General features: G+C 68.1%; 48 protein-coding genes (2 of these 48 running past the window's edge). 18 read left to right on the plus strand and 30 right to left on the minus strand.

What is annotated here, in order from left to right; all coding sequences use genetic code 11:
• A protein-coding gene (locus tag C8J26_RS13250) for an ATP-dependent helicase (RefSeq protein ID WP_107958941.1) crosses the window boundary here: on the minus strand, positions 1-1,515 show its 5' portion. Its footprint begins 768 nt before the window's first position; only the first 1,515 of its 2,283 coding nucleotides appear in the window; it begins with the start codon at positions 1,513-1,515; its stop codon lies off the left edge, out of view.
• Between the two features lie 218 nt (positions 1,516-1,733).
• Here C8J26_RS13250 and C8J26_RS13255 point away from each other — a divergent pair, with 218 nt between their 5' ends.
• The 3 genes from C8J26_RS13255 (at position 1,734) to C8J26_RS13265 (ending at position 5,167) form a co-directional block, all read left to right on the plus strand.
• A complete protein-coding gene (locus tag C8J26_RS13255; protein WP_167398837.1) occupies positions 1,734-2,063 on the plus strand; it encodes a UrcA family protein in 330 nt (109 codons plus the stop codon).
• Between the two features lie 277 nt (positions 2,064-2,340).
• Positions 2,341-4,011 (plus strand): inorganic phosphate transporter, encoded by a 1,671-nt coding sequence (locus tag C8J26_RS13260; RefSeq protein WP_107958617.1) that lies wholly within the window; start codon positions 2,341-2,343, stop codon positions 4,009-4,011.
• Between the two features lie 208 nt (positions 4,012-4,219).
• Complete coding sequence (locus C8J26_RS13265; RefSeq protein ID WP_107958619.1) at positions 4,220-5,167, plus strand: glycosyltransferase family protein; 948 nt, start codon at positions 4,220-4,222, stop codon at positions 5,165-5,167.
• Here C8J26_RS13265 and C8J26_RS13270 read toward each other — a convergent pair.
• Complete coding sequence (locus C8J26_RS13270; protein ID WP_107958621.1) at positions 5,083-6,315, minus strand: glycosyltransferase family 4 protein; 1,233 nt, start codon at positions 6,313-6,315, stop codon at positions 5,083-5,085. The genes C8J26_RS13265 and C8J26_RS13270 overlap by 85 nt on opposite strands.
• Before the next feature lie 140 nt (positions 6,316-6,455).
• On the opposite strand from C8J26_RS13270, the gene C8J26_RS13275 reads away from it, so the two are divergent.
• Positions 6,456-8,540: an HAD-IIB family hydrolase gene (locus C8J26_RS13275; RefSeq protein WP_107958623.1), complete on the plus strand. Its 2,085-nt coding sequence runs from the start codon at positions 6,456-6,458 to the stop codon at positions 8,538-8,540.
• On the plus strand, positions 8,537-9,394 hold the full coding sequence (locus C8J26_RS13280; protein WP_107958625.1) for a glycosyltransferase family 2 protein: 858 nt from the start codon (positions 8,537-8,539) through the stop codon (positions 9,392-9,394). Before C8J26_RS13275 ends, C8J26_RS13280 begins: the two co-directional genes overlap by 4 nt.
• Here the strand turns inward: C8J26_RS13280 and C8J26_RS13285 are convergent.
• The 8 genes from C8J26_RS13285 to C8J26_RS13320 all read right to left on the minus strand — a co-directional run bounded on the left by C8J26_RS13285 (position 9,391) and on the right by C8J26_RS13320 (position 17,618).
• The gene (locus C8J26_RS13285) at positions 9,391-10,491 is read right to left on the minus strand and encodes a glycosyltransferase (RefSeq protein WP_107958626.1); all 1,101 of its coding nucleotides are present in this window, start codon (positions 10,489-10,491) and stop codon (positions 9,391-9,393) included. The genes C8J26_RS13280 and C8J26_RS13285 overlap by 4 nt on opposite strands.
• Positions 10,488-11,315 (minus strand): hypothetical protein, encoded by an 828-nt coding sequence (locus tag C8J26_RS13290; protein WP_146168841.1) that lies wholly within the window; start codon positions 11,313-11,315, stop codon positions 10,488-10,490. Before C8J26_RS13290 ends, C8J26_RS13285 begins: the two co-directional genes overlap by 4 nt.
• A gap of 64 nt (positions 11,316-11,379) precedes the next feature.
• A complete protein-coding gene (locus C8J26_RS13295) occupies positions 11,380-13,740 on the minus strand; it encodes a TonB-dependent receptor (RefSeq protein ID WP_244185298.1) in 2,361 nt (786 codons plus the stop codon).
• Positions 13,637-14,623: a FecR family protein gene (locus C8J26_RS13300; protein WP_107958631.1), complete on the minus strand. Its 987-nt coding sequence runs from the start codon at positions 14,621-14,623 to the stop codon at positions 13,637-13,639. The genes C8J26_RS13295 and C8J26_RS13300 overlap by 104 nt, the downstream gene beginning before the upstream one ends.
• 84 nt (positions 14,624-14,707) lie before the next feature.
• Entirely contained in the window at positions 14,708-15,196 is a 489-nt protein-coding gene (locus tag C8J26_RS13305; protein ID WP_234422696.1) for an RNA polymerase sigma factor, read from the minus strand.
• A 165-nt stretch (positions 15,197-15,361) separates the two neighbouring features.
• The gene (locus C8J26_RS13310) at positions 15,362-15,574 is read right to left on the minus strand and encodes a hypothetical protein (protein WP_107958635.1); all 213 of its coding nucleotides are present in this window, start codon (positions 15,572-15,574) and stop codon (positions 15,362-15,364) included.
• On the minus strand, positions 15,571-16,761 hold the full coding sequence (locus tag C8J26_RS13315; protein ID WP_107958637.1) for a glycosyltransferase: 1,191 nt from the start codon (positions 16,759-16,761) through the stop codon (positions 15,571-15,573). Before C8J26_RS13315 ends, C8J26_RS13310 begins: the two co-directional genes overlap by 4 nt.
• Positions 16,758-17,618 carry a polysaccharide deacetylase family protein gene (locus C8J26_RS13320; RefSeq protein ID WP_279628945.1) on the minus strand — a complete coding sequence of 287 codons (861 nt, stop codon included), beginning with the start codon at positions 17,616-17,618 and terminating at the stop codon, positions 16,758-16,760. The genes C8J26_RS13315 and C8J26_RS13320 overlap by 4 nt, the downstream gene beginning before the upstream one ends.
• Positions 17,619-17,836: 218 nt before the next feature.
• On the opposite strand from C8J26_RS13320, the gene C8J26_RS20905 reads away from it, so the two are divergent.
• From C8J26_RS20905 to C8J26_RS13330, 3 genes are read left to right on the plus strand one after another with little or no spacing between them, the layout of a single operon-like run.
• A complete protein-coding gene (locus C8J26_RS20905; protein ID WP_244185299.1) occupies positions 17,837-18,757 on the plus strand; it encodes a hypothetical protein in 921 nt (306 codons plus the stop codon).
• Positions 18,754-19,260 (plus strand): DUF2141 domain-containing protein, encoded by a 507-nt coding sequence (locus C8J26_RS20910; RefSeq protein WP_244185300.1) that lies wholly within the window; start codon positions 18,754-18,756, stop codon positions 19,258-19,260. The genes C8J26_RS20905 and C8J26_RS20910 overlap by 4 nt, the downstream gene beginning before the upstream one ends.
• 30 nt (positions 19,261-19,290) lie before the next feature.
• Complete coding sequence (locus C8J26_RS13330) at positions 19,291-20,307, plus strand: endonuclease/exonuclease/phosphatase family protein (protein ID WP_107958639.1); 1,017 nt, start codon at positions 19,291-19,293, stop codon at positions 20,305-20,307.
• A 15-nt stretch (positions 20,308-20,322) separates the two neighbouring features.
• Here the strand turns inward: C8J26_RS13330 and C8J26_RS13335 are convergent, their stop codons facing one another.
• From C8J26_RS13335 to C8J26_RS13350, 4 genes are all read right to left on the minus strand, one after another.
• A complete protein-coding gene (locus C8J26_RS13335) occupies positions 20,323-20,982 on the minus strand; it encodes an alpha/beta fold hydrolase (RefSeq protein WP_244185301.1) in 660 nt (219 codons plus the stop codon).
• 40 nt (positions 20,983-21,022) lie between these two features.
• Entirely contained in the window at positions 21,023-22,324 is a 1,302-nt protein-coding gene (locus C8J26_RS13340) for a CitMHS family transporter (protein WP_107958641.1), read from the minus strand.
• Positions 22,325-22,502: 178 nt separating this feature from the next.
• The gene (locus C8J26_RS13345; RefSeq protein WP_107958643.1) at positions 22,503-23,984 is read right to left on the minus strand and encodes an OprO/OprP family phosphate-selective porin; all 1,482 of its coding nucleotides are present in this window, start codon (positions 23,982-23,984) and stop codon (positions 22,503-22,505) included.
• Positions 23,981-25,066: an ABC transporter substrate-binding protein gene (locus C8J26_RS13350; RefSeq protein WP_407818105.1), complete on the minus strand. Its 1,086-nt coding sequence runs from the start codon at positions 25,064-25,066 to the stop codon at positions 23,981-23,983. The genes C8J26_RS13345 and C8J26_RS13350 overlap by 4 nt, the downstream gene beginning before the upstream one ends.
• An 88-nt stretch (positions 25,067-25,154) precedes the next feature.
• Between C8J26_RS13350 and C8J26_RS13355 the strand changes: the two genes are divergently transcribed.
• A complete protein-coding gene (locus C8J26_RS13355) occupies positions 25,155-25,820 on the plus strand; it encodes a response regulator (RefSeq protein ID WP_207223018.1) in 666 nt (221 codons plus the stop codon).
• Complete coding sequence (locus C8J26_RS13360) at positions 25,810-27,219, plus strand: sensor histidine kinase (RefSeq protein ID WP_107958645.1); 1,410 nt, start codon at positions 25,810-25,812, stop codon at positions 27,217-27,219. Before C8J26_RS13355 ends, C8J26_RS13360 begins: the two co-directional genes overlap by 11 nt.
• A gap of 63 nt (positions 27,220-27,282) precedes the next feature.
• Here the strand turns inward: C8J26_RS13360 and xylA are convergent, their stop codons facing one another.
• From xylA to C8J26_RS13375, 3 genes are read right to left on the minus strand one after another with little or no spacing between them, the layout of a single operon-like run.
• Positions 27,283-28,590 carry a xylose isomerase gene (gene xylA / locus C8J26_RS13365; protein ID WP_107958647.1) on the minus strand — a complete coding sequence of 436 codons (1,308 nt, stop codon included), beginning with the start codon at positions 28,588-28,590 and terminating at the stop codon, positions 27,283-27,285.
• Positions 28,591-28,598: 8 nt separating this feature from the next.
• Positions 28,599-30,044, minus strand: coding sequence for a xylulokinase (gene xylB, locus C8J26_RS13370; protein ID WP_107958649.1), 1,446 nt, complete (start codon positions 30,042-30,044; stop codon positions 28,599-28,601).
• Complete coding sequence (locus C8J26_RS13375; protein ID WP_107958651.1) at positions 30,044-31,174, minus strand: glycoside hydrolase family 43 protein; 1,131 nt, start codon at positions 31,172-31,174, stop codon at positions 30,044-30,046. The genes xylB (C8J26_RS13370) and C8J26_RS13375 overlap by 1 nt, the downstream gene beginning before the upstream one ends.
• A gap of 236 nt (positions 31,175-31,410) precedes the next feature.
• Between C8J26_RS13375 and C8J26_RS13380 the strand changes: the two genes are divergently transcribed.
• From C8J26_RS13380 to C8J26_RS13390, 3 genes are all read left to right on the plus strand, one after another.
• Entirely contained in the window at positions 31,411-32,496 is a 1,086-nt protein-coding gene (locus C8J26_RS13380; RefSeq protein ID WP_107958653.1) for a LacI family DNA-binding transcriptional regulator, read from the plus strand.
• Between the two features lie 134 nt (positions 32,497-32,630).
• A complete protein-coding gene (locus C8J26_RS13385) occupies positions 32,631-34,409 on the plus strand; it encodes an IlvD/Edd family dehydratase (RefSeq protein WP_107958655.1) in 1,779 nt (592 codons plus the stop codon).
• A 79-nt stretch (positions 34,410-34,488) separates the two neighbouring features.
• Positions 34,489-35,922 (plus strand): sugar porter family MFS transporter, encoded by a 1,434-nt coding sequence (locus tag C8J26_RS13390; RefSeq protein WP_056413115.1) that lies wholly within the window; start codon positions 34,489-34,491, stop codon positions 35,920-35,922.
• 206 nt (positions 35,923-36,128) lie between these two features.
• On the opposite strand, the gene C8J26_RS13395 is transcribed toward C8J26_RS13390, so the two are convergent.
• From C8J26_RS13395 to C8J26_RS13430, 9 genes are all read right to left on the minus strand, one after another.
• On the minus strand, positions 36,129-37,034 hold the full coding sequence (locus C8J26_RS13395; RefSeq protein ID WP_107958657.1) for an SMP-30/gluconolactonase/LRE family protein: 906 nt from the start codon (positions 37,032-37,034) through the stop codon (positions 36,129-36,131).
• Entirely contained in the window at positions 37,025-37,831 is an 807-nt protein-coding gene (xylB, locus tag C8J26_RS13400) for a D-xylose 1-dehydrogenase (protein WP_107958659.1), read from the minus strand. The genes C8J26_RS13395 and xylB (C8J26_RS13400) overlap by 10 nt, the downstream gene beginning before the upstream one ends.
• Positions 37,828-38,970, minus strand: coding sequence for a fumarylacetoacetate hydrolase family protein (locus tag C8J26_RS13405; protein ID WP_107958661.1), 1,143 nt, complete (start codon positions 38,968-38,970; stop codon positions 37,828-37,830). Before C8J26_RS13405 ends, xylB (C8J26_RS13400) begins: the two co-directional genes overlap by 4 nt.
• A gap of 24 nt (positions 38,971-38,994) precedes the next feature.
• Positions 38,995-39,243, minus strand: coding sequence for a hypothetical protein (locus C8J26_RS20155; protein ID WP_146168842.1), 249 nt, complete (start codon positions 39,241-39,243; stop codon positions 38,995-38,997).
• A 26-nt stretch (positions 39,244-39,269) separates the two neighbouring features.
• Entirely contained in the window at positions 39,270-41,255 is a 1,986-nt protein-coding gene (locus C8J26_RS13410) for a sialate O-acetylesterase (protein ID WP_107958663.1), read from the minus strand.
• A gap of 264 nt (positions 41,256-41,519) precedes the next feature.
• Positions 41,520-43,094: a glycoside hydrolase family 43 protein gene (locus C8J26_RS13415; RefSeq protein WP_107958665.1), complete on the minus strand. Its 1,575-nt coding sequence runs from the start codon at positions 43,092-43,094 to the stop codon at positions 41,520-41,522.
• A 2-nt stretch (positions 43,095-43,096) separates the two neighbouring features.
• A complete protein-coding gene (locus C8J26_RS13420; protein ID WP_208631393.1) occupies positions 43,097-44,764 on the minus strand; it encodes a glycoside hydrolase family 43 protein in 1,668 nt (555 codons plus the stop codon).
• Positions 44,765-44,807: 43 nt separating this feature from the next.
• A complete protein-coding gene (locus tag C8J26_RS13425; RefSeq protein ID WP_107958667.1) occupies positions 44,808-46,598 on the minus strand; it encodes an IlvD/Edd family dehydratase in 1,791 nt (596 codons plus the stop codon).
• Between the two features lie 27 nt (positions 46,599-46,625).
• Complete coding sequence (locus tag C8J26_RS13430) at positions 46,626-47,732, minus strand: aldose epimerase family protein (RefSeq protein WP_416366520.1); 1,107 nt, start codon at positions 47,730-47,732, stop codon at positions 46,626-46,628.
• 175 nt (positions 47,733-47,907) lie between these two features.
• Between C8J26_RS13430 and C8J26_RS13435 the strand changes: the two genes are divergently transcribed.
• Entirely contained in the window at positions 47,908-49,236 is a 1,329-nt protein-coding gene (locus tag C8J26_RS13435) for a sugar MFS transporter (protein WP_107958671.1), read from the plus strand.
• Positions 49,237-49,336: 100 nt separating this feature from the next.
• On the opposite strand, the gene C8J26_RS20160 is transcribed toward C8J26_RS13435, so the two are convergent.
• Positions 49,337-49,582, minus strand: a complete 246-nt coding sequence (locus C8J26_RS20160) for a hypothetical protein (protein WP_146168843.1) — start codon at positions 49,580-49,582, stop codon at positions 49,337-49,339.
• On the opposite strand from C8J26_RS20160, the gene C8J26_RS13440 reads away from it, so the two are divergent.
• Both C8J26_RS13440 and C8J26_RS13445 read left to right on the plus strand, forming a co-directional pair.
• Positions 49,581-49,949: a hypothetical protein gene (locus C8J26_RS13440; RefSeq protein WP_146168844.1), complete on the plus strand. Its 369-nt coding sequence runs from the start codon at positions 49,581-49,583 to the stop codon at positions 49,947-49,949. The genes C8J26_RS20160 and C8J26_RS13440 overlap by 2 nt on opposite strands.
• A gap of 372 nt (positions 49,950-50,321) precedes the next feature.
• The gene (locus tag C8J26_RS13445; protein ID WP_146168845.1) at positions 50,322-50,789 is read left to right on the plus strand and encodes a hypothetical protein; all 468 of its coding nucleotides are present in this window, start codon (positions 50,322-50,324) and stop codon (positions 50,787-50,789) included.
• Positions 50,790-50,966: 177 nt separating this feature from the next.
• Here the strand turns inward: C8J26_RS13445 and C8J26_RS13450 are convergent, their stop codons facing one another.
• From C8J26_RS13450 to C8J26_RS13460, 3 genes are all read right to left on the minus strand, one after another.
• Positions 50,967-51,185: a hypothetical protein gene (locus tag C8J26_RS13450; RefSeq protein WP_107958677.1), complete on the minus strand. Its 219-nt coding sequence runs from the start codon at positions 51,183-51,185 to the stop codon at positions 50,967-50,969.
• Between the two features lie 67 nt (positions 51,186-51,252).
• Positions 51,253-54,450: an efflux RND transporter permease subunit gene (locus tag C8J26_RS13455; protein WP_425275407.1), complete on the minus strand. Its 3,198-nt coding sequence runs from the start codon at positions 54,448-54,450 to the stop codon at positions 51,253-51,255.
• A complete protein-coding gene (locus C8J26_RS13460; RefSeq protein WP_107958681.1) occupies positions 54,447-55,724 on the minus strand; it encodes a TolC family protein in 1,278 nt (425 codons plus the stop codon). Before C8J26_RS13460 ends, C8J26_RS13455 begins: the two co-directional genes overlap by 4 nt.
• A gap of 134 nt (positions 55,725-55,858) precedes the next feature.
• On the opposite strand from C8J26_RS13460, the gene C8J26_RS13465 reads away from it, so the two are divergent.
• On the plus strand, positions 55,859-56,536 hold the full coding sequence (locus C8J26_RS13465; protein WP_107958949.1) for a response regulator transcription factor: 678 nt from the start codon (positions 55,859-55,861) through the stop codon (positions 56,534-56,536).
• On the plus strand, positions 56,523-57,671 hold the 5' portion of the coding sequence (locus C8J26_RS13470) for a sensor histidine kinase (RefSeq protein ID WP_107958683.1). The gene runs 204 nt beyond the window's last position; 1,149 of the gene's 1,353 nt are visible here — the first part of the coding sequence; the start codon lies at positions 56,523-56,525; its stop codon lies beyond the right edge, outside the window. Before C8J26_RS13465 ends, C8J26_RS13470 begins: the two co-directional genes overlap by 14 nt.

The raw sequence follows: 57,671 nt of genomic DNA on the forward strand, positions 1-57,671 counted from the left end.
CTGGTACATCGCGGTGTAGCCGCTCTCGTCGAGCAATTGCCGCGCGAGTTCGGCGTGCGGCAGGCTCGTCGCCATGTCGCGCCAGCGGGCGATGTCGCCGACGAGGCGGCCGAGCGATTTCTTCGCCGCCCCGGTCAGCTCGTCGGTGTCGAGGATCCGCGCCGCGGCCGTCGTGAGCGGCGTGCCGGTGGCGCGCGCGAGCTGGTGGATGCGCGCGACCGCCTTGTCGCCGAGGCCGCGTTTGGGGACGTTGACGATGCGTTCGAAGGCGAGGTCGTCCGCGGGCTGGTTGACGACGCGGAGATAGGCCAGCGCGTCGCGGATCTCGGCGCGTTCGTAGAAGCGGAAGCCGCCGACGATCTTGTACGGCATGCCGATCGCGATGAAGCGGTCCTCGAACTCGCGAGTCTGGTGCTGCGCGCGGACGAGGATCGCGATCTCGTCGAGGCTCTTGCCGGAGCGGCGGACGCTGTCGATTTCCTCGCCGACGCGGCGCGCTTCCTCGGGGCCGTCCCAGACGCCGATGACCTTGACCTTCTCGCCGACGTCGAGCTCGGTCCAGAGCTGCTTGCCGAGGCGGCCGCCATTGTTCGCGATCACGCCGCTCGCGGCGCCGAGGATGTGCGGCGTGCTGCGGTAATTCTGTTCGAGGCGGATGACCTTCGCGCCCGGAAAGTCGCGTTCGAACTTCAGGATGTTCTCGACCTGTGCGCCGCGCCACGAATAGATCGACTGGTCGTCGTCGCCGACACAGGCGATGTTCTTGCGCTCCTGCGCGAGCAGCCGCAGCCAGAGATATTGCGACGAGTTGGTGTCCTGATACTCGTCGACCATGATGTATTTGAAGCGCTGCTGATACTGCGCGAGCACGTCGCGGTGCGTCTTCAGGATGACGAGCATGTGCAGCAGCAGATCGCCGAAATCGCACGCGTTGAGCGCGATCAGGCGGGTCTGGTATTGCTGGTACAGCTCGCCACCGCGGCCATTGGCGTAGCGCTCGCTCTCGCCCGCATCGATATCGGCGGGGACGAGGCCCTTGTTTTTCCACTGGTCGATCAGCCCGGCGAGGCTGCGCGTTGGGAAACGCTTCTCGTCGATGTCCGCCGCGAGGATGAGTTGCTTGAGCAACCGCAGCTGATCGTCGGTGTCGAGGATCGTGAAATTGGACTGGAGCCCGACGAGCTCGGCATGGCGGCGCAGCATCTTGGCGGCGATCGCGTGGAAGGTGCCGAGCCACGGCATCCCCTCGACCGCGTCGCCGACGAGTCGCCCGACCCGCTCGCGCATCTCGCGCGCGGCCTTGTTGGTGAAGGTGACCGAGAGGATCTCCGACGGCCAGGCCTTTTTGGTGAAGATCAGGTGTGCGAGTCGCGCGGTCAGCGCCGCGGTCTTGCCGGTGCCTGCGCCGGCGATGATCAGGACGGGGCCGTCGGTTGTCAGCACCGCCTCGCGCTGCGGCGGATTGAGGCCGCGGAGATAGGGGGGCTCGGCTTGCGGCGCGGACGTTTGGGCGATCTGGTTCACCGGTGAACAGGTAGGGAACGGGGCGCGGTGGGGCAACCTTTGAAACGTCGCCGAACCGTCGCGTGGGCGTCATGATCCGCGACTAGGGGATGCACAGCGACGTGGTTCGTCGTCGGAGACTCCGCATGCAGAACGGCGTCCCGATGCGCAAGCGCCGTCGCCCGCAGGCCGATGCCTGCGGACCGCAGGACCATATGAGGACCATCATCATGAAGATTTTCATCAGCGTCGCTTCGGCGGCGATCGTCGGCGCGTGCCTGTTCTCGACAGCCGCATCGGCCAGTTCCGTGCGTGAGCCCGTGTCCGTGCGCGTCTCGCATGCGGGGCTCGACCTGACCAGCGCCGCGGGGAGGGCTCTGTTCCAGCGCCGGCTGCAATCGGCGATCGCCAGGGCGTGTGAGCCGCGCACGAGCGGTCTCGATGCGTTCGCCGACGCGCATCGCTGCCGCCAGGAGATGACCGCCGATGCGAGCGTCAAGATGGCCGCCCTGCTGCGTCGCGACGGCACGCAGCTCGCCAGCATCAACGCGACGCGCTGACCTGTCGCGCTAGCCACGAAGGTCCGCGTCGACCAATCCTCGCTCGCAAGGGGGAGGTGGATGGCGGTTGCCAGACGGAGGGGGAGGTGGATGGCGGTTGCCAGACGGAGGGGGAGGGGAGCGTAACCTCGGTTGCGTGTCCGCCCCCTCCGTCGCCTTCGGCGCCACCTCCCCCTGGCGGGGAAGGATCGTTATGCGGGCGTCCCGAATCAGGCGTGTCGATCGCTTGATTTACATCTGTCATAAGATTGTCATCGTAAGGGCCGACTGCACCTCCATGGCTACTTCCACATTTGCACCCGACGCGCTGACGGCTGATCCGAGTGCTATCGCCTCGGCACCGCGTACTGGCCCCAAGCTCGATCACGCGCTGCACCCGGCGGGGCGGTGGATATTCCTCGCCGTGCTGATCGGCGGGCTGGCCTATGCGGGGTTCAGCATCGCGTTCGACACCGCGCAGGTCGGCGAGAGCCTGGCGGGCGGCGCGTTCGCGTTCCTAGCGCTCGCGCTGCTGATCGCGCTCGGGTTCGAGTTCGTGAACGGCTTCCACGATACCGCCAACGCGGTGGCGACCGTCATCTACACGCATTCGATGCCCGCGCCGCTCGCGGTGGTGTGGTCGGGGTTCTTCAACTTCCTCGGCGTGATGCTGTCGTCGGGTGCAGTGGCGTATTCGATCGTCACGCTGTTGCCGGTCGACCTGATCCTCAACGTCGGCAGCGTCGGCGGGTTCGCGATGATCTTCGCGCTGCTGCTTGCGGCGATCGTGTGGAACCTCGCGACCTGGGCGGTCGGCCTGCCCAATTCGTCGAGCCATGCGCTGATCGGCTCGATCCTCGGCGTCGGCCTCGCCAACCAGCTCATCCGCGGCGGCGGCGCCGACGGGACGTCGGGCGTCGACATGGCGCAGGTCTGGAAAGTGCTCTCCGCGCTCGCGTTCAGCCCGATCGTCGGCTTCGTCGGCGCTCTTCTGCTGCTGCTCGTGATGAAGCGCTTCCTGCGCGACAAGGCGCTGTACGAGGCGCCCGAGGGCCAGACGCCGCCGCCGCGCGGAATCCGTGCGCTGCTGATCGGCACGTGCACCGCAGTCAGCTTCGCGCATGGCAGCAATGACGGGCAGAAGGGGATGGGGCTGATCATGCTCATCCTGATCGGCTGCGCGCCGACCGCCTATGCACTCAACCGGACGATGCCAGAGAGCGCGACGCCCGCGTTCGTGCAGACCGCGCAGGCCGCCTCCGCTGCCTATCGGGCGCACGCCAATGGCGCGCCGGCTGGCGTCAGCGCAGCACGCGCGCAGGTCACGCAGGCGCTGAAGACCAAGCAGGTTTCGGACCCGGTCATCTATGGCGCGCTGGCGACTCTGTCGGACGACGTGTCGAGCCGGATCGCGGGCTATGGCTCGCTCGGCAAGGTGCCGGCCGCGGCGACGCCCAACCTGCGCAACGACATGTACCTCGTGCTCGACACGACCAAGCTGATCGCTGCCGACGCGTCCGCGCAAAGCCGCTTCACCGCGCAGGAGATCACGACGCTCAAGAGCTACAACAGCGGGCTCGAACAGGGCACGCGCTACATCCCGACCTGGGTGAAGGTGACCGTCGCGCTGGCGCTGGGGCTGGGGACGATGGTCGGGTGGAAGCGGATCGTCGTCACGGTGGGCGAGCGGATCGGCAAGACGCACCTGACCTATGGGATGGGCGCGTCGGCCGAGCTGGTCGCGGCATCGACGATCCTGCTGGCGGTGAATTTCGGGATGCCGGTGTCGACCACGCACATCCTGTCGTCGGGCGTCGCGGGCGCGAGCGTCGCCAACGGTGCCGGGCTGCAGCGTCGTACGGTCATGAACATGGCGCTGGCCTGGGTGATGACGCTGCCGGTGGCGATGCTGCTGTCGGGCGGGCTGTACTGGCTGCTGCTGACGCTGGCGCATTCGCTGGGGTATTGAGCGCAGATCGGTACTGCGTTCCTTTTTCGTCATCCTGACGAAAGTCAGGAGCCACGGTAATAGGCGGGGTGTTCGTGGCTCTGGGTCCTGACTTTCGTCAGGATGACGGGTGTGGGTTGGGGCAGGGTGTCTTAGCCAACTGACCCCGCGCCGTACGGGAACCGCGCCGCCTGGGAACCGCATCCCCGCGCGACGGGTTGCGCGCCCCATGCAAATACGATGCTCGATCTGCGGGAACTGGGACTGGATTGCGCGCGAGGCGTGGTCCGAATGTAGCCATTGTCGGCTGCTGGTACGCGATGTGAACGATGTCGGCGCGGTGGCACGCGACGTCGTCGCCCGGCTCGAAAGCGGCACCGTCGATCTGGAGCGCGACCCGGCGGACCGCTGGACGCTTGACCCGGCGGGACTGCGCAACGCCGCGTGGCGCTTCGGCTTCGAGGTCGAACCCATCGCCGTCACGCCCGACGCCGTCCGCTTTCCGCCGGATGACTCTCCTGTCCGCGCGCGCTCGACCCCTGCGGCATCGGTGCCGCACCAGATCGGGCTCGGCATCATGGCGCGCCCCGCCGATGCGGCCGACATCACCGCGATCGCCACCGAGTTTCGAGACGACTTCAGCCGGATCGTCGTGCTGCTCGACGGCACGGCGGACGACGCCGCTGCGCTGGCCGCGCGGCTCCCGTGGATCTCCGTCCTCCACCACCCCCTCGCCGGCGATTTCGCCGCGCAACGCAACCGTCTTCAGGACGCGATGCAGTCCCGATGGGTGTTGCAGATCGATACCGACGAGCGGCCCGATGCGGCTTTGCTCGGCGCGCTCGGCTGGCTGGTTGCGGCGGCGGACCGCGACGGCCTGCGCTCGCTCGGGCTGCCGCGCCGCAACCTCGTCGACGGCGTGCAGTCCGCCTCCTATCCCGACATCCAGTACCGCCTCAACCGCAGCGACATCCGGTTCGCGGGCCGGGTCCATGAGCGGCCGGTCGTGCCGTTCGTCGAGAGTTCGTTGGCGCTGGCCGGCGCGCTCGAACACCGGCTCGACGGTGCGCGCGTACGCGAGCGGACGCGGATCTACGAGGCGATGTCGACCGGCGCGGGGCGGCCCGAGGACGAGGCGCTGCTGCTCGCCCCGTTCGATTCCGCGGCGGTGCGATAGACCGCGATCGTCTCCGCGGCGAGCGTGTCGCGGGTGAACATCCCCGATGCGCGGCGGCTCGCCTCCGCATGGTGCGTCCGCAGCCCCGTATCCTCGATCAGCCGCTGGACCTGCGTCGCGAGATCGTCGCCGGTGCAGCGCCTGGCGAGCAGACCCGCACCGCTCGCGCCGATAAACAGCCGCGCGCTCGGATCCTCCGCGCACGCCACGACGGGGCGGCCGAACATCATCGCCTCCTGATAGACCAGCCCGAAGCTCTCGTAGCGCGACGGCGCGACGATCACATGCGCGGCCTCCATCAGGTCGTGGAGCATGGCTTCCTCGACGCGGTGGTGGCAGGTCAGCCGCGCGCGCGCCGATCCCGGGATCGCGCCGACATCGTCCGCATGCACGCCGACGATCGTCAGGCGGAAATCGCGCATCCCGGCATCGGCGCGGCGCGAGAGGATCCGGTGCGCCATGATCAGCGCGTCGAACCCCTTGCGATGCTCGTCGCGGCCGACGAACAGCAACTGGATCGGCTCGCCGGTCGGATAGGGTGCCGCAGCCCCGCGCGCGACGATCTCGGGGGGCAGGCTGAGCCCGATGACCGCGTGTCGGCCATCCTCGCCCGGTGCTGCGACACCGTACAGCGCCGCGATCTTCTCGCCGTGAAGCTGCGTGTTCGAGATCAGCGCCTTGCTGCGGCGCGCGGCGATCCGCTCCACCAGCATCGCGGCACGACGATCGATCCGGTCGCGCAGGCTGGTCACGGTCGCCGCCGAGGTTGCCGCCGGAGTCGAGTTGCGCGTCACCAGCGGTGCCGGGCCGGCGAGCGCGATCGTGAGCCCGGGCGCATACCAGTTGGTCGCCTCGACCACGTCGAAGGGCGCGCGGCGATGTTCGCGCGCGACCGCGCGGCGGAACGCGATCGGCGCAACGAGGTGCCCGATCGCGACGACCTTGCGCAGCCGTGCGGCGACCGACCCCTCGCGCAGCCCGCATCCAACCACCGAAACCCGACCGTCGCGGCTGTCCTCGCGTCGGTCCATCGCAAATACAGTCACGTCGTTGCCAGCATCCGCCAGCGACTGCGCAATCTCCCGCGCCGCGCGCGTAAGTCCACTCTTTTCAGGGGGATAGGCCCAGGTGAGCAGTGCGATCCTCATATCGGGTGGCGACAGGCGCGGCCGCGCGCCGGAACGAACGTAGTAACTTGCGTCAATACAAGGGTTTTAACTGGCATTCGCCCGGAACTCACAACCGCGCGGACGGTTCCTTTGCTGAATTATAGATGAACGGGGGAAGGGTGTTCGTACTTCATATCGCGTTGCAGGGGTGCTTACGCGCAACCGACGTTGAATACGGGATCACCGCCGACACCGGAGGCCATATCCGGTATCTGCTCGATCTGGTCGCGGCCAGCGGGCGCAATCCGGCGATCGACCGGATGGAAATCGTCACCCGCGCCTTCCACCATGTCGCCTATGCCGAATGCTATGCCGAGCCGGTCGAGACGATCGACGGCACCACGCGGATCGTCCGCCTGCTGTCCGCCTCCGACGCGTATCTGGTCAAGGAAGAGCTGTGGACCGAGCATGACAGCCTGGTCGAAGCGCTCGTCGCGCACATCGCCACGCTGGATCGCGCGCCCGACGTGATGCACGCGCATTATGCCGATGCCGGGCTGATCGCGGCACGCGTGTCGGCACGTACCGGTATCCCCTATGTCTTCACCGCGCATTCGCTGGGCCGGGTGAAACTGGCCGCGTTCGATCGCGACTGCGCCGAGACCGCCGGGCTCGATCGTCGCATCGCGATCGAGGAGGAGGCGATTGCCGGCGCCGCCGCGATCATCGCCTCGTCGCGCGACGAGGCCGAGGTGCAATATGCCGATTACGCAGCCTACGACCCCGGCCGGATCCGCGTGTTCGCGCCCGGCAGCGACCTGAAGCAGTTCGCGAACTGCGCCACCGACGCGCATGTCGATGCGCTGATCAACCGGTTCCTCGACGATCCCGACAAGCCCGTGATCCTCGCGATAGCGCGCCCCGTGACCAAGAAGAACCTCGCCGCGCTGGTCCATGCCTATGGCCGCTCGCCCGCGTTGCAGGCGGCGGCGAACCTCGTGATCCTCGCGGGGACGCGCGACGACAGCACGACGCTCGAACCCGAGATCCGCGACAATATCGCCGAACTGCTCCAGCTGATCGACCGCTACGACCTGTACGGCAAGGTCGCCTATCCCAAGCAGCATCGCCCCGACGACATCGCCGCGGTCTATGCGCATGCCCGCACCCGGCGCGGCGTCTTCGTCAATCCCGCGCTCAACGAACCGTTCGGGCTGACGTTGCTCGAGGCGGCGGCGAGCGGGCTGCCGGTGGTCGCGACCGACAGCGGGGGGCCGAACGACATCGTCGAGACGTGCGGCAACGGCATCCTCGTCGACCCGCGATCGCCGAGCGCGATCACTGATGCGATCCTTGGCATCCTCGACGATCCGGCGCTCTGGTCGCGCTATTCGGCGGCGGGGTCGGTCGCGATCCGAGCCTATGACTGGGATCGCCACGTCCAGCTTTATGTCGGGCTGCTCGAGGAGGTCGTCCGCCCGCCCGAGGTCGTCGAGCGCGATCCGGCATTGCTGCTCGTGTCCGACATTGACGGGACGCTGATCGGCTGCGCGCAGGGCGTCGACGCCTTCGCGGCGTGGCGCGCGGCACAGACTGACGTGGCGTTCGCGATCGCCACCGGGCGCAGCTTCCACAGCGCGATGGCAGTGCTCGGCCAGCATGACGCGCCACGCCCGGAGATCCTGATCACCTCGGTCGGCTCGGAAATCTATTACCGCGCGGTGCAGGGTGCGGTGTATGATCGCGACACCGAATGGGACGGGATCATCGCCGCGGGCTGGGACCGCGATGCGGTCGCAGCGCTGGTCGGGCGTTATGCCGGGCTGACGCCGCAAAGCCCGCTCGAACAGCGCCGGTTCAAGCTCAGCTATTTCGCCGACGGCGACATGGCGGCGGCCGAACGCGTGCGCGCGTTGCTCGCGGAGCATGGGCATAGCTGCTCGATCATCCAGAGCCATGGCCGCTATCTCGACATCCTGCCGCACGCCGCGTCGAAGGGGACCGCGGTCGAGCATGTCCGCCGCCGCCTCGGCCTCGAACCGCGCCAGGTGATCGTCGCGGGCGACAGCGGCAACGATATCGAGATGCTGCGCTCGTCGCGGCATGCGATCATCGTCGGCAATTATTCGGACGGCCTGGGTTCGCGCGCCGACCTCGCGCATGGCTATGTCGCGATCGGCCACCACGCGCGCGGCGTGATCGAGGGCGTGGCGTATTTCCGTGAGGCCGCAAAGTTCGAGCCCGTCAGGCGGCGTGTCTCGTGAGCGTCAGCGTCCTCACCTTGGTGCGCGGCCGTCGCGAGCATCTCGTGAACCTGATCGCGGGATTGAACGCGTCGCTGCGCCAGCCCGACGAGCTGGTGATCGCGTATATGCAGCCCGCGGCGCATGCGGATCTGCCTGCGACCGGTTTCCCGATCCGCGAGGTGTTCGTTGCGGGCGACGAGATGCCGCTCGCGGCGGCGCGAAACCGTGCCGCGGCGGCCGCGTCGGGCGATCAGCTCATCTTCCTCGATGTCGATTGCGTGCCGTCGCCGACGCTGGTCGGCCGCTACGCCGAAACCGCGCTCCAGCCCGGCGGGATCCGGTTGGGGGAGGTGTTATATCTCCCCGCGGGGGCTGTCGCCGATGGGATCGATTTCGCCGCGCTCGACCGGATCGGCAAGCGTCATCCCGACAAGCCGGCGATCGCGCGCGACGAGATTCGTCCGACGCCGAGCCATGGCGAACTCTGGGGTCTGTCGTTCGCGATCGCCGCGGCGGACTGGAGGCGGGCAGGCGGGATGGACGAGCGCTATATCGGCTATGGCGGCGAGGAGACCGACTTTGCCGCGCGACTGGAGCAGGCCGGCGTCGCGATGTGGTGGGTCGGCGGCGCGCGCGCCTATCACCAGCATCATGTCGTCCACACGCCAGCGTTCCAGCACTTCGACGCGATCATCCGCAACGCGCGGCTGTTTCGCGCGACCTGGGGGCGGTGGTGCATGCAATATTGGCTAGGCCAGTTCAGCGAGCGCGGACTGATCGCCTGGGACGACGAGGCGATCACCATCCTGCGGCAGCCGACCGCGGAGGAGATCGCCGGTTCAAAGATGTCGCCGGAAACCTTGTTCAGCTAGTCCGCCGCCCACAGCGACACCGCCAGCCCCTCGAGATAGTCCGCCGCGAACTTCGCCGCATCGTCGTCATACAGCCCGGCCAGCGCCGCGGGATCGAGCGACTTGGCCGCGTCGAGGATGCCGCGCCACGGCGCCAGCGCGCCCGGCCATGTCGGCAGCGCGACCGCCGCGCCGAGTTCGGCCAGCCGCTCGGCCTTGCGAGTCTGCTCGCCGAAATAGCGCCATTCGGGTGCGCAGACATAGGGCCGACCGACACGCGCAATCTCGTGCACCGTGTTGTCGCCCGCCGACGCGATGACCACGTCCGCCGCGGCGATGTGATCGGTCACGCCCGGCACCCAGCCCAGCTCGACCAGATTGCCGAAATCGGTCTCGTGCCCCTCGCGGTGGACCGGGCCCAGCACGAGCCACAGCGCATCCGGCACTGCGCGCGCGGCCATCGTCAGCGGCGCGTAGGGCGTGCCCGCACCACCGCCGCCGGTCAGCACGACGACGATTTCCTGATCCAGATCGAGGCCGAGCTTCGCGCGCGCCTCGGCCTTGGTCGGCACCGGATCGACCGTCGTGCACAGCCCGCCGGCATAGCAGGTGTTCGCGCGCACCCAGTCGGGCGTGTCGCCCTGCTCGAGCGCGGCGCCAAACGGCGCGAGCAGCCCGACGCTCGCCTGATACGCGCCGAGATGCCCGGGATCGAGCCGATCGCCGTGCATCCGGATGCTGATCGCGGGCACGCTGGCGATCCTCGCGAGCAGCGCGATCTCGGCGGACACGTCGACCACGAACAGCGCCGGATCGACATCGTCGAGATGGTCGATGATCGTCCGCATCGTCGCCCGCGTCTTCGCCACGCCGAGCGGGACGCAGTGCATCACCTCGGGCGTCGCCTGCGCGAACAGGCCGGGGGTCGGTACCGGCGCACCGATCATGTCGGGTAAAGCTGCGATCGTGATCGGCCGCTCGAACCCGTCGAACAGCGACGGCTTGGCGGTCAGGATCGTCACCGCGCGCTCGGCCGGGAGTTCGCGGATGATCGCCATCGCGCGGTTCGCATGGCCGCGGCCCTGATGGTGGATAAAGAAGGTGATCGGCTGGCTCATGCGGCGGTCTGTACCGAAGCCTGCGGCGAAGGCGATTGATGTCGATCAGCATGGTCGGCGCTCAGCCCGAACTCGGCCTCGACCGCGGGATCGAGCCAGGCGGCGATGTGCTCGGCGTCGGCCGGCGCCAGATCGGGATAGGGCGTCGGCACATAGGGTGCATAGCCTTGCCCCTTGTAGCTGGTGATCGGCACGTAGGACTCGTGGCGCGCGATCCCCGTCGCCTCCGCCAGCGCTGCCACGAACGCCGCCGGATCGCGCGTGAACGCATCATAGCCGAGCAACGCGACGTTGTGCGCGCGGTTCGTCAGCGACGACCAGTGGCGCAGCTTGGCGGTCCGCTTGGCGATGCAGTTGGCGAAGCGCTCGCCCGTCTCGGGATCGCGTTCGTGCAGCATCTCGTTGCCATACATCGGGTGGCCCGCCTCGATATGGCCGAAATGATCGTCCCAATAGCTGTGCCAGTGGCTGCGGATGAACGCGTCGAACGGCTTGGCCTTCAGCTCGGGGTGCGCGTGCCAGGGCTGGCGGTGGAGGCTGCGCGCCCAGTCAAACGCATTGCGCGCGACGACCAGCACGAGCGTGTCCTTCACGAACAAAGTCTGCGGCGGCACGAACCAATGCTTGAACCCGAACGCCTCGGTGATCTCGGCACCCGGCATGTTCGCCTCGATCGCGCGTGTGACGAGATTGGTCCCGCTGCACCGCTGGCCATAGATCTGCACGCGCGTGATCGGCACGTCGCCGCGTGTCAGGATCCGCAACCCGGACAGGGGTTGCTGCCAGTTCAAGGGCTTGGCGGGCGAAGGAAAGGGGATCGACATGGTAGGACGCCGCTAGCGCCGCGTGCGGCTGCGCACAATCACATCGTTTAGGGCAACGGGGCCGTCACAACCTGATCGCGAGGCGCAGCGTGACCGTGCGCGGTCGGATCGGCACCGTCTGCGTAGTCGTCGACAGCGTGAACGGATTGCCGAACCCGAAGCTGTTGCCGCGGCCGTCGAGCACATTGTCGACCGCGATCGACCATTGGCGCCGCCCGTCGTCGAGCGTCGCGCCCGCGTCGAGCGTGGCATAGTCGCCCGCCGGTCGGTCGAGCAGCGGATCGAAGCTCAGCCGGGTCTGGCCGATATAGCGCGCGGTCACATACCCGCTCGCCGGCTTCCCGATCAGCGCGAACCGCCGCGAGAGACCCAGCCGGGCGGAATAATCGGGAACGACGGGCAGGCGGCGATCATCCTCCGGACCGCGATCATTGGCCGGTGACGTCAGCCGCGCGCGCTGGATCGTCGTGCCGAAGTCGATCCCGTAGGGCGCCGCGTCGAACCGCCCGCCAAACTCGATGCCGTAGTTGGTGGCGTTCCCCGCATCCACCGTCCCCAGCAGCCCGTCCGATCCGACCACGTCGCTGCGAAGATGCTCCCAGGTCGAGCCGAAGATCGCGCCGTTGAGGGTCAGCCGGTCGCCCATCCCGCGGATGCGCCAGCCCAGTTCGATGCTCTGCAACTCGTCGCCGGGAATCCGCCGCTCGGTGTCGACCGAAGCGCGCGTCACGCCGGCGGGACGGATCGCACTGGCGTAGCGCAGCCAGATCAGTCCGACATCGTCGCGGTGCCAGATCAGCGTGCCGCTCGGCGTGACGCCCAGCTTGGTGGTGCTCTGTTCGTCGGGGCCGCGCTGCTCGATGTCGTTGACCGTCACGAAGCCGCGCAGGCCGATCTTCAGGTCGAGTGCGGACGACAGGCGTTGCGTGCCCTCGGCGAACATTGCCGCCTCGAACACCGCCTCCTTGTCGTCGCGCGCGAGCGTGCTGGTCGAGTCCGATTCGAAGCGTCCTTTCAGGCGCGTGGTCGCATGCAGGACGGACGCGCCGACGATCCAGGGATGGCGCGCGGTCGGGTCGCTCAGCCGGACCTCCTGCGTGACCAGCCGGATCGCGCGATCCTCTACATAGGCAACCGGCGCGGTCCTTCCGAGCGCGGCCGCCATGATGCTCGCATCATAGGTGCTGCCGAACTCGTGCGAGACGATCGCGGTGGTCGACTGCGCGTCCAGGCTGCCGATCGGCCCGTGGATATCGAGCGATCCCGACAGGAAGTCGTTGTCCTGCGGCTCGGCGATCGCGGTCGCGCGCGACAGGCCTTTGGTCGCATATTGGCTGTCGCGGGCGTTGATCCACTGGCCGATGCCGCTCGCGGTCGCGGTCCAGCCGCCTCCGATCGCCCAGCGCAGCGCGGCGCGGCCGCCCCCGCGCCCGGTGCGGTTGACGTCGCGCGTGTCGCGACCGGTGTCGTCGATCCAGCCGGGCATCGTCTCGGTCCAGCCCGACGCGCGGAGTGCCAGCGTGCCGGTGACGATCGGCAGGTTCAGCGTGCCTTCGAACGCGCCGCCGAACGCGCCGTTGTTGGTTGCGGTCACGTCGCCGGCGATCCGGCCCGAAACCTTGTCGAGATCGGGCGCGGTGGTGACGATCCGGATGACTCCGCCCAGCGCGCCGGTGCCGTAGAGCGTGCCCTGCGGACCGCGCAGGATCTCGACCCGGTCGATATCGACCATCCGTAGATCGGGATCGGGCGACGAATAGCCGATCCGCGCGTCGTCGAGGTACAGGCTGACGAGCGACTGGCTGGTGCCGTTGAACGCGCTGTCGGCGACGCCGCGCAGGAACACGCGGTCGCGGCCAGGGCCAAGATTGGTCGAGAACGCGCCATCGGTGGTCGCGAGCAGGTCAACCAGCCCGCGCTTGCCGGCGAGGTGGTCGAGCGCCGGGCCGCCGAGGATGCTGATCGACGCGGGCAGGTCGGAGAGGCGTTCGTCGCGCTTGCTGGCGGTGACGATGATGTCGCCGCCCTCGACGATCGGCGGCGGGGTGCGGGGCAAGCGGACCCGGATCGGTGCGACGGGCAGGGGCTCGATCCGCCACGTCGTCGCATCGACTCGGACCGCGCGCAGGTGAGTTCCCGCCAGCACGCGCTGCAGCGCCTGCGCGACGTCGCGCGCGCGGACGGTTTTCCGGGTCGATGTCGCGGGCAGGATCCCCGCCATGCCGATCGAGATACCCGTCTGACGCGCCAGTGAATCGAGTGCCGATCGCAGCGACCCGGCGGGTATGGTGATTTCGCGCGCCGGGTTGGCGCCCGTCTTCTCAGCGCTGGCTGGAGCGCTCGATATGGACGACGCCATCAGCGCGACGCAGGCGCAGTGGCAGCACCGCGCGAAGCTGATCGAGAAGCCGCGAGCCGTCGCCAATCGTCAAAACCCCGGAAAAACGTAATCCGGCGGCGGACGGATCGACCACCAGCGGGGTGCGAGCATATCGCGATATGTCGGCGACAACCAGCGGCAACGGTGCGCCGTCATAATCGAGGCGGCCGTCGGTCCAGTCCGCCACCGATGTCGGCGCGACGGCGCGGCGCTCCGCGATCCCGGCGGCGGGGTCGATATCGATGCGTTGCCCCGCGACGAGCGTCGTTGGCGCGCTGCCATCGGCGGTCTGCGGCGCGACGCTGACGCTGCCCTGCGCCACGGCGACCGAAATCCTGCCGCCCGCGCTGACCACCGCAAAGCGGGTACCGATGTCGCGGACGACATAGCCGCCCGCGCGGACGATCAGCGTGCGCGACGGATCGTGCCGCACGGAGAAGCTTGCGGCGCCGTCCGCGACTTCGATGAGCGGCGTGCGGCCCCCCGAAACCGAGACGCGCGACCCGCGATCGAGCTGCATCGCGCTGCCATCGGCGAGCGTGACCGCGCGCGTTTCGCCGGGGCCGGTCGCATAGGTCTGTACGCCGCTGTCGCCAGGGGTGACCGCCGGCGCGACGAGCAGCAATGCGAGGCCGGCCGCGAGCGCGCCGCCGGTGCCCGCCGCCATCCACCGCCACCTCGTCGGGCGTGCTGCCACGGCCGGCTGGGCGTCGGCGACGCCGTCGTCGTTCGCCGGCAGCAGCGCCGTGATCGCGGGGGCGGCCGCGCCGATCTCGGCATCGAGCAGCGCGATCGAGTCATAGGCGGTGCGATGCGACGGATCGGCTGCGAGCCAGTCGCCGAAGCCGGCCCAATCCATGTCGGGCGAATCGATCCGCGCGTGCCAGGCGGCGGCGGTATCGATCGGGTCCTGGGTCGTTGCGTCCATCACGGCACCCTCGTTCCGAGCGGATGCCCCCCGCTCGTGTCATGGACGCCGCCAATCGCCTGGCACCGCAGTCCGGCGTAAAAATCAATCATCGAGCGCCTTTCTGAGATGGCGCAGCGCCACGGCGATATGTTTCTCCACCGCGCTGCGGCTGATGCCGAACTCGGCGGCGACCTCGGCGTGCGACAGCCCGTCGATCTTGTGCCGGCGAAACACGCGCATCGCACCCTCGGGCGGGCCGGCGAGCACGGCGGCAAGCTGCGCCATCCGCTGCCGCCCGGCGACCGCATCGAACGCCGATGGCGTGTCGTCGACGCTCTCGCCGCCGACCACCGATACCGTCGCCTCGACATAGCCGCCGTCGCGCCGCACCCGCCGGCCGCTCGCGCGCACGCGGTCGAGCACGATGTTCATGCCGATGCGGTGGAGATAGGCGAGCGGGTTGGCGATCGGGCCCGCTACCGGGGTCGCGATGTGCAGCCAGATGTCCTGCACCACGTCCTCGGCCTCGGCGACGCTGCCCGTCCGCCCGGTGAAGAAGCGGACGAGTTGCGGCCGGTGGGTCGCAAGCACGGCGGAAAGCCCGGCAGGCTGGCCAGCTTGGGCGGGGTCGGCGTCGGCTACGGCACATCTCCGGCAATCATGCCACTCTCGAAGCCGAGCCTTGTGCACCCGTCAAAACCGGAAGTCGCCCCCGAAATCGCGCCGGACGATCAACCTCGTTTGGTTACGCCTGGATCAGCCCAGCCGCACGCCCGTGACCATGCGCCAGATCAGGAGCATCGCGACCGCCACGAGCAGCACCAGGCCCGCAAGGAACGACAGGTAAAAGAGGGGCGCGCGCCACGGCGACGCGGGCGCCTCTGCGATGCCATGCTGCACCGGCACCGGCACCGTGATGCGCGGGCGCTCGGTGGCGGCATGGGCTATGCGTGGTGCGATCGCGGTCATCGTCCCGTTCCTTGCTGGTATCGCGGCTGCGGATGCTGCGTTGCATAGAGCGAGAGCAACGCGTCGAAATGATCGTCCATCGTTCGGATCGGACGGTCGTGGCGGCGCGACGGCCCGACATCGGCCGATCCGGCGACCGCCAGGATCGCCTCGGCCGCGTCCTGCGCGTCGCCCGAGCGGTACACCGCGCCGTCGTTCGCGCAGGCGAGATCGGCAGCGCCGCCGCGATCGGGCGCGATCACGGTCAGCCCCGACGCGATCGCCTCCGCGGCGACGAAGCAGAAGGTCTCCGCCTCGCAGCCATGGATCAGCGCATCGGCGCTCGCCATCAGCCGCGCCAGTGCTGCCCGGTCGCCGACAGGATCGAGCAACCGGACGTGCGGATTGTCGCCGATCGCGTCGATCACGCGGCGCTGGCGCGCGCCGCCACCGATGATCAGCAGCCCGACCGGCATCTGCGTGCCCGCGATCGCAGCCGCCTGCGCGACCATGTCCCAGCGTTTCTCCGGGGCATGCCGGCCGACGCCGATCAGCAACAGCGCATCCTCGCCCAGCCCGCACAGCGCGAGCATCTCGCGCCGCAGGTCGGCATCGCGCAGCCGGGGCGAGAACTGGCCCGGCTCGACCCCCATCGGATCGGTCATCACCTTGCGCAGGCCACCCTCGCGCAGTCGCTCGGTCAGGCTGGCGCTGGCGCTGACGACATGGTCGAACTGCGCATCGAGCCGGCGCAGATGCCGCCAATACCAGTCGAACGCGCGGTCGATCGCCTGGGTGGAGGCGACGTTGCCGAACCAGCGATAGGCATAGGCCGACAGCGGATCGGCATGCGCGATCAGCGACAGCCGCGCGCGCGATCCCGATCGCGCGCGCCAGTCCGCGACCATCGACGCGCTGCGCCACGGCGACGAGACCTCGACGACATCGGCATCCTCCTCGTCGAGCACCGCGTGCAGCGCCGCGCGGTCCGCGAAATAGCGATAGGACCGGTCGAGCGGAAACCGCGGCGAGCGCAGCCAGCGGACGCGCGCATTCGGGCCACGCTGCTCCTCGCGGTCCTCCTCGCCGGGCGCGATCACGACGATCTCATGTCCCCGCGCGGCGAGCGCGACCAGCTTGCGATCGATATAGGTCCGCACGCCGCCACCGGTCGGCGTGTAGAACGCACAGACGTCGACGATCTTCATGCCGCCACCGGCTCGGTCAGCAGATCGGCGTAGCGCGAGACGGTGCGACGCTCGGCCAGCGTGCGCAGCGTCCGGTCGATGCTGGTCAGCAGCGTGTCCTTGGTGACGTCGCCGGGATGCACCGCGACCCGCATCGTCGGGATCCAGTCGGGCAGCGCGCGCGCCGCGGCCGCGACGGCGAGCGAGCTGGCGGTCCGTGCCGCCGACCGGCTGGCCCAGGTCACGACCGGGCCCCGTGCGACGATCCGACCGGTGGTCGGTTGCCAGACCCGAAAATGATCTTCGGCCAAGGCGATGTTGCATGCCTTGAGCGCCGCGTGCGCGCCGGGGCCGTAGAGCCAGGCGGGGGCGATGAACCCCGCGATCGGCCGTCCGATCGCCTGTTCGACCATGTCGCGGCCGGCGCGCATGCGAAGCTCCGCCTCGATCGCGTCGAGCCCGAGGAACTCGCCTTCGCCGGCGGTCATGTAGCGTGCCTTGAGGGCCGTGGCGGTGCCGCGATGCGCGGTCGAGTCGCGGTGGAACCAGCCGTGCAGGAACATCTCGACGCCCGCATCCGCCCAGTCGCGCAGCCGCCGCTCGAACGCGGGTGCGCGGTCGAGTCGCGCCGCGCCCCAGTGATCGGGCACCACCAGCATCGCGAACCGCGCGCCCCCCAGGATCCGGTCGATCCGCTCGGCAAGCATCGCGATCGGCACGGCGAAGGTCGGCGCTACGTCGTGGATGGCGACCACGAGCCGCTTCTCGGGCAGGCGCTGTTCGGGGGCCGGCAGGTCCGGGCCGTCGCGCCCGGTCGGCGTCCTCTGGATGGGATCGGCAAAGTCGGTTCGCGCCATCGTCTCGCTCTCGTTCGTCATCGGATCGCTCGTGACGGGACGGCACCGCCAGCCTGCCTCCGCAGTCCCATCCGATGCTTGCCAGAAAATTATTTCACCGCGGCGTCAGCCATGGCTGCGGCGCGGCGATGGCGGCGGCGTCGTTCGGGCATGATCCCACCTGGTATCCCCGTTTCGACGCCCGCCACCGCGCGGATCCAGAGCGGGCCGAGATCCCGCTTTCCCGAAAGGAGCGCTGCATGAGCGACATGCCGCTGACGCTGGCGCGTGTGCAAATCCCGCCGCTGACCCCGACGATCATCCGCAAGACCTTCCTCTCGCGCTGGCTCGCGCCGCTGCTGTCGGCGGCGATCCTGGTCGCCGCGCTGTGGCAGCTTCGCGGGCTCGACGTGCGGGCGATGCTGCACATGGTGCCGCGCTCGCCGCTGTTCTGGACGATCTTCGCGCTCGGCTATCTGGTCACGCCGTTCAGCGAATGGGTGATCTACCGGCGGCTATGGCAGTTGCCGCCAAGCGGCATGCTCGCGCTGCTGCGCAAGCGGATCAGCAACGAGATCGTGCTCGGCTATTCGGGCGAGCTGTATTTCTATGGCTGGGCGCGCAAGCACGCGACGATGGTCGGTACGCCGTTCGGCGCGATCAAGGACGTGTCGATCCTGTCCGCGGTCGTCGCCAATGTCTGCACGCTCGCGCTGGCGCTGGTCAGTTGGGAGTCGCTCGGCGCGTTGCATCTCGGCACCGATGCGAAGGTGATGACGGTGTCGGCGGCGAGCATGGCGATCCCGTCGCTCGTCACGCTCGTCCTGCGCAAGAAACTGCTGACGCTGCCCCGCACCGAACTCGGCCGGATCGCGGTCATCCATTTCCTCCGGATCGTGGCCACCACGCTGTTCGCCGCATTGCTGTGGGCCGCGGTGATGCCCGCCGCGCCGATCGCCTGGTGGCTGGCGCTGGCGACGCTGCGCCTGCTCGTGTCGCGCCTGCCGCTGCTGCCGAACAAGGACATCGTCTTCGCCGGGCTGGTCGCGTTCACCGTCGGCCGGAATGCGGACGTGACCGCGGTCATGACGATGATCGCCGGGCTCTGGCTCGTCACCCATCTGCTGCTCGGCGCTGCGCTGACCGCCGTCGAACTCGTCACCATGGAGCGTATGAAGTGATCCTGCTTGCCTTGCTGACCCTTGCCGTGACCCCGCCTTCGACCCCGGCCTTGGGCACCGCCGAAGCGCGCTGCCGCCCGCATGAGACCGGGCCCGCGCTGATCGTCGAGATCGACGGCCTGAAGGACCGGGTCGGCGTCCTGCGCGGCGAGCTCTATCCCGCGCGCGACGGCGATTTCCTGGCCGACGACAATGTCCTGATTGGGCAGGGCAAGACGTTCCGCCGCGCGGTCGTCACCGTGCCCAGCGCAGGGCCGGTGTCGTTGTGCCTGCGCGTGCCGGCGCCCGGCACCTATGCGCTCAGCGTGGTCCATGCGCGCGATGGCGGCCACGGGTTCAGCCTGCTCCATGACGGCATCGGCTTTGCGAGCAACCCCAGGCTTGGCCATTCCAAGCCGCATGCCGATCAGGCGAGCGTCGTGGTGCATGAGGGGCTGACCACCACGCATGTCGTGATGAACTATCGCAGCGGGCTGTTCTCGTTCGCCCCGATCAAGCGCTGACCCACCACCACCCCCAATCAGGACCAGTCCATGCTTCGACCCCTGGCGGCGCTCGCCGTCGCTGCCCTGCTGACCGGTGCGCCGGCCGCCGCGAACCCGGCGCCGGCGCGCGACGTGACGCTGATGACCTACAACGTCCACGGTCTGCCCTGGCCGATCGTCGAGGATCGCGCGGCGGCGCTGGCGGCGATCGGCAATCAGCTGAGGGCGATGCGCCGCCACGCCGACGCGCCCGAGATCGTCGCGGTGCAGGAGGCGTTCGTCGACGACGCCAAGGCGATCGGGCGGACTGCGGGCTATCGCTACGCCGCGTTCGGTCCGGCGGAGGATGCCCCCGCGATGGTGCCGCGCGTCGATGACGGGTTCGTCGCGGATGGCAGCCGGATGGTCGGCGAACGGCTCGGCAAGCATGTCGACAGCGGCCTCGCGATCTTCTCCGACTATCCGATCCTAGCGGTCCGGCGCATGGCCTACCCGACCTGCGCGGGCTATGATTGCCTCGCCAACAAGGGCGCGCTGGCGGCGCTGATCGCGATCCCCGGTGTCGCGACGCCGGTGATCGTGGTCGACACGCACCTGAATTCGAACGGCGCGTCGGGTACACCTTCGGCGCGGGCGATCCAGGCCTATCGTCGTCAGATCGACCTGCTCGCGGCGTTCATCACCAGCCTCGGTGCCGGCACGCGTCCGGTTCTGGTGGCTGGCGATTTCAACGTCGGTCGCGACCTTGCGCGACGCGCGCAGTTCGACATGCGGATGCTCGGCGGCGGTGCGGCGTTGCAGGCGGCGGTGGCGACGTGCCGCGTGGCGCCCGAATGTCCCGTTGCCGAGCCCGCGGGGATCGCGGAGTCGATCGCGCGCGGCAAGGACTGGCTGATGTACCGCTCGTCGCCGCGCGTCGCGATCACGCCGACCGGTCTCGCCGCCCCGTTCGGACGGCGGCCGGATGGGACGATGCTGTCGGATCATGTCGGCATCGAAGTGCGCTACCGGATCGCGAGCCGCAGTGCTGTGGCCGGCGCGCCGATGACGACCGCCAGCCGCTGACCCCCGCCGCCGGGTTCAGCCCGACCTGAGCCATTGGCGGAGCACCGCGGTGACTTCGCCCGGGCGTTCCATCGGCGCCAGATGCCCGCAGCCGCGCAGCAGGTGGAACCGCGCGCCCGCGATCCGCAGCGATAAAGCGAGCGCGTCGTCGGGGGTGCAGATCCGATCGCGATCACCGACCGCGACCAGCGTGGGCACGGCGATCGCGGCGATCGCGTCGCTGATGTCCGGACGGGCGAGCAGCGCGCGCTGCTGGCGTTCGAACACGACCGGGCCGACGCGGTCCGCCATCGCCTGCGCGGGGCCGCTGACATTGGCGGACAGGTGTGGATCGGCGTGCGGTGCGGTGGCGAGCATCCCTTGTCCCGCGACCGTGCGCGGGCGGCCGTCCATCGATCCGCGCGTGCCGAACAGCGCGATGCGCGTGACTCGCTCGGGCGCCTGCCGGACCATCTCCATCGCGACGTACCCGCCCAGGCTGACGCCTGCGACCGCGAACCGTGGCGGCGCGCTCGCCAGAACGCGAGCGGCCATGGCGGACAAGGTATCGTCCTGCGACAGGTCGCCGAACTCGACCTGCGCGAGGCCGGCGAGATCGACGATCTGCCGTGCCCATAATTGCCCATCGCACCCCATCGCGGGGAGCAGCATCAGCGGTGTACGCGATCGGACCATGCGAAATCTCCGGAAGCGGCGGGTTGCGGGGATGCTCACCTCAGGCGACGAACGGGAAGGCGAGCGCGATCATGCCGACGACGGTCATCACCGTGCAGACGAGGATCGCTGGGACGAGCGTGAAGCGCTGGTGATCGGCAAGGTCGATCCCGACCAGGCTGACCAGCAGATAGGTCGACGGCACCAGCGGGCTGAGCAGGTGGACCGGCTGGCCCATCAGCGACGCGCGCGCGATCGCCTCAGGCGAGACGCCGTAATGCGCGCCCGCCTCGGCGAGGATCGGCAGCATCCCGAAATAGAACGCATCGTTCGAGATGAAGAAGGTGAACGGCATGCTCAGCACCGCGGTGATCGGCGCCATGTACGGCCCGAGCGCGGGCGGGATCACGCCGACCACCGCCTTGCTCATCGCCTCGACCATGCCGGTGCCGCCGAGGATCCCGGTGAAGATACCCGCCGCGAAGATCAGCGAGACGACCGCCAGCACGTTGCCGGCATGCGCGGAGATGCGCTCCTTCTGGTCGGCGACGCCGGGATAGTTGACGATCATCGCGATCGCGAACGCCAGCATCATCAGCACCGACAGCGGCAGGATGCCCCAGACGAGCAACGTGAGCAGCGTAACGACAAGGGCTGCGTTGAACCAGATCAGCTTCGGGCGACGTGCTTCGGGATATTGCGAAACCGCCATGCCGGTGAACTCGGTGTCCGCGGTGATACCCGCTTCACCCATCCGCGCGCGTTCCTTGCGGCCGAAATACACCGCGAGACCGATCAGGAAGGCGAGGCCGGCGATCATGCCGGGGATCAGCGGCAGGAACAGGGTCGCCGGATCGATCTTGAGCGCGGACGCGGCGCGCGCGGTCGGCCCGCCCCACGGCGTCAGGTTCATGATGCCGCTCGTCGTCATCAACAAGCAGACGAGGTACAGCCGGTTCATGTTGAAACGCTTGTACAGCGGCAACAGCGCGGCGATCGTGATGATGTAGGTCGTCGACCCGTCGCCATCGAGGCTGACGAGCGCGCACAGCACGACCGAGCCGATCAGGATCCGCATCGGATCGCCATGGACCATCCGGATCAGCCGTCCGACCAGCGGATCGAAGAGCCCTGTATCCGTCATTGTCGAGAAGAACAGGATCGCGAACAGCAACATCACGCCGGTCGGCGCGAGGTTCTTGATACCGTCGATCATCATCGGGCCGAGACCCGCGGCCTCGCCCGCGAACACGCCGAAGATCGACGGGATCACGATGAGCGCGACGAGCGGCGTCATCTTCTTGGTCATGATCAGGGTCATGAACGTGGCCACCATCAGGAAGCCAAGCAGGGCAAGGTTCATCGCATCGTCCTAGGAAAGGGCGTGAAAAAGGGGGTGGGGGCGGTGGCAGCAAAACCACCGTCATCCTGACGAAAGTCAGGATCCAGGGTTACAGGGTGCAGTACTGCGAGGCTCTGGGTCCTGACTTTCGTCAGGATGACGGAGCGAGAGGGCAGGGCTCTGCGAACATCACCACGCATCAGAAGGTGACGCCGACGCGGGCGCTGAGCGTCTGGCCGCTGTCGTTGCCGGTGAACGTGCCCGAGCGGTTGTCGGTGTCCCATTGGATCGCGTTGACCTGGAAGCGGGTGAAGCTGTTGAGATACCAGTTGACGCCCACGGTCGCCGCCCAGCCTTCGCCGCCGGTCAGCAGGTCGGTGTAGTCGAGGCTTTCGTAGCGCGCGGTCAGTTCGATCGCGCCGACGCCGCCGTCGAAGGTCGGCTTCAACACCTTGGGCTGGCCGAAGCTGCCGAGGCGCGGGTTGTATGGCGGCAGGTCGCCGGTCAGGAACAGACCGCCCGAGACGCTCCACGCCTTGCTGACGAAATCGGGACGCCCACCGTCGAGCCGCGCGTTGCGGCGGCCCGCCTCGCCCATCACCCACAACGGCCCGCGATAGCCGCCGAGCTCGACGCCGTAGCCGGTCGTGCCCGTCCCGCCGGTGAGCGGCCCGCTCGACACGCGCAGTGCGCCGTTGAAGCGGCCGCCGATCACCGTGTTGCGCGTCAGCGTCCCCGCGACCGACGATAGCGACTCGTCGAAGCCCCAGGCGCCGATGTGCAGCACGCCGGTATCCGACTTGATCGGGTTCCAGTGCGCGCGGCCGAGCACGGTGCGGCTGTCGCCAACGGTCTGCGTCCCGTCGATCCGGTCGCCGGTGACAGTGATCGACGCATGGCCCGTCTTCCAGAACACGCGCGGCATCACGCCGATGCCGTAGAAGCCGCGCTGCGGGATGATCGCGGTGGCGACCGTCGTACGCTCGAGGAACGGCGTCGAATCCGACCCCGTCGAGCCCTCGAACCCGCGATCGTTGAACAGATGCCCGGCGCGGACGTCGTAATCGAGGCCCGGCTTGATCTTGTTGCGCCAGCCGACGAACGCGGTGACGACGTCGACCTCGTTCTCCGAGAAGTCGCTCTCGAACTGGTAGAAGAAATGCGTGCCGACGCCGCCTTCGAGGCCGAGGCGCAGCGCGCGCATGCCCGTCGTCGTGATGTTGCGACCGTCATATTTGGAGCCGAAGCTGGAACTCACATCGGTCAGGATGCGGCCGCGCGGCTTGAACGTGTACACGCCGTCGGCCGAGTGGAAGACGGGCAGGCCGGCCCCCCATTCGGTCGTCACGCCCGACGGATTGTCGCGCGCGGCCAGAGCCTGCGCGACGCTGCGATCGGCCGGCCCCGGCGGCGCGAGCTGCGGCGCGAACGGCACCGTACGGCGCGGTTCGTTGTTCTGCGCGACCGCCTGCGGCGCCACCTGCACGGGCGCGACCGGCGCGGAAGCCTGTGCCACTGCCGTAGCATTCTCGAGCCGATCGAGCCGCGATTTGAGCGCCGCGATCTCGGCCGCCTGCGCGCGGACCAGTGCGGCGAGATCGGCGTCGCTCGGGGTCTGCGCCAGCGCCGGGGTTGCTGCAATCAAGGCGAGTGCGGCGCACCCGGTACGGAAAAGGGTCATTGGGCTTTGGCTCCGGTGGCGAGAATCGCGGTCCAGTCGCGCAGGAAACGCTGGCGTTTGACGCGGTCGAGGTTGACGAGAAGTTGCGGGCCGACGCGGATCGGACGGGCCTGCGCGGTGGGAAGACGGCGTGCTGAAACGTCGGTGCGGACCGGCCACAGGCTGCGCTTGGCAAGCAGCGACTGCCCCTCGCGCGACAGCAGGAAGTCGAGAAAGAGTTTCGCCGCCGCCGGGTGCGCGGCCTCGCGCGCGATGAACGCGATCCGCGACGTGACCAGCGTGTAATCCTGCGGAAAGACCACGCCGATGCGGCGGTCGGTGCGCGCGCGTTCGAGCGCGTAGGAGCCGATCACGTTGTACGCGATCGCCTGCCGCCCCTCGGCGACACCGCGCAGCATCGGCTCGGTGGTCAGCGACAGGACCGGATTCGTGGCGGCGATCGCCTCGAGCAGCGAGCGCGTGTCGCGCGTCGTCGCCATGTCCTGCGTCAGATACAGATAGCCGGTGTTCGACCGCGCGGGGTCGAACGTCGTCACCTTGCCGGCGAACGCGCGGCCGTTCTGCCGCAGCATCGCCTCGAGCGCGGCATGCGTCCGCGGTACGCGCGCGGCGGGGATCAGCCGCGTGTTGTAGACGATCCCGATCGGCTCGGCGGTGACCCCGAAGCCCATGTTCTTCCACACTGACTGCGGCGGCAGCGCGGGCTTTTCGGGGCTGGCATAGCCTTGCGCGAAACCGTCGTTGATCAGCTTGACCTGCAAATCCATCGCCGACGACCAGACGATATCCGCGGACAGCCGCTTGGCGCGCGTTTCGGTGACGAAGCGGCGATACATCTCGGTCGAGCCGAGATCGGCATAGAGAACGGTGATCCCCGGATAGCGCTTCCGGAACGCGGCGACCACCGGCAGCAGTTCGGCGCGATCGGCATTGCCGTAGATCCGCACCTGCCGCTCGGCGCGCGCGTCGCTGATGATCTGATCATAAAAGCGCGGATAGTTGGCGGGACGCTGCGCCACGAGCGGAGTCGCGGCGACCGTCGTGGCCAACACTGCAATCCTCAGAAAAATTCGCGCCATCATCACTCTCCTCGCCTTCCGTCTCTGTGTTCGGATAGACTGCATCCGTGGAGTACGAACCGAAGCTGTCACCAACCTTTCACGGGTTTTCATGCGCATCCTGGTGATCGAGGACGACGCCGCGCTTGCGCGCAGCATCGCGGCATTGCTGCGCGCGGGCGGCAATGCGGTCGATCATGTCGCGACCGGCGAGGATGCGCTGGCGGTGGTCGCGGGCGAACCCTATGCGCTGGTAATCCTCGATGTCGGGCTTCCCGGGATCGACGGATTTACCGTGCTGGAGACGCTGCGACGGCGCGGCGAGCGGGTCCCCGTGCTGATGCTCACCGCGCGCGACGCGCTCGACGACCGCGTGCGCGGGCTCGATCTCGGCGCCGACGATTATCTGCGCAAGCCGTTCGAGCCCGAGGAGCTCGAGGCGCGCGTGCGGGCGCTCGGCCGGCGACGCGGCGGCGATCCGCTGCCGATGCTCAGCGTCGGCACGCTGACGATCAACCGATCGACCGGCGATGCGGACATTGCCGGCCGCGCGCTCGACCTGCGCCGCCGCGAACGCGCCGTGCTGGAGGCGCTGGCAACGCGCGCAGGGCGAGTCGTGCCACGCGAACTGCTGATCGGCGAGGTGTTCGGCTTCGACGAACCCGTCGGCGGCAACGCGATCGAGGTCCATGTCACGCGCCTGCGGACCAAGCTCGCGCCCGACGGCCCCGGCATCCGTACCGTGCGCGGCGTCGGTTATATGCTCGATGCCGGCTGAGACCGTCGTCACCGATCGGGGTGCCCCCGCGCTGCGAACGCGGCTGCTGGTCGCGGTGCTCGGGCCGTTGCTGGCCGCGGCGATCCTGATCGGTGTCGTCGGCGCCGCGCTGATCGCCGATGTCGTCCGCCGCACCAACGACCGCGTGCTCGCCGGCGCACTCGGCGCGATCGCGGAGACGGTGCAGGTCGAACGCGGCGAGGTGACGCTGGACCTGCCCGCCGCCGCGTTCGGGATGCTGGAGAATACCGAGCGCGACAATGTCTATTACCGGGTCGCGGTCGGCGGCGATCTGCTGACCGGCTATGCGGACCTGCCCGCGCCCGATCCCGCGACGCTCGCGGTCGACGTGCCGCGCTACCGCTTCGCCCGCTACCGCGACCAGCCGATCCGCATCGCCGAGGTGCGCCGGTCGCTGCCGCGCATCGACAAGCCCGTCATCGTCCAGATCGCCGAGACGCTCGACAATCGCGGTGCGCTCACCCGCCGGCTGATGCTCGCGCTGCTGATCGGCGAATGCGTCCTTGTCGGCGCCGCCGCGCTGTTGCTCCGCCCGGCGCTCGGCTGGTCGTTGCGCCCGCTCTCGCGGCTGCGCGGCGCGGTGGAGGCGCGGGACAAGCGCGCGCGACCCGATTTTTCGCCGCTCGACACCGGCCCGCTCCCAAGCGAACTCCGCCCGCTCGCCGGCGCGTTCGACCGACTCCTCGCGCAGCTCGACGCCGCCACCGTCGGCGTCCGCCGCTTCACCGCCGACGCCTCGCACCAGATGCGCACGCCGCTCTCCGTCCTGAAGGTTCAGGTCGCGCTCGCCCGCCGCGGATCGGAAGCCGAACGCCGCGATGCACTCGACGAGATCGCCGACGTCGCGGTCCGGCTCGAACGGCTCGTGACGCAGCTGCTCGCGCTCGCCCGCGCCGAGGAGGCGGGCGTCTCCGCGCCGCTCGAGGCGGTCGATCTGCGCGAGGTCGCTGCCGCGGTCATCGCGCGGCAGATCAACCAGGCGATCCGGGCGGGCGTCGACCTGATCCTCGAGGGGGATGCGGAGACGCGCTACATGGTGTCGGGCCACCGCACGCTGATCTTCGAAATCCTGTCGAACCTGATCGACAACGGCATTCGCTACAACCGGCGCGGCGGTACGGTGTCGGTCGCGTTGCAGGCGGAGGACGCGCGGATCGCGGTCGTCGTCGCCGATGACGGCCCGGGGATCGTACCGGCGTACCGCGAAAAGGCGTTCGACCGCTTCGTCCGGCTGGGCCCCGCGAACAGCCCGGAGGGGAGTGGGCTTGGCCTGGCGATCGTCCGCTCGGCAGCGACGCGGCTGAACGCCACCGTCGGGTTCGTCGATGTCGATCGCGGGACGGCGATCATCCTGCGGTTCGCCCCGCCGCTCTTCTGACCGCCGCTTCAGTGTCCCGTCGAGCGACGTGCGCGCCGCCCGACGGGATCGATCGTCAGCCGATCACAGCACGCGGTTGATCAGGTTTTCGATCCGCTCCTGCTGGCCCGAAACCGGCTTCGGATCGATGCCGCGCTCGACCGCCAGGTCGGCGATGCCGGCAAGGTCCAGCCCGCCGATCGCGCCGCCGAACTCGCTGTCCCAGCCCGCATAGCGCTTGGCCTTGATCGCATCGATCCGGCCGTCCTCGATCAGCTTGGCCGCGTTCAGCAGGCCCTTTGCGACGACGTCGATTGCGCCGACATGGCCATAGAACAGGTCCGCCGGGTCCATGCTCTGGCGCCGCACCTTGGCGTCGAAGTTGAAGCCGCCGGTCGTGAACCCGCCGGCGCGAATGATCTCGAGATTGGCGAGCGTCAGTTCCTCGACCGAGTTGGGGAATTGATCCGTATCCCAGCCATTCTGCGGATCGCCGCGATTGGCGTCGATCGACCCGAAGATCCCCAGCGCCGCCGCGGTCGCGATCTCGTGCTCGAAGGTGTGGCTGGCCAGCGTCGCATGGTTCGCCTCGATGTTCACCTTGACCTCGTTCTCCAGGCCATAGCGCTTGAGGAAACCGTACACCGTCGCGGTGTCGAAGTCGTATTGATGCTTGGTCGGCTCGAACGGCTTTGGCTCGATCAGGATCGTGCCGGTGAAGCCGATCTTGTGCTTGTGCTCGACCACCAGGCTTAGGAAGCGGCCGAAATTGTCGAGTTCGCGCTTCATGTCGGTGTTGAGCAGCGTCTCATAGCCTTCGCGACCGCCCCACAGCACATAGTTCTGGCCACCCAGGCGGTGCGTCGCCTCGAGCGCGTCGCGCACCTGCATCGCGCCGAACGCGAACACTTCCGGATCGGGATTGGTCGCGCCGCCTGCCGCAAAGCGCGGGTGGCTGAACAGGTTGGCGGTGCCCCAGAGGAGCTTGCGACCCGAGCTGGCCTGGAGCTGTTCGAGATGGTCGACCGCTTCGGCGAAGAATTTGCGGTGCTCGGTGATGTTGGCGGCATCGGCCATCACGTCGACGTCGTGGAAGCAGTAATAGGGCACGTCGAGCGTCTTGAAGAAGTCGAACGCGACCTCGCGCTTCATCGCCGCGGCGGCGCTGTCATTGGCACCGCGATGCCAGGGCCGGTCGAACGTGCCGCCACCGAACACGTCGGAGCCGGGCCAGCAGAAGGTATGCCAGAAACACGCGGCGAAACGGAGATGATCCTCCATCCGCTTGCCAAGGACCATCTTGTCCTTGTCGTAGAAGCGATAGGCCAGCTCGTTGGTACTGTCGGGGCCCTCATATTTGATCTGGGGGATATCGGCGAAGAAGTCGGACATCGGGATTCCTACGATTTTGGAGTGATGCGGGAATAGGCTTGGCGGAATGCGGCCTTCTTCTCGGCGAGCGCCGAGACGAGGGCAGGGTCGGGAACGATGCTGTGCGAGACGGGGGGCGCGACGCAGATGTCGGCGGGGTCGCCGCCGTCGACGCCGAGCTGGGCAAGCCGTGCGGCGCCCAGCGCGGGGCCGACTTCGCCGCCCTGGAGGTAGACGAGTTCGACCTCCATCGCCGCGGCGATCACCTCGCCCCAATAGCGGGAGCGTGCGCCGCCGCCGATGACCGCGAGCCGCTCGACGACGGTGCCCGCTTCGCGCAGCACGTCGAGCCCGTCGGCGAGCGCGAACGCGACGCCTTCGAGCACCGCCTGCGACAGGCGGCCGGCATCGGTGTCGTTGTCGAGACGCAGGAACGCGCCGCGAACTTCGGGGTCGTTGTGCGGCGTGCGCTCACCCGACAGATAGGGGAGGAAAAGCTCGGGGCCACACGCGGGGCCGGCGGCCTCGGCGCGTGCGAACAGGTCGGCGGCGCCGGCGGCACCGGTGATCCGCGCGACCCAGTCGATGCACGACGCGGCCGACAGGTGCACCGACATCTGGTGCCACAGCCCCGGCAGCGCATGGCAGAAGGCATGGACCGCGCGATCGGGATTGGGGCGGAAGTCGCTGGTCGCGACGAAGATCACCCCCGACGTGCCGAGCGACAGCAACGCATCGCCGTCCGCGACCACGCCGACACCGACCGCGCCCGCCGCATTGTCGCCGCCGCCCGCCGCGACCGGCACCTGCCGCATCCCCCAGAGCTCGGCGACCGCGGCGGTCAGCGTGCCGGTGATCTGCGTGCCCTCGTACAGCCGCGGCATCTGCGCCTGTGTCAGTCCGCACGCGCCGAGCAGCGCGTCGCTCCAGCAGCGGCCACCGACGTCGAGCCACAAAGTGCCCGCGCTGTCGGACAGGTCCGAGGCCTTGTCGCCGGTCATCAGCAACCTGACATAATCCTTGGGCAGCAGCACGGTGGCGATCTTCGCGAAGACGTCCGGTTCATGCTCGCGCACCCACAGCAGTTTCGGCGCGGTGAAGCCTGGCATCGCGATGTTGCCCGCAATCGCGCGCAGGTCAGGGACGGCACGCTCCAGCGCGGCGCATTGTGCAAAGCTGCGGCCATCGTTCCACAGGATCGCCGGGCGCAGCGGACGGTCGTCGGCATCCAGCAGCGTGGCGCCGTGCATCTGGCCCGCGAGCCCGACGCCACGCACCGCGCGGCGGACGCTCGGGTCGATCGCCTGGACCGCCGCGGTGGTCGCCTGCCACCATGCGTCGGGATCCTGTTCGGACCAGAGCGGGTGCGGCCGCTGCACGGTTAGCGCGGCCGTGCCCTGGCCGACCACGCTGCCATGCGAGTCGAGCACCACGGCCTTGACACCCGAGGTGCCGATATCGATTCCGAGGAACATCAGTTGACGAACGGATCGATGGTCGGGATCGAGCCGTCGGCGGCGAACTTGAGCTCGGTCACCTTGACGTTGCGGAGGTGGTTCTTGTTGCTCAGCTGCGTGTCCGCATAGAACAGCCACCATTTCTTGTTCCACTCGACGATCGAATGGTGGCTCGTCCAGCCCTGCACCGGCTTCAGTATGTGGCCCTTGTAGGTGAACGGACCATAGGGGTTGTCGCCGGTCGCATAGTTCAGGAAGTGCGTGTCGCCGGTCGAGTAGGTATAATAATATGTGCCGCCGCGCTTGAAGACCCAGGACGCCTCGAAGAAGCGCTTCTCATGGTCGCCGCCGAGGACGGGCTTGCCGGCGTCGTCGAGGATCTGGACGTCGCGCGGCGTCTCGGCAAAGCTCTTCATGTCGGGGTTGAGCTTGGCGATCTTGCCCGACAGGGCGGGCTGGTCGTCCTTGCCGAGGTCCGTGTCCGAGCCGTTGGCGTCGAACTTGCCGTCCTTCCAGCGCTGGAGCTGGCCGCCCCAGATACCGCCGAAATACATGTAGCTGGCGCCGGTCGTGTCGGTGAAGACGGCCGGATCCATCGAGAAGCTGCCGGCGATCGGCTTGGGATCGGCCTTGAACGGGCCGGTCGGGCTTTTCGACGTGGCGACGCCGATGCGGAACGTGCCAAGGCCGTTCTTGTCGAGCATCTTGTCGCGGACCGGGAAGTACAGGAAATAGGTGCCGTTCTTGTAGGCGGCATCGGGTGCCCACATCTGCTTCGACGCCCAGGGCACGTCCTTCACGTCGAGCGCGACGCCATTGACCTTCACCGGGCCGCCGATGCGGTCCATGCTCAGGACGCGGTAGTCGCGCATCGCATATTGATTGCCGAGATCGTCGTCGCCGATGCCCGCATCGATATCATGGCTGGGATAGACGTAGATCTTGCCGTTGAAGACGTGCGCCGACGGATCGGCGGTATAGATGCTGCTGACCAGCGGCTGCGACAGATAGCGCTTGCCGTCGGGGCTACGCGGCTCGCTCTTCGCTGGCGCGGACGGGGCGGTGGGCGCGGCAGTCTGCGCCAGTGCGACGCTGCCGGCGAGCAGCAGGGGCAAGCTCGCGGCGAGGGTGGGTAGACGAAGCTGCATGGCCGTTCGATCCTTCCTAATGTCGGCGATCTTCTGCGAGATCTGCCCTCCGCCTCATGGCGGAAATAGCGCTACCATAACAGCCCCTTCGGGCTGGGCAAGCGGACTTTGATGGTTGCGTTGCCGCGCATCGCTGCCGCCGTCGCGTGCAGGGAATGCCGGTCGCCACAGTCCAACGAGGGTCGAACGCCGAGGGCCATTTCCTGCGACGGGCGGTTGCGCTAACGCTACGCCAGATGGACACCATTCCCCCTCCCACGATCAGGCCGTCACGTCGCGCGGGCGGCGCGCCGACGATCAGCGACGTTGCGCGGCGCGCCGGCGTTTCACCGATGACGGTGTCGCGTGTCATCAACGGCGAAAGCAACGTCCGTCCGGTCACGCGCGACGCGGTGAACGCCGCGATCACCGCGCTGAACTATGCGCCCAACCCCGCCGCGCGCAGCCTGGCCGGGGCAGGGCAGACTCGGATCGGCCTGCTCTACAGCAACCCGAGCGCGGGCTTTCTCAGCGAATTCCTGCTCGGCAGTCTCGATCAGGCGGCGCGCAGCGATGTCCAGATCATCGTCGAGAAATGCGACCTCGGCGAGCATGAGCTCGAGGTGACTCGGCATCTGATCGCGGGCGGGATCGACGGTATCGTCCTGCCGCCGCCCTTGTGCGAGGCCGAGGCGATCCTCGACCTGCTCGCCGAGGCGCGGATCCCGACGGTGTCGGTCGCCAGCGGCCGGCCGTCGGACGATGTCCTGGCGGTCCGGATCGACGACCGCGAGGCGGCGCTGACGATGACCCGCCACATCATGGCGCTCGGCCATCGCCGGATCGGCTTCATCACCGGCAACCCCAATTTGTCGGCCAGCGCGCGTCGCCTCGAAGGCTATGGCGCCGCGTTGCAGGAAGCGGGCATCGCGGTCGACGAGACGCTGATCCAGCCCGGGCTCTACACCTACCGGTCGGGGCTCGACGCTGCCGAAGCGCTGCTCGCGCTGCCCGAGCCGCCGACCGCGATCTTCTCGTCCAACGACGACATGGCCGCCGCCACCGTCGCGGTCGCGCATCGCCGCGGGCTCGACGTGCCGGGCGACCTCACCGTGTGCGGGTTCGACGACACGATCATGTCGACCGCGATCTGGCCCGAACTCACGACGGTCTACCAGCCGATCGCGGACATGGCGCGAATCGCGGTCGAGATGCTCGTCGCCGCGATTCGTCGCCCGGCCGGAGTCGCGACCGCCGATCGCCACCGGTTGCTCGATTACACGCTGATCCGTCGCCAGTCGGACGCCGCACCGCGGCGGCGCCCGCGCGCGGACCAGGCATGATCCGCGTCCGAAAACCGCGATAAACCGATGCTCGATGCCGACGCAGCGCGCTTGACGTCGTCAGCGAAGATGGTAGCGATACCAGTATTAACGTGCGCCGACTGATCGGCGACGGCCCAGCAGGAGAGTTTCGCGTGCAACGGCAACCGGTTCGGCCCTTCCGATCGCGTGACTGGTTCGCGGACCCCGCGCGCTCGGACATGACCGCGCTCTATCTCGAGCGGTTCATGAACTACGGTCTCACCCCGGCGGAACTCCGCTCGGGGCGGCCGATCATCGGCATCGCGCAGACCGGCAGCGATCTGTCGCCGTGCAACCGCATCCACCTCGATCTCGCGCGGCGCGTCCGCGACGGTATCCGCGACGCAGGCGGAATCGCGATGGAATTCCCCGTCCATCCGATCTTCGAGAATTGCCGCCGGCCGACCGCCGCGCTCGACCGCAACCTCGCTTATCTCGGCCTCGTCGAGACGCTCTACGGCTATCCGATCGACGCGGTTGTGCTGACCACCGGCTGCGACAAGACCACGCCGTCGGGGATCATGGCGGCCTCCACCGTCGATATCCCGGCGATCGTGCTGTCGGGCGGGCCGATGCTCGACGGCTGGCACGAGGGCGAGCTGGTCGGTTCGGGTACCGTCATCTGGCGGTCGCGGCGCAAGCTCGCGGCGGGCGAGATCGACGAGGAGGAGTTTCTCCAGCGCGCCACCGACAGCGCGCCGTCGGCCGGGCATTGCAACACGATGGGCACCGCCTCGACGATGAACGCTGTCGCCGAGGCGCTCGGCCTGTCGCTCACCGGCTGCGCGGCGATCCCCGCGCCGTATCGCGAACGCGGCCAGTTCGCCTATGAGACCGGGCGGCGGATCGTCGACATGGCGTATGAAGACCTGCGCCCCTCGCGGATCCTCAGCCGCGAGAGCTTCCTCAACGCGATCCGGGTCGTGACCGCGATCGGCGGATCGTCGAACGCGCAGCCGCATATCCATGCGATGGCCAAGCATGCGGGAATCGAGATCACCGCCGCCGACTGGTCGGATTATGGCTACGACCTGCCCTTGCTGGTCGACGTGCAGCCCGCCGGGCGCTTCCTGGGCGAGCGGTTCCACCGGGCCGGCGGCGTGCCTGCGGTGCTGAGCGAGCTGCTCGCGGCGGGCCGGCTCGACGGCGATTGCCTGACCGTGACCGGCCGGACGCTGGCCGAGAACATCACCGGCCGGGTCGCCACTGACCGCGAGGTGATCCGCGCCTATGACACGCCGCTGAAGGAACAGGCGGGCTTCCTCGTCCTCTCGGGCAATTTGTTCGACGTCGCGATCATGAAGACCAGCGTGATCTCGCCCGCGTTCCGCGCGCGCTATCTGGAGCGCACCGGCGCCGAGGACGTGTTCGAATCGCGTGCGATCGTGTTCGAAGGGTCGGACGACTATCATCACCGGATCAACGATCCCGCGCTCGACATCGACGAGGACTGCATGCTCGTCATCCGCGGGGCGGGGCCGATCGGCTGGCCGGGCTCGGCCGAGGTCGTCAACATGCAGCCGCCCGATCATCTGATCCAGCGCGGCATCATGACTCTTCCGACGCTCGGCGACGGGCGCCAGTCGGGCACGTCGGACAGCCCGTCGATCCTGAACGCCAGCCCGGAGAGCGCGGTCGGCGGCGGCCTGTCCTGGCTGCGGACCGGCGACATCATCCGCATCGACCTCAAGGCGGGGCGGTGCGACGCGCTGGTCGACGCGGACGAGATTGCGCGGCGGCGCGGCGAACCGGCGCCGCCGATACCGCCGAGCAATACGCCGTGGGAGGAGCTGTACCGCGAAAAGACCGGACAGCTCGCCGATGGCGCGGTGCTCGACTTCGCGGTCAAGTACCGCGGCATCGCGGCGCGCACGCCGCGGCACAATCACTGACCGCTTCGACTACTAAAACCAAGACAGACGACACCAGGCCGCAACGGTCGGCGCACAGGAGAGGAACATCATGGCGAATATGCACAGTGGAGATCCGGGAGCGGGATTGCAGGGGAACGCCGCGGTCAACCACGGTTTCATCGCCGCGATCGTCGCGGTGGCGACGATCGGCGGGTTCATGTTCGGCTATGATTCGGGTGTCATCAACGGCACGCAAAAGGGTCTCGAAGCCGCCTTCGGTCTCGGTCGGCTCGGGATCGGCGTCAATGTCGGCGCGATCCTCGTCGGCTCGGCGGTCGGTGCGTTCGGCGCCGGGCGGATGGCCGACGCGATCGGCCGTCGCAACGTCATGATGCTCGCCGCCGCGCTGTTCCTGTTCAGCGCGCTGCTCGCCGGGGCTGCGACCGGCTCCGGCATCTTCATCTTCGCGCGGATCATCGGCGGCCTGGGCGTCGGTGCGGCCAGCGTCATCTCGCCGGTCTATATCTCGGAGGTCACACCGGCCTCGATCCGCGGTCGCCTGTCGAGCGTCCAGCAGGTCATGATCATCTCCGGCCTGACCGGTGCGTTCGTCGCCAACTTCGCGCTCGCGCGCTATGCCGGTGGCTCGACCGCCGATTTCTGGCTCGGCTATCCCGCCTGGCGCTGGATGTTCTGGCTGCAGGCGATCCCGGCCGCGATCTATTTCCTCGCGCTGCTCGTGATCCCGGAAAGCCCGCGCTTCCTGGTCGCCAAGGGCCGCGAAGCCGAGGCGCATGTCGTGCTCACGCGCCTGTTCGGCACTGCCGAGGCGGACCGCAAGGTCGTCGAGATCCGCAATTCGCTCGCCGCCGATCATCACAAGCCCAAGCTCAGCGACCTGGTCGACAAGACCACGGGCAAGATCCGGCCGATCCTGTGGGCCGGCATCGGCCTCGCCGTGTTCCAGCAGCTGGTCGGCATCAACGTCGTCTTCTATTACGGCGCGGTGCTGTGGGAAGCGGTCGGCTTCACCGAAGACAACGCGCTGCAGATCAACATCCTGTCGGGCGTCCTGTCGATCGCGGCCTGCCTGTTCACGATCGCGACCGTCGACCGGATCGGTCGCAAGCCGCTGCTGCTGGTCGGCTCGGCGGGCATGGCCGTCACGCTGGCGGTGGTCGCCTATGCGTTCTCGACCGCGGTGACGGGGGCGGACGGCGCGGTGTCGCTGCCCGGCCATAACGGCATGATCGCGCTGGTCGCGGCCAATCTGTACGTCATCTTCTTCAACGCCAGCTGGGGCCCGGTGATGTGGGTGATGCTCGGCGAGATGTTCCCGAACCAGATCCGCGGATCGGGTCTGGCAGTATCGGGCTTCGCGCAGTGGATCGCCAACGCGGCGATCTCGGTCAGCTTCCCCGCGCTTGCGCTGTCGCCGGGCCTGGCGGTGACCTATGCCGGCTACGCGTTCTTCGCCGCGATCTCGTTCTTCTTCGTGAAGGCGCTGGTCAACGAAACGCGCGGTCGCGAACTCGAGGACATGACCGGCTGATCGTCGCTCCTCCCTCGCAAGGGGGAGGTGGCTGGCGCTTGCCAGACGGAGGGGGAGGGAAGGGCGAAGGCCGTTCGGTGTCCTTCCCCTCCGTCACCTTCGGTGCCACCTCCCCCTGGCGGGGGAGGAAGAGATAGAGCCAAACGAAAAAAGGGCCCCGCGGATCGATCCGCGGGGCCCTTTTTCGTTCGACGGCGCCGCGCCGGTCAGGCGATACGGCGGCCAGCTATCGTCGCGACACGGTGCGCCGGCTGGCCTGCCACCCCCGCGTCGAACGCGAACACGTCGCCTGCATAAGGCTGGAGCGCGCGGTGATCGTCCGATAGGCCCTTGGCGGCCGTCGTCGCATAGGCGGTGCGGCCATCGGGGCCACCGATCGCGATCTTGGTGACGTTCGAGACGGGCAGGCGGATCTCGGCGACCTGTTTCCCGTCCGGCGAATAGCGTCGCACGCACCAGCCGCCATAGAAGGACACCCAGACATATCCTTCGGCATCGACGATCGGCCCGTCGGGATAGCCCTGCGTCGCGACGTCGACCGCCGCGAAGATGCGCGTGTCGGCCAGGCTGCCGTCCTCGCGGATCGTGCAGGCGTGGATCGTCCCGGCCAGCGTGTCGCAGTGATACAGCGTGGCGCCATCGGTCGAGATGGCGGGCCCGTTGGTGATCACGATGCCGTCGACGACGGGCGCCACGCCGTCCGCATCGGCGCGGTAGATCAGCCCGGACGCCGCGCTCTCGCCATCGTCCATCGACCCGAACCAGAGCCGCCCCGCGGCATCGACGGTCGAATCGTTCAGGCGGTTGCCCGGCGAGTCAGGCTCGACGACGTGGAGGTGCGTGAAGCTGCCATCGGCGGGGTCGAACCGGTGCAGCCCGGTCTGCAATCCGGCCAGCATGCCGCCGTCCGCCAGCGGCTGGACCCAGCCGACCTGCGCGGGGGCGGTCCAAGTCTGATGGTCGCCGGTTGCGGGCGTGAAGCGGTGGACGCGGTGCTGCTTGATGTCGACGAACCAGAGCGCATCGTCGAGCCACAACGGCCCTTCGCCCAGCATCGCGCCGACGCCGAGCACGCGCTCCACGCCACCGTTTACCTCGCCGTTTACCGCCATCCTGCATCCACCCAGTAATTATGTCCCGTGCACATACGCGCATCGTCGGACGCGAGAAACAGCGCCATCGCGGCGATGTCCGACGGCTGGATACGGCCGTCGATGCATTGCGCGTCGACGATCGCCGCTTCGCCCTCGGGCGTGTACCATTTCTCCTGGCGCGGCGTCTGGACGTTGCCGGGGATGATCGCGTTGACGCGGATGCAGTCGCGGCCGAGATCGCGTGCCAGGCTGCGCGTGAGCCCCTCGATCGCCGCCTTGGCGGTCTGGTAGAGGATCAGGTCCTTCATGCCGAGATGCCAGCTGATCGATCCGAAATTGATGATGGCGCCACCGCCTGCTGCCTTCATCGACGGCACCACCGCCTGTGCTGCGAAGAACAAATGCCGCAGATTGACGTTCATCCGCTGATCCCAATAGGCCGGGGTCACCTCGTCGATCGTGTGGCGGTCGTCATTGGCCGCGTTGTTCAGCAGGATGTCGACCCCGCCGAGCTGGTCGATCATCGTCTTGAACGTGACGTCGAGCGCGTCGATGTCGGTCAGGTCGAGCGGGTGGAAGACCGGGGCATGCTCCGCCCCGGCGGACAGGCGCTCGACCAGCGCCATGCTGTCGGCCTGCGCGACGTCGACGAACGCGACCCGCGCGCCTTGCGCCACGAATCCCTCGACCAGCCCGGCACCGATGCCCGACCCGCCGCCGGTGATGATGACTCGCTTGTTCCTGAGCGATGGGTAGACGGCGCCTTCGTGGCGACCGGCGGTTTTCTGCAGCACGCTGTTCTCCGGATGGGTCATGCCGACAACAGCCCGCGTGCGGCGAGGTTGCGCATCAGCGCGACCAGGCCGAACTCCCAGGGCGCTGCGGCCTTCGATGTGGTGACGGTGTTGATGAGGCGACCGAGTCCGGGCGCGGCGATCGAGACGGTATCGCCCGACTTGTGCGTGAAGCCCCGGCCGACGTCGTCGCGATCCTTGGTCGGCGCGAACAGGGTGCCCAAGAACAGGACGAACCCGTCGGGATATTGATGCTCGCTCAACGCCTGGCGGACGAGTTCCTCGGGATCGCGGCTGATCTGGCTCATCGAGCTGGCGCCGTCGAGGACATAGCCGTCGGTGCCCTCGATGCGCAGCGCGACTTCGGCGCGGCGGACATCGTCGAGCGTGAAGGAGTCGTCGAACAGGCGGATGAACGCGCCGAGCGAGCAGGACGCGTTATTGTCCTTCGCCTTGCCGAGCAGCAGCGCGGAACGCCCCTCGAAGTCGCGCAGGTTGACGTCGTTGCCGATCGTCGCGCCGACGATGCGCGCATCGGGCGCCACCAGCAGCACGATCTCAGGCTCGGGGTTGTTCCACGTCGAGTCTGAACGCACGCCGATGTCCGCGCCCCAGCCGACCGTCGACAAGGACGGCGCCTTGGTGAAGATCTCCGCATCCGGGCCGATCGCCACCTCGAGATATTGCGACCAGAGTCCCTCCTCGATCAGCGCGGTCTTCAACGCCGCCGCCTCGGGCGTGCCGGGCACGACGTGCGCCAGTCCGCCGCCGATCCGGTCCTCGAGCCGCGCACGCACCGCGGTCGCCGCCCCCGCATCGCCGCGCGCCTGTTCCTCGATCACGCGTTCGAGCGCGGATACCGCGAAGGTGACGCCGGCCGCCTTGACGCACTGCACGTCGATCGGGCTGAGCAGCCGCGGTACGCCACCGACCGACAGGCCGAGCGTATCGAGATCGCAGATCGCCTCGCCGGCAGTCGGATCGAGCAGGTCGCGCGCGACCAGTTCGGCGACGGTTGGTGCGGCCTTGCTCATGTCGAACACGATGCCGCCGGCGACAATGACGGGCGTGGGGCCTTCGCCGCGGTCGATCCGGCCGATCCAGCGCGCGGTGCGCCAGTCGGGTCCAAGGGCGTCGAGGGTATCGAAATCGAATGTCACGGCAACATCTCCGGCAGGGCTGTATCAGGCGAAAAATCGGTGGTCAGGTGGCACGGACATGCCTCCGTCACGTAGCTTTGCTCGACGTGCCAACGTCACCGCGCGATGCGGCAGATCGGTAAAGTCCTCTCCTCCGCCGGTTATTGGCGGTAGCGGTACCATTACCGATACACCGGCGTGTTTTGCAAGGTCGTCCATCTGCTCGCCGCGCGGATCCGACTGACGCGGGTGTTCGAGGCTTTGTGATGCGCCGGCAGCCTGGACGATCAGCACGCATCGCGTTTCTCCTTCGTGTCACGTCAGGGCAGCACGATCTCGAACGGCCCGACCGGCAGCTGTGCGTCGTCGGCCAGATTGACCACCGGGCTGTCCGCCCAGGCATAGCGGACACGAACGACCGGCTTGCCGTCGGCGGCGAGCGTCACGCGGTCGCCCTGCGCGACGCCGTCGGCATAGCGGCAGCTGCCGACTTCTGCCCCGCAAAGTTCGAACCCGATCGGCCCGCGTGCGGCCTGTGCGTGCAGCGCGCCGGTCACGCCGGTGAAGCGCAGCGTCACGCCGCCACCGGGGGCGCGGCTTGCCGATGCGATGCCCGGTCCGGCCGGCGCGCGCGCGCCATAAGCGAGCGGACGCAGCACGCGCGCGAGCCGTTGGCCCACCGCGTGCTTCTCGCCCGGATGGATGTCGAGCGGATCGCCCAGATCGATCGTCACCGCGACACCGGCATGCCCGTCGCGCGCGGCCATCAGCCGCTGCGCCTCGCGGACCTCCGCCCAGCCGCTCTCGCCCGGTGCGATCGGCGGCGTGCCGTAATTGGCGAGCTGGGCGATCGCCAGCGGGATCGCCGGCGCGCCGAACTGCTGGCGCCAGCCGCGCGTCATCGCCGCCAGCCGCGTCTCGTATCCGGGCAGGCCGGTGTCGGATTCGCCCTGGTACCACGCGATCCCGGCGAGCGCGGTCGCCCCGATCGGCGCGATCATCCCGTTGTACAGCGTGCCCGCGCCGTTGATGTCGTCCCATGGCGACCGCGGCGCATTGCCCGCCACGCGCTTCGCGATCGCATAGCGCCAGCCATCGCCGATCGGCACCGCGCTGCCGTCGGCCAGCGTCAGCATCATCGTCTCCGCGGGGCCGGTCATGCCGCCAAAGGCATAGACGTCATCGTCGTTGACGGTGATGACGTTGCGCCCCGCCTTCAGCAGCCCCGCGGGCAGCGGATAGACGCGCGCGCGGCCGGCGTTGCTGTTGCCGCCGACGCCGATTCCGTTGACCCAGGTGCGATCCGCGTCGTCGACCACGCCGATCGCCAGCGTCGCCGCGCCGCGCGCCTGCGCCGCGGTCAACGTCACGACGCGCTGGTACCAGACCATGCCGTTATAGTCGGCGAGCGCGGGGACGCCCCATTGCTCGAAATTGCCGATGCGTGGCACCGGTTTCCAGTCGATCGCGGCGTCGGGCTGCCAGGGCTCGCGTCCAGGCGCATCGCCGGTGCCGCGTCGCCACCAGTCTTCCCAGATCGTCGACGCGCCGCGCTCCGCCGCGACCGGATCCGTCGCGTGCAGCGCGAGCAGGTCCGCCGCGCGTGCCAGCCCCGCGGATCGCAGCGCGGTGTCGCTCATCCATGCGCTGATCCGCGATCCGCCCCAGCTCGCGTGGATCGCACCGATCGGCACTCCCTCGCTCCGCCGCAGCGCCTGCACCATGTAGAAGCATGCCGCCGAGAACCCGGGGACCGTATCCGGCCCGGCCGCCGCCCATCGCGGCATCGCGGCGAACCGCGCGAGCGGCGTCTCGCTCGTCGCCTTGGGGATCGTGACGAGGCGGAGCTGGTCGTCGAGCGCCGGATGCGCGTCGGGAATCAGGTCCTGCGCGGCATTGACGGGCAATTCCATGTTGCTCTGGCCAGAACACAGGAACACGTCGCCGATCAGCAGGTCGCGGACGGTGGTTACGCCATTGCTGTCCGTCAGCGTGAGATCATAAGGCCCGCCCGCGGCAAGCGGTTCGAGGCGCAGCGTAAATCGACCGTTGCGATCCGCCGTCGCGGTCGAGGTGCGCGTGCTCAGCCGCGCGGTGACCGGCCGGCCCGGCATGCTCCGCCCGCGCAGCACGATCGGCTGGCCCCGCTGCACGACGCCGTGATCGCCGACCAGACCGTCCAGGCTGGGAGCGGTGTCCGGAGCCGCAGCGACTGCCGCGGTGGCCAGCCCGATCGTGACGAAGGAAGCGGCGATGCCGGACAGGATGGTCGACGCAGCCCGGCTCGTCGATTGATAGGTTATCATCCTCACCCTCTCCCTGCGCGCCCACCGCCCCGACGTTCGGCCGGGAGGCGTTTCGAGCGATCCATTCTTGTCGGCACGCCGTCATGCATCGCACGCCGGCAGTACCATGGTATCGCTCACACGAAATTTATACTCCGACAAAGGCCGGCGGCAACTCTTTTCTACCGATGTCGGCCCTGCCGCGTCGCGGCAGATTGCCGCCCCTGACACAGAAGAAGAGCGAGCGGTGCCGAGCGTCCGTCACGACGATCTGACAGGGGAGGGTTACCGTTTGCCCCGACCGTCGAGCGTGACCGAGTCGATATCGAGATACCCGCCACGACCGGCCGGATTGTAGCAGAACAGGCTGAACTGCTGCCCCTGGAACGTGCCGGTTTGCCAGTCGAAAGCGAGCGGGAAGCGCGGGCCGAGCGGCGTGAACGTCGTGCCGTCGGTGCTGTACGCCACCGCGCCGGTGTCATCGCCGAAATCCATCTCGGTCCGCAGCGTCAGCTGGGTACTGCGGACGGTCACGGCAGGGCTCTCCCGGACGATGCGCTGGATCGTCGTCTTTGCCGGGCTGGCGACATCCTCGATGATGCGCATCGACAGCGTCAAATGTCCCTGCGCGTCGCGGCCGAGCGCGATGCCGCCGCTATATTTGCCGAAGACGCCCGCCCCGCATTGATCGCCGCGCGCGACGTGGCTCGCGTCGAGCCGGACCGTGGCACGGCTCCACGGCGCTTGCCCTTTCTGGAGGAGCGTGTTGCGCGCGGTCCAGATCGAACTGCCTGGCGCCGCATTCATCCGCAGGAAGCCGGGTCTGGCGGTCAGCGACCAGCGGTCGGGGAGGGGGTTGTGATTCCACTGCCATTGCAGGCCGAGCCTGGTCTGCGCGAAATCGTCGGAGGCGGCGGGCGTTTCGACCGGCATGCCCTGGATCGGCTTGCGTGCGGTGGCGGGGACCCGATTGGGCGCCTCGGGCGTGCCCCAGATCGGCCAACCGTCGCGCCAGTGGATCGGGCTGATGTTCGTCGTCCGCCCGATCGCGCCTGCGTCGATCATCACGAACCCGTAATCGCTGCCATCGGCGAGATCGACGATCGCGCCCTGATGGCCGCCGCTGGTGTCGTCGATCTGGTTGCGCGTCTCCCACGGGCCGGCCAGCGCGGTAGCGCGCGAGACCGTCAGCCCCAGCCGGCGCGGAATCGCGTTGAACAGGTAATAATATTTGCCCCGTCGGACCAGCTTCGATCCCTCGGCGCCCTTGGTATAGTGGATCACCCGCCGGGCGGTGATCCGCCGCAGTGTTGGGTCCAGGCTCAGCAGCGTCTCGGTCCCGTCGCTGCTGCTCGCGGTCGCGATATAGGCCGATCCGTCATTGTCGAAGAACAGCCCCGGATCGAACGCGGCCTCGCTCAGCCGGTTCATCGTCCAGGGCCCGCGGACGTCGCGGGCGCGGTAGATCCGAGTCGGCTCGCCGACCGGGGTGACCGCGACATAGAACATCCCGTCGTGATGCCGCAGGCTGGGGGCGAAGATGCCGCGGCGATACGACCCGCCGGCCTGCAGGTCATATTCCGGGCGGCCGCTCAGCGTGTCGACGACATGCGACGCGAACCGCCAGTTCACCAGATCCCTGGAGGTCAGAATCGTCAGCCCTGGCACGTCGGCAAACGTGCTCGTGATGAAATAGAAGACGTCGCCGACGCGGATGATGTCGGGATCGGGATAATCGGCGTTCAGCGGCGGGTTCGCGAAGGTCCCGTCACCGCGATCGGATTGCCAGGCCTGCACCGCGCCGATCGACGGCGACGCAATCAGCGTCGCCGCTACAAGGCAGGCGCCCGTGCCGCGCATTCTCACGACGTTCCGGCGGCGGGATCATAGACATAGGGCCCGACGACCGTCCCGACAAAACCACCCGCACGCGCGGTAGTCAGCAGCGTCGCATCGAAGTTCGACAGCAGCGTGCGGCGGCCGGCGCGCGTCTGATAGTCGAACGCCATAATGCCCTTGTCGGCCCGGATCGTCAGCGAGACCGGCCCCGACGGATCCACCGGCGCGGACGTGACGAGCGTATCCGCCTTGGCCTTGTCGCGTGCATACAGCGCCACGACGGGCTTGCCCGCGATCCGCGTGATCCCGAAGAACAGGAACGACTCGTCGTTCTGCACCGCGGCAAGGCCCGCGCGTGCGCCATCGGTCCGAGGCGCGAACGTCACGCGCGTCGTGATCGTCGCGATGTGATGCTGTTGGCGACGGCCGAGAAACGCCGGCACGCCCTGTCGATCGCCCAGCGCGGCGCGCGATCGCAGCGTCAGTCCACCCGCACCCAGCGTATGGAACGGCGTAGCGGGCGCGCGGATGCCGATCCATTGCATCGCCAGGCTCTTTCCGTCGAACGAATCGCTATAGGTGAAATCGCCGGTAACGGGAGTCATCGGCCGGGGCTGCGCGGGCAGCTTGGGCTTGGTGGTGGCGAACGGGATCGGGGTCTTCGGCGCCAGGATATGCGGCCAGCCATCGGACCATGTCACGGGCAGCAGGAACGTCTCGCGGCCGATCGCATAGCGTTCGGGCGCATAGGGTCGCGTCGCGAGAAACGTCGCCCACCAGTCGCCATTCTGCGTCTGGACGAACTTGGCGTGGCCGGCCGACGTCACCGGGTTCGCGCGATCCGCGGCCAGCCCGCGCTGCGTCAGGATCGGATTGTCGGGATAGGGGACGAACGGCCCGGTCGGGCTTTTCGACCTGAACACGACTTCGGAATGATTGTCGCCGGTGCCGCCCTCTGCCGCGATCAGGTAATAGAAGTCGTCGTGCCTGATCAGGTGGGGACCCTCGATCCACACCGGCTTGGTCGCAAGGTCGACACCGCCATTGACGATCTGCGTGCTCGGCCCAACCATCTTGCCGGCGCGCCAATCATATTCCTGCACCCAGATCGCGCGGTGTCCGTCATAGCGCGGTGGCTCGTCGGGTGCGCGATTGTTGACGATATAGGCCTTGTCGCCTTCCCAGTAGATCGATGGATCGATCCCCTCAAACGGCAGCCAGATCGGGTCGGACCACGGCCCGGCCGCGTCCTTCGCGGTGATCACGAAATTGCCTTTGCACTGCACGCAGGTGTTGACGATGTAGAACACGCCCGCGTGCCACGAGATGTCGGGTGCGAATACCGCTTGCGACAGCCCGCGCCCGGCAAGATCGAGCTGGCTCGGGCGCGAGATCGCGTTGCCGATCTGGACCCAGCTTACCAGGTCCTTCGACTTGAAGATCGGCAGGCCTGGAAAATGCGCGAAGCTCGAATTGACGAGGTAATAGTCGTCGCCGACGCGCGTCACCGATGGATCGGGGTAATAGCCCGACAGGATCGGATTGCGGTATTGGTTCGGCGCCACAACGACGCGCTCCTGCGATCGCCCGTCATAGCTGAAGCTGTCGAACCGGGCGGTTTGCGCCTCTGCCGCCTGGGCCAGCATCAGCGCGGCCAGCGTCGTCACGATGCGCGGTAGGGATCGGGTCATCAAGGCTCCTGGTCTGAACGGATCCGTACCGCGCTGCGTGTACTCAGTGGTTGTCGCGCGGGAGGCCCATCGTCTGGGCGATCCGCTGATACTTCTCGGCACCTTCGAGAATGGCGCCGGTTTCCATCTGGCCGACGGTGGCGCGCTGGATTTCCTGCCACGGCGTCTGCGACCGCGGATAGGCATAGCCACCCGCCTCGGTCAGCGCGCGGCGGCGTTCGGCGAGCTCTTCGTCGGCGATCAAGACGTTGGCGGTGCCCTTGCCGAGATCGATGCGGACGCGGTCGCCGGTGCGGATGAGCGCGAGGCCGCCCATCGCCGCGGCTTCGGGCGAGGCGTTGAGGATCGAGGGCGAGCCGGAGGTGCCAGACTGGCGACCGTCGCCGATGCAGGGCAGGGCGTGGACGCCTTCGCGGATCAGATACGCCGGCGGCCGCATGTTCACGACTTCCGCGGCGCCCGGATAACCGATCGGGCCGGCGCCGCGCATGAACAGCAACGTATCGGTGGTGATGCCGAGCGACGGATCGTCGATCCGGTGGTGGTAATCCTCCGGCCCGTCGAACACGACCGCGGGACCCTCGAACGCCTCGGGATCGTCCGGGTTGGACAGGTAGCGTGCGCGAAATTCGGGCGAGATCACGCTGGTCTTCATGATCGCGCTGTCGAACAGATTGCCGCGCAGGACGATGAAGCCGGCATCTTCCAGCAACGGCGTCGCGAACGGGCGGATGACGCGTTCATCCTCGATCGTCGCGGTCCGGCAATTGTCGCCGATCGACTTGCCGTTCGCGGTCATCGCGTCCTCGTGGATCAGCCCCTGCTTCATCAGCTCGGACACGACCGCGGGGACGCCGCCCGCATGATAATAATCCTCGCCGAGATATTCGCCGGCGGGCTGGAGGTTGACCATCAGCGGCACCTTGTGGCCGTGCGTCTGCCAGTCGTCGATCGGCAGGTCGACGCCAATGTGGCGCGCGATCGCGGCGAGATGGATCGGCGCGTTGGTCGAGCCGCCGATCGCCGAATTGACGACGATCGCGTTGTGGAACGCGTCCTTGGTCATGATGTCGGAGGGCTTGAGGTCCTCGGCGACCATGGCGACGATGCGCTTGCCGGTCTTGTACGCGACCTCCTGGCGGTCGCGGTACGGCGCGGGGATCGCGGCCGAGCCGGGCAGCTGCATGCCGAGCGCCTCGGCCAGGCTGTTCATCGTCGTGGCGGTGCCCATCGTGTTGCAATAGCCGGTCGACGGCGCCGACGAGGCGACGAGCTTGATAAAGCCCTCATCATCGATCGCGCCGGTCGCGAGCAGCTCGCGCGCCTTCCACACGATCGTGCCCGAGCCGGTCCGCTCGCCCTTGTGCCAGCCGTTGAGCATCGGCCCCACCGACAGCGCGATCGCCGGGATATTGACGGTCGCCGCCGCCATCAAACACGCAGGTGTGGTCTTGTCGCAGCCGATCGTCAGCACGACGCCGTCGAGCGGATAGCCGTAGAGCACCTCGACCAGCGCCAGATAGGCGAGGTTGCGGTCGAGCCCGGCGGTCGGGCGCTTGCCGGTTTCCTGGATCGGGTGGACCGGGAATTCGAGCGCGATGCCGCCCGCCTCGCGGATGCCCTCGCGCAGACGCTCGGCGAGCACGAGGTGGTGGCGGTTGCAGGGGCTCAGGTCGCTGCCGGTCTGCGCGATGCCGATGATCGGCTTGCCCGAGCGCAGTTCCTCGAGGCTAAGCCCGAAGTTCAGATACCGCTCCAGATAGAGCGCCGTCATGTCGATATTCTCGGGGTTGTCGAACCACGCACGGCTGCGGAGTTTAGGCATGTCGGTCATCGAAAGGGGCTTTCTGGGGATCGAATATCAGCGGGCGACGGAGAGGCGATAGATCATGGCGTGGTGATAGGGCTTGCCCGGATCGACGCGTGCCGACACGAAGCTCGGCTTGTTCGGCGCGTCGGGAAATTTCTGCGGTTCCAGCGCGATGCCGTCCCCCATCCGGTACAGATGGCCCTGCTTGCCGACAAACGTTCCGTCGAGGAAATTGCCGGTATAGAATTGCACGCCCGGCTCGGTCGACAGCACCTCGAGCACGCGACCCGACAGCGGATCCTCCAGCCGCGCGGCCAGTTCCGGCTTCGCGGTCAGGCCCTTGTCGAGCGCGAAATTATGGTCGTAGCCATGGCCATAGCGGATCTGCTGGTCGCGGCCGTCGCGGATCCCCTCGCCGACGATGCGGCCACCACGGAAATCGAAGACGGTGCCGGCGACGGGTTGCAGCGCGCCGGTCGGGATCAGCGTCTCGCCGACCGGGGTGATCGCCTTGGCGGGGATCGTCAGCCGGTGGCCATAGGTGCCCGCCGCCGATCCTTCGCCACCCAGATCGAAGATCGCGTGGTTGGTCATGTTGACGATCGTCGGCTTGTCGGTCTTCGCGTCATAGCTGATGCCGAGATTGCCGGCGTCGTCGAGCGTGTACGTCACCGTGACGTCAAGCGTGCCGGGATAGCCCGAATCGCCGTCGGGGCTGCGATAGCCGAGCACCAGCGTCGCGGTCGGGCCGCTCTTGGCCGAGACGATCGTCCAGGCGACCTTGTCGAAACCGTTGCCGCCGCCGTGCAGCGAATTGGTCTTGTCGTTGAGCGGCAGCTGATAGGTCTTGCCGTCGAGCGTGAAGCGGCCGCCCGCGATCCGGTTGGCGTAGCGGCCGACCGTCACGCCGAAGAAGTTGGGATGATCGACATAGGAGGCGAGGTCGTCATAGCCGAGCACGACGTCGGCGATCTTGCCGTTGCGGTCGGGGCCCATCAGCGATTGCAGCGTCGCGCCGTAGGACAGGATCCGTGCGGACACGCCGTGCGCGTTGCTCAGCGTCACCGCCTCGATCGCGGTGCCGTCCTTCAGGGTGCCGGCGGGGGTACGCTTTACGTCTGCCGCGTCGGCCGCCTGCGTCGAAAGCGCTGCGAGCATGGTTGCCACGATGATCCCCGTCTTCCCGATTGCACGCATGCCGGTTCTCCTCCCCTGTTCGCGACGCCGTTGACGCGCCTTGCTCGGCTATATAGTCAGACAATATATTTCTGGGCAAGCCATGCGGGAAAAGACTGTTTTTCAGTCGCCGACACGGCACGGAGGATGAACGATTATGGCGATGCCGATACAGACGCACACGCATACACCCGCGCGCGCCGCGCCTGCCGGGGCGGAGGGTAGCGGGGGCTACCGCTCCGCGTTGACGCTGCTGGCCAGCCTGTTCTTCATGTGGGGCTTCATCACGGTCATCAACAACACGCTGTTGCCGCACCTGCGCAGCGTGTTCGACCTCAGCTATACACAGACAACGCTGATCGAGAGCGTCTGGTTCATCGCCTATTTCTTCGCCTCGATCCCCTCGGCCAAGCTGATCGAACGGGTCGGATATCAACGTGCGATGGTGTTCGGGCTCGGCCTGATGGCGGTCGGCGCGCTGATGATGGTGCCTGCGGCGCGGCTGCCGAGCTACGGGGTGACACTCGTCGCGCTGTTCGTGATCGCCAGCGGAATCACCTTGTTGCAGGTCGCGGCCAACCCGTATGTCGCGGTCGTCGGCCCACCCGAGACCGCGTCGGCGCGGCTCAACCTGGTGCAGGCGTTCAACTCGGCGGGGGCGACGCTCGCGCCGTTGTTCGGCGGCTATCTGATCCTCGGGCGTTCGACCTCGGGCACGGCGGTCGCCGGGTCCACCGCGGTGCTGACCCCGGCCGAGCGGCTTGCCGATGCCCAGTCGGTGGTGCTCCCCTACCTGATCGTCGCGGCCGTGCTGGTGGTTCTCGCGGTCGTGATCGCGCGCTTCCCGCTGCCGGCGATGGGCGCCGCGACGCAGCGGTCTGCGAAGGCGGATCGCAAGGGCCTGTCGCTCTGGTCGCACCGCAACCTCGTGCTCGGTATCCCGGCGATCTTCATCTACCTGATCGCCGAAATCGGCGTCGCCAACCTGTTCATCAATTTCGTCAGCCAGCCGCAGATCGGCAACCTGACGCACGAACAGGCCTCGCATTATTTGTTCATCCTGTGGGGCGGGATGATGGTCGGCCGGCTGATCGGCAGCGTCGTGATGCGCACCATCCCCGCCGAGCGCGTGCTGGCGTTGGCGAGCATCGGCGCGTTCCTCGTCATGCTGATCGCGACCTTCACCACCGGCCATGTCGCGATGTGGGCGCTGATCTCGGTCGGACTGTTCCACTCGATCATGTTCCCGACGATCTTCACGCTCGGCATCCGTGGCCTGGGGCCGCTGACCGAGGAGGGATCGGGGCTGCTGATCATGGCGATCGCGGGCGGTGCGCTGGTGATCGTCCAGGGCTGGCTCGCCGACACCTACGGGCTGCAGATTTCCTTCCTGCTGACCGCGGCGTGCGAACTCTACATCCTGTTCTACGCGCTCTGGGGATCGCGCGTGACGGATGCGCTACCGGATCCGGTCGCCGTCCATTGAGGGGAGCGGGCACGACGATCGCTGCCAAGGCGGTCGTCGCTGCTCGGAGTAATTCGACGAGGCGAGTTAGCCGATGATCAGGACGTGGTGAACGCGTCGATCAAGTCGAAGTGGCGTTAGTTTTTTCCGCCAGAACAAGAACATCGGCCAGATATGCGCCGATCAGCGTTTCACCCTGCGTGTCTGCGAGCTGGAGCGCCCGCGCTATTGCGGCATGCAGCGACATCGCGTCGGGATCGTCGGGATTATCCATCCGCTCATCGAAGGCATTTTGGTGTTCGATGACAATGGCATAAATTAAAAATCGACGGACATATGTTGTGGAAGCCGTCTCCGAGCCGGGCATGTACTTGCGTATGTTTGGTGATCGCGACCGCAGCAAAGCCGCCCAAGCCATTCTGGTAGCAAGGGCATTCCGGAAAAGACTTTTTCCCAACGAGATCTTCGATGAACATGCCTGGGGTATGCTTCTGGTTCTCTTCATCGCATTTGCCGATGGCGAGGTGATATCGGAAATCGCGCTGCTGGAACGGGTGGGCCTTAGCGTAACCGCAGGACGCCGCTGGATCGCGCATCTCGTCGGCGAGGACCATATCGAACTGCGCGAAGACGGCGGCGGGGTGACGCTGTCCGAAACCGCACTCACCAAGTTGCGCATCTTCCTCGACGAGGCCTGCGATGTCTCAAACTGGCTCGTAAGCGTCCGGCATTGATGCTGGCTTTTCGAGTGCAGGCACAAAAATGGGCGACCGCAGCCGCCCAAGGGAATGGTGTCGAAGGGGGCCAACGACACGCACTTATTGGGTTAGTCTAGCTGTCCAATTATTGCAAGCCGGGCATGACCTCCAAGCGACGGACCAGGGAGCTTGCGGGTCACACGGGTGGCGGTCCGAGCCTCAACTGCCGGGGTCGGGCGGCTGAAATCAGCCATCTCGTGGCGGGTGTCGGATCTGCGATGGAGTGGGAATGCTGTTTTACATCGTGGTGACTGGCCCCATGCGCCCATTCTCCACCAACGGGGGGGGGGGGGCGTTGGCCTGAATTTGAGGCCTGACAAGCGTCAGTGCTCCCCGTAAAAGTGCGGGATGCAACATTTTTCACGGCTTTCACTGCCATTCGTGTGCCTGATTGTTCTGGCGGGTTGCGACCCGGCACCTACGGCGAACACGAAATCGCCAGCGCAGAAGTCCATCGAGGCAGACATTGGCCAGGTCGAGGAGGACGTGCGTCTTGCCGCGGCGAACAAGCGAATCGACGAACTCGAACGCCAGGTCGCGGAATTGCAGTCGACTCCCGAAAAGCTTGACCTCCAGATGTTGTCGAAGCGTGTGGACCTGCTCGAAGCGGTGACGCAGGGAAGTGCCGCTGGCCAGACGCGGGCAGACACGCCGGACCTGCCCGATGCGAAGCCCAACGCGAAACAGCCTTTGCAATCCAGCAGTGCCACGCCGACCGTGCCGAGGCGCAGCGCCAACCCGCTGTTGCAAACACCGGACACGCAAACGCGACTGGCGACCCCCGAAGAGGCAAAGGCGTTCCTTCGCAAGCAATAAGCGCGCGAACGCGTTGTCGCGGAGCGGTGCGGAGAAATGGCGACAATCGGCAGCGCCGGTCCTTTGCCAACGAGGGTTTGATCAGTACGGGGCACGGCCCGTCGCGACAGGCCCGTTCGTCGAGTAGGCTCCGCCAGGACGTCGCGTCCATGGTGCCAGGCCGCGATGAACGGCGCTTCAGTCCCGACCTGACGGCGAAAGACGGCGATAAGGGCCAGCTGTCGGGGAGGGGGCACCCGACCAGAACGTCGGCGTCACCCAGTGCTTGCCGAGCAGATCGGCCGCGAACACCTTGACCGCGACCTTGTCGATGCTCTGCGAGATGCGCGGATCGCGGTCGACGAGTTTGCATCGCTGCACGCGTTCCGTGGACCGGCGCGGTTTCTCGGCGAACATCGGCGGCAGCATCCCGCGACGTTGCGGGGCGTGTCGCGGCGGTGCTGCCGAGCGCGTCGGTCGGCGATCAGTTCGCCGGACAATCGGGTTCGGACGAAGTCTCCGACTTTTTGTCGCGAACGAGCCAGCGGTACAGGCTGGGCAGCAGCACCAACGTCAGCAGAGTCGAGGTGACGATGCCGCCGATGACGACGGTTGCGAGCGGGCGCTGGACCTCGGCGCCTGCGCCGCTCGCGATCGCCATTGGGACGAAGCCGATCGATGCGACGAGCGCGGTCGAGAGTACGGGGCGCAGGCGATCGCGCGCGCCTTCGCGGACCGCGTCGTCGACCGGACGCGGATCGCCGTCGCGACCGTCGCGCAACGCATTGATGTGATCGACCAGTACCAGCCCATTGAGCATCGCGATCCCCGACAGCGCGATAAAGCCGATCGCCGCGGTGATCGAGAAGGGCATGCCGCGCAGCCACAGCGCCAGCACGCCGCCGGTCACTGCGAACGGGATGCCGGTATAGACGATCGCCGCCTCCTTCACGCTGCCGAGCGCAGCGTAGACCAGCAGGAATATCAGGACGAGCGCGGCGGGGACGACGATCGACAGGCGCTTTTGTGCGGCCTCGAGCTGGTGGAACTGGCCGCCGAACTCGATCCGGTAGCCCGGTGGCAGCTTGACCTGACCTTCCACCGCGGCGCGCGCCTTGGCGACATAGCCGGCGAGATCGCTGGTGTTGAGCGTCACCATCAGCGCGGCGCGGCGCTTGCCGCCGTCGTGCAGGATCGGCTCGACCTTCGGCGCCACGCGCAGCCGGGCGACGCGCGACAGCGGCACCATGCCATAGTCGCCGACGCGCAAGGGCAGCGCGAGGATCGCGGCGGGATCCGCGCGCAGGCTTTCGGGCATGCGGACGACGATCATGTGGCGCGCCTCCCCCTCGGGGATGAAGCCGACTTCGGCGCCCGCGATCGCCTCGGTGATCGCGCTGTTCACTTCGGCGGTGCCAAGGCCGAGGCGCAGCATCGCGGCGTGGTCGAGCTCGACGACGATGCTCTTGGGACGACCGGCGGTTTCGAACTCGACATGCTCGGTGCCGGGCTGCTTGTCGAGGATCGCCTTGGCCTGTTTCGCCGCGCGTTCGAGCACGTCGTAATCCTCGCCGAAGATCTTTACCGACACGTCGGCGCGAACGCCCTCGAGCATCTCGTTGAAGCGCATCTCGATCGGCTGCGCGAATTCGAAGCTCTGGCCCTTGTAGACCTGCCGTCCGATCTTCTCGATTCCGGTAACCAGTTCCGCCTTGGTCTTGGGCTTGCCGTCGCCGGTCGGCCAGTCCTTCTCGGGCGTGTAGAAGATGTAGAGGTCGTTCTCGTTGGGCGGCATCGGATCGGTGGCGACTTCGCTGGTGCCGATCCGCGAGAAGGTGTGGCTGACCTGCGGGAATTGCGCGCGGATGCGGCGTTCGGTCTCCTGCTCGATTCTGAGGCTGCGTTCGAGCGACATGCCGACCGGTCGATAGACCATCGCGGTGATCGCCCCCTCGTCGAGCTGTGGCGTGAACTGCGACCCGAGCGTCTTGAACACGCCGAACGTCACCGCCAGCATGACGAGCGCGCCGATGACGAGCAGCTTGGGATGCGCGAGCGCCCGTTCGAGCGTCGGCGCATAGCCGCGCTCGGCGAGCCCGATCAGGCCCTTGTGGCGGCTGTCGTCCTTGTCGCTGGCGGGCGCGCGCAGCAGCCAGGCGGACAGCGCGGGGACGACGGTGAACGTCCAGACGAGGCCTGCGACAATCGCCAGCATCACGGCTTGCGCCATCGGCTGGAACAGCTTGCCCTCGACCCCGCCGAGGCTGAGCACGGGGACATAGACGAGCGCGATGATCGCAATGCCGAACATCGTCGGGCGAGCGACCATCCGCGCGGCGTCCGCCACCGTGTCGCGGCGTTCGTCGGCGGTGAGGTCGTCACCCTTCGCGCGGCGGCGTTCGGCTAGCAGCCTCAGGCTGTTCTCGACCACCACGATCGCGCCGTCGACGATCAGCCCGAAGTCGAGCGCGCCCAGACTCATCAGGTTCCCCGACACACCGATCGCGTGCATCCCCGACACGGTGACGAAAAAGGCGAGCGGGATGACGAGCGTGACGATCAGCGCCGCGCGCCAGTTGCCCATCACCAGCAGCAGCACGAGCGCGACGAGCAGCGCGCCTTCGCCCAGATTATGCTCGACCGTCGAGATCGTCCGGTCGACCAGCTCGGCGCGGCTATATTGCGGGTGGATCACCATGCCGTTGGGCAACGCCGCCTGGATATCGGGGAGCGCGTCCGCCGCGCGCAGCGCGACTTCGCGGCTGTTCTGCCCGACCAGCATCATCACGGTGCCGAGCACGGTCTCGCGCCCGTTCTGCGTCGCAGCCCCCTGGCGCGGCGCGGCGCCGATGACGACGTCGGCCAGATCGCGGACCTGGAGCGGCAGGATGCCGCCGGCGAACTTGACCGGGATCGCGCCGATATCGGTTGCGCTCGTCACGCGGCCGTTGGTCAGCACGGTAAAGCGTTCGGCGCCGCGCGCGATGATGCCGCCGCCCGCATTCGCGACGTTCTTGCCGACCGCCTGCGCGAGTTCGGCCGCGGTCACGCCGTGCATCGTCAGCCGCCGCGGATCGGGCTCGACGACGAACTGCTGTTCGAGACCGCCATTGGTGTTGACGTCGGCGACGCCGGTGACCGCACGCAGCATCGGGCGGACGGTATATTCCTGCGCCTCGTACAGCTCCATCAGCTGGCGTTGCGGATCCATGCCCGGCGGCGGCCGCTTCCATTCGAGCGTGTAGTAATAGATCTCGCCAAGACCCGTCGTGATCGGCGCGAGCTGCGGCGAGGCGCCCGGCGGCAACTGGTCGCGCACCGCGTTCAACCGCTCGGTCACGAGCTGGCGGGCGCGCATCTGGTCGGTGCCGTCCTTGTACAGCAACGTGACCTGGCTGAGCCCGGTCTTGGTGAGCGAGCGGGTTTCGTCGAGCCCCGGCTGGCCCGCCATCGCGCGCTCGATCGGCAGCGTCGCGAGCCGCTCGATCTCCTCGGGCGCGAGGGCCGGGACCATCGTGTTGACCTGCACCTGCACCCCGGTGATGTCGGGGATCGCGTCGATCTGCAGGCTGGCGAACGACCACAGGCCGACCGCGGCGATCAGCGCGGTCACCACCGCGATCACCAGCCGGCGCCGCGTGACGAAATCGAGCAGACCGCCCATGGCCGAACGCGCGCTCATCGGGCGAGCGCGGTGCCGCCGTTGAGCGCACGCAGCATCAGCAGCGCCTCGAGCGCCTCGCGGCGCGTATCGAGCAGCGCGTTGGTCGCGTCGATATAGGATTGCTGCATCTGCATGTAGATCGCGAGCGGGATCGCCCCGAGCTGGAAGTTGCGATTGGCCTCCTCGGCGGTATCGGCAAAGCTGCGCGGCGTATTCCCATCCCATTTGCCGAGCGCGGATCGCTTGGCCTCGTACTGCGCCGCCTGGTCGAACACGTCGCGCGCGACGCGCCGTTCGGCGTTGATGAGAGTCGCGTTGGCCTGCGCCTGTCGCCCCTGTTCGACCGCGACCTCGCCAGCCTGCCGGTTCCACAGCGGGATCGTCGTCGAGAGGCGGACGCCATAGTTCGTCTCGCGGATGTCGGAGCGTGCGCGATCATAATAGGGCCCGACGCCGACGATCGGGAGCCGCGCCTTGCGCGCCAGATCGACTCGTAGGCCCTGCTGCTCGAACTGCGCGCGCAGGGCCTTCAGCTCGAAATTGTTCGCGGTGGCGTTGGCTGCCAGCGTCGTGCCCGATGGGAGATCGGGGAGCGACATGTCGGGGCGGACGATCCGCAGCCGCGCGGCGAACGGCGCACCGCGCAACTGGTTGAGCTCGTACAGCGCCGAGTTCGCCTCGGCGTCCGCGATCGCGGCGGTGCGCTCCGCGCTGATCGCGCCGGCCTGGAGCGAGGCGGCCTCGAGCCGGGGGGCGGGGCCCGCGGGATCGCGCGAGACGATGACGCGCGCGAGCGTCCGCATCCGTGTCGCGACCTCGCGCGCGACACCCGCCTTTTCGTCGGCGGCGAACAGCGCATAGCCGAGCGTGCGTGCGCGCGCCGCCAGCGTGGCATCGAACTGCTGGAGGCCCATCTTGGCGAGATCGACCTGCCGCTCGGCGATCGCGCGGCGCAGCGCGATGCGGCCGCCGAATTCGATCGGCTGGACGACCGAGACGGCATAGGTCAGCCCGTCGCCGAGCGGCATGCCGGTGGTGCGATCGTCGGCACGGCGCTGGCCGAATTCGACGACGGTCTCGGGATCGGCCCAGCGCCCGGCGGCGGATCGCTCGACGCCCGCGGTTTCGATCTGGCGCTGGTAGAATTGCCGCTCGGGATTGTTGGCGATGACGTCCTGCGCGAGCCGGTCGAGCGAGATCGCCGTCCCCGCCTGGGCTTGCGCCGAGGTCTGCGCGTGCGCAGCGGTCGGCATGACGGCACCGACCATCAGCGCGAGGGCAACAATCCGCATTTCCGTGCTTCTCCAAGGGGATATCCTTGATGCGCCGGTAGCCGCCGGGCCGTGGGGCCGTCGATTAAATCCGCGTTCAGACTCTGAACTGCAATTCAATTGACGGCGTGCCGCCCGGGCTGCGAACAGGGTTCGTGACGCATATCCTGCTCATCGAGGACGACGCCGGCACCGCGCACGAGATCATGCTCGAGCTGCGCGCGAACGGTTATGCGGTGACTCACCATGGCCTGGCGGGGGATGGCTTCGTCGCGGCGCAGGACGATGGCGTCGACCTGCTGATCGTCGACCGGCAGCTTCCCGATGGCGAGGGGCTCGACCTGATCGCGCGGCTGCGGGCCGAGGGCCGGCGGACCCCCGCGCTCGTCCTCAGCGCGCTCGGCAGCCTCGACGACCGGGTCCGGGGACTGCGCGCAGGCGGCGACGATTATCTGCCCAAGCCGTTCGCGCTGGTCGAGTTGGTGGCGCGCGTCGAGGCGCTGTTGCGCCGACCGAACGAGACGCGCGACACGCGGCTGATCGTCGGCCCGCTCGACCTCGACCTGCTGGCGGGGACCGCGACGCGATCGGGGCGGGCGCTCGACCTGCTGCCGCGCGAATTGAAGCTACTCGACTATCTGGTCCGCCGCCCCGACCGGATCATCACGCGGTCGATGCTGCTACGCGATGTCTGGGGCTATACATTCGAGCCCAACAGCAACGTCGTCGACGTGCATATGGGACGCCTGCGCCGCAAGGTCGACGGAGAGGGCGAACCGCAATTGATCCGTAACGTACGCGGGCAAGGCTATGTGTTCGATGTCCCGGTCTGATCCGCGGACGCGTGCGACATGGCGGTGGGGCGGGGCGATCGCGGCGTTGCTAATCGTCCAGTCGCTGGTCGTCGCTGGACTATTCTGGGTACTGGCGAACGGCAGCCATCGGCGCATGGCCGAGCGCGGCTTCGTGCGCGATTGCCGCGATCTGGCCGCGATCGCGGCGCCCGCGCGGCCGGCGGGCGTGCGCGCCATGTTGGAGCGCGACATCCACCGCGATCGCTTTCTCGCGCTGTTCGCCGCGGACGGCGCGCTGATCGAGGGGAATATCGCCCGGCTGCCGCTGGCAGGGATCACCGCGCACGGATCGGTGGTCGCCGAGGTCGAGACGACCGAACTGCCGGGCAAGACGCGCGACACCGCGCGGCTCGTCATCTGCGCGATGCCCGATGGATCGCGGCTGGTGACGGGGGTCGATCTCGACGATGCGGAAGAAGCACTGCGCGTGGTCGAGCGGTCGCTGGCGATCGCGTTGATCCCCGCAATCCTGCTCGCGATCGGGTTCGGCCTCGCGGCCGGGCGGCGTGCTGCGCGACAGGTCGATGCGGTCCGCACGCTGACCGCGCGGATCGTCGCGGGCGACCTGGCGGAGCGGCTGCCCGTCGGGACCGATCCCGACAGCTTCGGGCTGTTGTGCGCGCACATCAACGCGATGCTCGACCGGCTGCAGATGCTCGTGACCGAGGTCCGCGGCGTCGGCGACGATATCGCGCACCAATTGCGCACGCCGCTCACCCGCCTGCGCGCGCGGGTCGAGCGCGGGCTGCGCGAGGCCGATACGCGCGCGGGGTTCGAGGCGGTGGCCGATGCGGCGCTCGCCGAGATCGATACGCTGCTGGGGATCGTCGCGGCGTTGCTGCGGATCCGCGAACTCGAGGATCATGCGCGCCGCAGCCGCTTCGCCGCGGTCGATCTCGCGCGGCTGGTCGAGGATGCATGCGAGCTGCACCGGCCGACTGCGGAGGATCGCGGGATCGACCTGACCTGCGAGATCGCCCCGGTCGCGCCGGTCGAGGGCGATGCGAGCCTGTTGATGGAGGCGGTATCGAACCTGATCGACAATGCGATGAAGTTCGGGCCGGCCAATGGTCGCGTGCTGCTGTCGCTGCGGCATGCGGGCGGGGCGGTGGTC

Source organism: Sphingomonas aurantiaca (assembly GCF_003050705.1).
In the GTDB taxonomy this organism is placed as follows: Bacteria; Pseudomonadota; Alphaproteobacteria; order Sphingomonadales; family Sphingomonadaceae; genus Sphingomonas; species Sphingomonas aurantiaca.

Coding starts and splice junctions, on each gene's coding strand:
- C8J26_RS13255 (WP_167398837.1), top strand. CDS start 1,734: ATGAAGATTTTCATCAGCGTCGCTTCGGCGGCGATCGTCGGCGCGTGC.
- C8J26_RS13260 (WP_107958617.1), top strand. CDS start 2,341: ATGGCTACTTCCACATTTGCACCCGACGCGCTGACGGCTGATCCGAGT.
- C8J26_RS13265 (WP_107958619.1), top strand. CDS start 4,220: ATGCAAATACGATGCTCGATCTGCGGGAACTGGGACTGGATTGCGCGC.
- C8J26_RS13270 (WP_107958621.1), bottom strand. CDS start 6,315: ATGAGGATCGCACTGCTCACCTGGGCCTATCCCCCTGAAAAGAGTGGA.
- C8J26_RS13285 (WP_107958626.1), bottom strand. CDS start 10,491: ATGAGCCAGCCGATCACCTTCTTTATCCACCATCAGGGCCGCGGCCAT.
- C8J26_RS13290 (WP_146168841.1), bottom strand. CDS start 11,315: ATGTCGATCCCCTTTCCTTCGCCCGCCAAGCCCTTGAACTGGCAGCAA.
- C8J26_RS13300 (WP_107958631.1), bottom strand. CDS start 14,623: ATGGACGCAACGACCCAGGACCCGATCGATACCGCCGCCGCCTGGCAC.
- C8J26_RS13310 (WP_107958635.1), bottom strand. CDS start 15,574: ATGACCGCGATCGCACCACGCATAGCCCATGCCGCCACCGAGCGCCCG.
- C8J26_RS13315 (WP_107958637.1), bottom strand. CDS start 16,761: ATGAAGATCGTCGACGTCTGTGCGTTCTACACGCCGACCGGTGGCGGC.
- C8J26_RS13320 (WP_279628945.1), bottom strand. CDS start 17,618: ATGACGAACGAGAGCGAGACGATGGCGCGAACCGACTTTGCCGATCCC.
- C8J26_RS20905 (WP_244185299.1), top strand. CDS start 17,837: ATGAGCGACATGCCGCTGACGCTGGCGCGTGTGCAAATCCCGCCGCTG.
- C8J26_RS13330 (WP_107958639.1), top strand. CDS start 19,291: ATGCTTCGACCCCTGGCGGCGCTCGCCGTCGCTGCCCTGCTGACCGGT.
- C8J26_RS13335 (WP_244185301.1), bottom strand. CDS start 20,982: ATGGTCCGATCGCGTACACCGCTGATGCTGCTCCCCGCGATGGGGTGC.
- C8J26_RS13340 (WP_107958641.1), bottom strand. CDS start 22,324: ATGAACCTTGCCCTGCTTGGCTTCCTGATGGTGGCCACGTTCATGACC.
- C8J26_RS13345 (WP_107958643.1), bottom strand. CDS start 23,984: ATGACCCTTTTCCGTACCGGGTGCGCCGCACTCGCCTTGATTGCAGCA.
- C8J26_RS13350 (WP_407818105.1), bottom strand. CDS start 25,066: ATGATGGCGCGAATTTTTCTGAGGATTGCAGTGTTGGCCACGACGGTC.
- C8J26_RS13355 (WP_207223018.1), top strand. CDS start 25,155: ATGCGCATCCTGGTGATCGAGGACGACGCCGCGCTTGCGCGCAGCATC.
- C8J26_RS13360 (WP_107958645.1), top strand. CDS start 25,810: ATGCCGGCTGAGACCGTCGTCACCGATCGGGGTGCCCCCGCGCTGCGA.
- xylA (WP_107958647.1), bottom strand. CDS start 28,590: ATGTCCGACTTCTTCGCCGATATCCCCCAGATCAAATATGAGGGCCCC.
- xylB (WP_107958649.1), bottom strand. CDS start 30,044: ATGTTCCTCGGAATCGATATCGGCACCTCGGGTGTCAAGGCCGTGGTG.
- C8J26_RS13375 (WP_107958651.1), bottom strand. CDS start 31,174: ATGCAGCTTCGTCTACCCACCCTCGCCGCGAGCTTGCCCCTGCTGCTC.
- C8J26_RS13380 (WP_107958653.1), top strand. CDS start 31,411: ATGGACACCATTCCCCCTCCCACGATCAGGCCGTCACGTCGCGCGGGC.
- C8J26_RS13390 (WP_056413115.1), top strand. CDS start 34,489: ATGCACAGTGGAGATCCGGGAGCGGGATTGCAGGGGAACGCCGCGGTC.
- C8J26_RS13395 (WP_107958657.1), bottom strand. CDS start 37,034: ATGGCGGTAAACGGCGAGGTAAACGGTGGCGTGGAGCGCGTGCTCGGC.
- xylB (WP_107958659.1), bottom strand. CDS start 37,831: ATGACCCATCCGGAGAACAGCGTGCTGCAGAAAACCGCCGGTCGCCAC.
- C8J26_RS13410 (WP_107958663.1), bottom strand. CDS start 41,255: ATGATAACCTATCAATCGACGAGCCGGGCTGCGTCGACCATCCTGTCC.
- C8J26_RS13415 (WP_107958665.1), bottom strand. CDS start 43,094: ATGCGCGGCACGGGCGCCTGCCTTGTAGCGGCGACGCTGATTGCGTCG.
- C8J26_RS13420 (WP_208631393.1), bottom strand. CDS start 44,764: ATGACCCGATCCCTACCGCGCATCGTGACGACGCTGGCCGCGCTGATG.
- C8J26_RS13425 (WP_107958667.1), bottom strand. CDS start 46,598: ATGACCGACATGCCTAAACTCCGCAGCCGTGCGTGGTTCGACAACCCC.
- C8J26_RS13430 (WP_416366520.1), bottom strand. CDS start 47,732: ATGCTCGCAGCGCTTTCGACGCAGGCGGCCGACGCGGCAGACGTAAAG.
- C8J26_RS13435 (WP_107958671.1), top strand. CDS start 47,908: ATGGCGATGCCGATACAGACGCACACGCATACACCCGCGCGCGCCGCG.
- C8J26_RS13440 (WP_146168844.1), top strand. CDS start 49,581: ATGTACTTGCGTATGTTTGGTGATCGCGACCGCAGCAAAGCCGCCCAA.
- C8J26_RS20160 (WP_146168843.1), bottom strand. CDS start 49,582: ATGCCCGGCTCGGAGACGGCTTCCACAACATATGTCCGTCGATTTTTA.
- C8J26_RS13445 (WP_146168845.1), top strand. CDS start 50,322: ATGCAACATTTTTCACGGCTTTCACTGCCATTCGTGTGCCTGATTGTT.
- C8J26_RS13450 (WP_107958677.1), bottom strand. CDS start 51,185: ATGTTCGCCGAGAAACCGCGCCGGTCCACGGAACGCGTGCAGCGATGC.
- C8J26_RS13455 (WP_425275407.1), bottom strand. CDS start 54,450: ATGAGCGCGCGTTCGGCCATGGGCGGTCTGCTCGATTTCGTCACGCGG.
- C8J26_RS13460 (WP_107958681.1), bottom strand. CDS start 55,724: ATGCGGATTGTTGCCCTCGCGCTGATGGTCGGTGCCGTCATGCCGACC.